We start from the raw sequence: 57,671 nt of genomic DNA, 5'->3' as shown, positions 1-57,671 counted from the left end.
CCAGCTACAGAGGAAAAAGAACAAACTGTATCCTATTCGTAATGAAAAAGCATCGCCTTATGGCGGTGCTTTTTTGAGTATAACCTTAAAAGCTTTTTCGTGAGAAATGATTGACGTATTTCTAGAAATACGTTATATTATTTTCTGTAAACGGTTACATGAAATGGAGAGGGAAGAAAATGAGTACGATTAAAGACGTTGCAAAATTAGCGGGAGTATCTGTTGCGACCGTTTCCAGAGTGTTAAATAAAAATGGATATGTTCATGAAGATACGTTAAAGAAAGTAGAACGAGCGATTGAGATGCTAGACTATAAGCCTAGTACAGTAGCGCGTTCACTGTATAATAAAAAATCTCGTTTAATTGGCTTAGTTGTTCCAAATATCGTGAATCCATTCTTTCCAGAAGTTGCACGTGCCGTAGAAGATGTAGCGCATAAGCAAGGGTATACAGTTGTACTTTGTAACTCTGATGAAAGTTTAGAGAAAGAAAAGCAATATATTGATGTACTTAGGCAAAATAATGTAGATGGATTTATTGTAGCGACAAATCCACAAAATAGTGTGAATTACATGAACTTGTCAGTACCAGTCGTTGCAATTGACCGTATGTTTAATGAGCGTATACCTGCTGTGTATGCAGATAACTATGCGGGAAGTCAGGCAGCGACAAAGTTATTAATAGATAAAGGCTGTAAACATATTGCGCATATTCGTGGACCGCGTGACGTAAGTACAGCTAATGAACGTTTTGAAGGCTTTGTAGACGTTATTACGCAAAATAATCTTTCTTATATGATTGCAGAGAGTACATTTGATCCAGCTAATAGTGAGCGTGTAGCGGTGGAACTATTAGAAGAATACCCGCATATTGATGGAATTGTTGCTGGGAATGATTTAATTGCAATAGGTATCGTAAAGGCTGCGCTTCAAAAGGGGATTTCTATTCCGGATGATTTACAAATTATCGGATTCGATGGAATTTCTTTAACAGAGATGATGTATCCATCTATTACAACTGTTGCACAGCCAATTTATGAAATGGGGAAAGTTGCAACAGAACTGTTGTTAGAGCAGATGGAAGGAAACGTATTAGAAGAGAAACACTATCGTTTACCGATTGAAATTATAGAACGAAATACAACGAAATAAGGAGATGAAATAGATGCCAAATATTGCAGTAGTAGGTAGCATTTCAATGGACTTAGTGGCTGTTTCAAAAAAACGTCCGAAAGCAGGGGAAACAGTAATTGGTGAAGCATTTCATACAATTCCAGGAGGAAAAGGAGCTAACCAGGCGGTTGCTGCAGCTAGATTAGGCGCAAATGTAGCGATGGTTGGAGCGGTAGGAGACGATAATTATGGAACTGTAGTTAGAAAAAATTTAGAGAACGAACGCGTTTTTATCGACTATGTGGTACCGGTTACAGATGCGGCGACAGGAATTGCTCATATCGTTTTAGCAGAAGAGGATAACAGTATTGTTGTCGTGCAAGGAGCGAATGCTCTTGTCAATGAGTCGGTTGTAAATCGTTCAAAAGATCTTCTTATAAAAGCTGATATGGTTGTGCTTCAACTAGAGATTCCGCTTGAAACAGTAAAATATGTATTAGCTATTTGTGAGGAACACAAAATCCCGGTTATGTTAAACCCAGCGCCAGCACAAGTGTTATCAGAAGATATTTTAGAAAAGGCAACTTATATTACGCCAAATGAACATGAGTGTCGCATCGTATTAGATGATTTCACATCACCAATTGAAGAGTTACTGGCTAAATATCCAAACAAACTATTGATGACAGAAGGTTCTAACGGTGTACGTTTCCATAATGGTACGGAGATTGTACATGTTCCTAGCATTGCTGTTGATGTAGTAGATACGACTGGAGCTGGTGATACATTTAATGGTGCATTAGCAGTTGCGCTTTCTGAAGGAGAAACACTTCAAAAAGCAATTCGTTTTGCGAATATTGCTGGTGGTCTTTCTGTAACGAAACTTGGGGCGCAAGGCGGTATGCCAACGAGAGATAAAGTACGTGAAGTGCAGGTGATTGTCGGATGAAGAAGCACGGCGTATTAAATAGTGAGATTGCATCAATCCTTGCTTCACTTGGGCATACGGATACGATTGTAATTGCTGATTGCGGTTTACCAATTCCTGACGGAGTAAAAAGAATTGATTTAGCTGTTGAAATAGGAAAACCTAGCTTTTTAGATGTATTGCAAGTGGTAGCTGATGATATGGCAATTGAAAAAGTGACGTTAGCAGAAGAGGTTATTAACAATAATGCGGAAATAAATAAAGAGATTGAGCTGAAATTAGTAGAGCCAGCGTTTGAATATGTATCTCATGAACAATTTAAAGAGCATACAAAGAAAGCGAAAGCTATTATTCGTACAGGTGAGGCTACGCCTTATGCCAATGTAATTTTACATGCAGGCGTGATTTTTTAATAAAGGGAAGTGATGGGAATGCGTATTGAAATGAAAAATATTTCAAAGGCGTTCAATGGCAATCCTGTTTTGAAGAATGCACAGTTTATGATTGAAACAGGAGAAGTCCATGCATTGATGGGGGAAAATGGAGCGGGTAAATCAACGCTCATGAAGATTTTAACAGGTGTATACAAAAGAGATGGTGGAACGATCACGATTGATGGACAAGAACGAACTTTTAAAAATGCGAAAGAAGCTGAAGAGTACGGTATTGCATTTATACATCAAGAATTGAACATATTACCGAATTTAACAGTAGCTGAAAATATGTTTCTCGGTAAAGAGTTAATGTATGGGAAGACAGGTATTTTACGTACGCGTCAAATGAACGCTATTGCGCAGCAGCAACTAGCAGAGTTAGGATTACATGTAAAAGGCGCTATGTTGGCAGGAGAGTTATCGGTTGGACAACAGCAAATTATCGAAATTGCGAAAGCACTAATGACAAATGCAAGCGTTATTATTATGGATGAGCCTACAGCTGCATTAACAGATCGTGAAATTGAAACGTTGTTTACTGTCATTAATAAATTACGTAAAGAAGGCGTTTCGTTCGTTTATATCTCACATCGAATGGAAGAAATTTTTTCAATATGTGATACCATTACGATTTTACGTGATGGGGAATACGTCGGAAAGAGATCCATTCCGGAAACATCGTTTGATGAAGTAGTGAGTATGATGGTGGGACGCAGCATTGGTGAACGTTACCCAGAACGAAATAGTCAAATTGGCGATGTGATTTTTGAGATGCGTAATGGAACGAAAAAAGGGAAGTTTGAAAATGTATCGTTTCAGGTGAGAAAAGGTGAAATCCTTGGTGTTGCTGGTTTGATGGGAGCTGGCCGTACAGATATTATGAAAGCGATATTTGGATACGAACCTTTAGATTCTGGCCAAATTTTTATAAATGGACAAGAAGTAAAGATTGATAGTCCGATAGATGCGATTAGACAAAGAATAGCTTTCATTACAGAGGATAGAAAATCTGAAGGATTAGTGCTAGATTTCTCAATTCGAGAAAATTTAGCTTTACCGAATTTAGAAAGTCTTTCAAAGGGAAGCGTCTTAAGTAACGAACTAGAACAACAGTTTACGGCGGACATGATGAAACTTCTTAATGTGAAAGCATCTAGTGGAGAGCAAGCTGTGAAATCTCTTTCTGGTGGAAATCAGCAAAAGGTTGTTATTGCAAAATGGTTAGGTATCCACCCGCAGTTACTCATTTTAGATGAGCCAACAAGGGGTGTTGATGTTGGAGCGAAAAAAGAAATTTACTCTATTATGAATAAGCTTACCGAAGAAGGAGATGCCGTTATTATGGTATCATCTGAGCTTCCAGAAGTTTTAGGGATGAGTGATCGCGTTCTTGTTATTCATGAAGGAAAAGTCGGCGGCATTTTAGAGAAAGATGAGGCATCACAAGAGTCTATTATGGCACTAGCTACAGGGGGAGAGTAAGGATGGCTAAGAAGGGGAATGTAGTACAACAACTTGGGTCTTTAATTGGACTAGCGCTAATTATTGTAGTAATTACGGCTTTAAATCCAGCGTTTATTGAAATTCCAAATTTATTTAATATACTGCGTCAAGTATCGATTAATGCGCTTATTGCATTCGGAATGACCTTTGTAATTTTAACAGGGGGTATTGACTTATCGGTAGGTTCTATTTTAGCATTATCAAGTGCACTTGTTGCTGGAATGATGGCAAGTGGCATGGACCCGTTCCTTGCGATGGCAGTTGGATTATTAGCTGGTCTTGTAATGGGAATTGTAAACGGTATCATCATAGCGAAGGGAAAAGTAGCTCCATTTATTGCGACTTTAGCAACAATGACTATTTTTCGCGGGTTGACGCTTGTTTATATGGACGGACGTCCGATCACTGGTCTTGGTGATCATTTAATGTTCCAAATGTTTGGCCGCGGTTATTTTCTTGGTATTCCAGTACCAGCTGTTACAATGATGATCGCTTTCGCAGTGCTGTACTTCATTTTGAAGAAAACGACATTTGGTCGCCGTACATTTGCAATTGGTGGAAATGAAGAAGCAGCAGCATTATCAGGTATTAATGTTACGAGAATTAAAGTAATGATTTACGGTCTTTCCGGAATTTTGGCAGCGCTTGCAGGTATTGTCTTAACATCACGATTAGATTCTGCACAGCCGACTGCAGGTACTTCTTACGAATTAGATGCAATTGCAGCAGTTGTATTAGGTGGAACTAGTCTTTCTGGGGGAAGAGGATGGATTGTTGGTACATTCATCGGTGTACTTATTATCGGTGTACTAAATAACGGTTTAAATTTATTAGGTGTATCTTCTTTCTTCCAACAAGTTGTAAAAGGACTTGTAATCTTACTAGCTGTATTAATTGATCGCAGAAAAGAAGCGTAATGGAGGGACAGTTCATGAAGAAATGGTTACTTATACTCGTTGCATGTATTATGGTCATTACTGCTGGTTGTTCAATGGAACCACCAGAATGGGCAAAGGATTCTAGCGATAAAGGTCGAAATAAAACTATTAAAGTTGGATTCTCTGTTTCAACTTTAAATAATCCCTTCTTTGTAACTTTGAAAAAGGGTGCAGAAAAGAAAGCGAAAGATAGTGGCATCGAATTGATTGCTGTTGATGCACAAAATGATGCAGCAAAGCAAACAAATGATGTTGAAGATTTAATTCAAAAAGGTGTCGATGTAGTTGTTATTAATCCAACTGATTCAGATGCTGTTGCTTCAGCAGTAAGTGCAGCAAATGCAGCGAATGTTCCTGTTATTACAGTAGACCGCGTTGCAAATTCAGGTAAAGTTGTTTCTCACATTGCCTCTAATAACATTGAAGGTGGTCAAATGGCTAGTGATTACATTCGTGAATTAGTCGGCGAAGGAGCAAACGTTGCTGAGTTAGAAGGAATCCCTGGTTCTTCTGCTGCTCGCGAGCGTGGGAAAGGATTCCATAACGTAGCGGATAAATCTTTAAAAGTAGTTGCTAAACAAGCGGCTGATTTTGATAGAGCAAAAGGATTATCTGTTATGGAAAACATTTTGCAAGCAAATGGTGATATTAAAGCCGTGTTTGCCCATAACGACGAAATGGCATTAGGGGCACTTGAAGCATTGAAGTCTGCTGGAAAAACGGATGTAGTCGTTGTTGGATTTGATGCAACAGAAGATGCTGTGAAAGCGGTTAACGATGGGCGTATGGCTGCAACAGTTGCTCAAAAACCGGAATTAATCGGAGAGAAGGCGATGCAAACAGCAAAAGAGATCACGCAAGGTAAAAAAGTGGACAAATCTATTCCGATTGAATTAGAGCTTATTAAGAAAAACAAATAAATATAAAATGAAAATTAGGAAGGAAGAATAACAAATGAAATTCTTTATTGATACAGCAAACATTAACGAAATTAAAGAGGCAAATGCATTAGGTGTATTAGCTGGAGTAACGACAAATCCATCACTTGTAGCAAAAGAAGGCGTAGACTTCCACGAGCGCATTCGTGAAATTTGCAACGTTGTAGAAGGACCTGTAAGTGCAGAAGTAATTAGCTTAGAAGCAGATAAAATGATCGAAGAAGGAAAAGAGTTAGCGAAAATTGCTCCAAACGTTGTTGTAAAAGTTCCAATGACAACAGAAGGTTTAAAAGCAGTAAAAGCGTTCTCTGACTTAGGAATTCGTACAAACGTTACATTAGTGTTCTCAGCAGTTCAAGCATTACTTGCAGCTCGTGCTGGTGCAACATACGTTTCACCATTCTTAGGTCGCTTAGATGATATCGGTCATAACGGTATGGACTTAATTCGCCAAATCGCAGAAATCTTTGCAATTCACGGCATCGAAACAGAAATCATCGCAGCATCTGTACGTCACAGTGTTCACGTAACTGACGCAGCATTAAATGGTGCACATATTGCAACAATCCCAGCAAACGTAATTGCTTCATTAGTGAAGCATCCACTAACAGATCAAGGAATTGAGAAATTCTTAGCTGATTGGGAAAAAACACAAGAGAAATAATAGAAAATCAAGAATCCTAGTTTAAGTGACTAGGATTCTTTTTTTGTATTTAAAAGAATTTTCATGCAATTTTGCATATTGTCTTTTAAATTTTTTATATAAACTATTTAATATATACAAATCACTCTTTATTTTTCATATTTTGATATAGACAGATAGAGAGTCTGACCAGAAAACTGGAGGGCATGATTCTATAACAGAAAGCTTAATGTTTATAGAATTATGCCTTTTTATATAGGGAGGGCAGAAAGTAGAGCTTTTGATTTAAATGCACTTATTTATCCCACTTTAATGGGCAGTAAGACCCCCACCTCAAAATTCAGCGAAAGCAAAGAATTTAGGTTGGGGATCAACTGTCCATAAAAGTCCGATTGGTTCAACTAATAATCAGTGGGGGATGAAGAAAACCCCCACTGATTAAAGTTTCACTTTATCTGAATTTTAAGTTTTATAAAAGGAGAGAAATGAAATGAGAAGAAAAGCGCCATTTAAAGTGTTATCGTCATTAGCAATCGCGGCAATTATCGGATGCACATCTGTAATGAGTGCTCCATTAGCGTACGCAGAAACGCCAGCAAAAGAGAAAGAAAATGTATCTACAACACCAATTGATTACAATTTAATTCAAGAAGATCGTCTAGCGGAAGCTCTGAAAGAAAGAGGAGAAATTAATCCAGCATCTTCTAAAGAAGAGACGAAAAAGGCTGTAGAGAAATATATTGAAAAGAAACAAGGAGATCAGGCAAATAAAGAAATTCTTCCAGCTGATACTGCTAAAGAGGCATCTGATTTCGTGAAAAAAGTAAAAGAGAAAAAAATGGAAGAAAAGGAGAAAGTAAAGAAACCTGAAAAAAATGTTAGCCCTGAGCAAAAGCCAGAACCAAATAAAAAGCAATTAAATGGGCAAGTTCCAACATCTAAAGCAAAGCAAGCGCCGTATAAGGGATCTGTTCGAACGGATAAGGTATTAGTGTTACTCGTTGAATTTAGTGATTATAAACATAATAATATTGATCAAACACCAGGGTATATGTATTCGAATGACTTTAGTAGAGAGCATTATCAAAAGATGTTATTTGGTAATGAGCCGTACACGTTATTTGATGGTTCAAAAGTAAAAACGTTTAAACAATATTATGAAGAGCAGTCTGGCGGTAGTTATACGACTGATGGATATGTAACAGAATGGTTAACTGTTCCAGGAAAAGCATCTGACTACGGTGCTGATGGTAGCAGTGGTCATGATAACAAAGGTCCAAAAGGCGCACGTGATTTAGTGAAAGAAGCTTTACATGCAGCTGCTGAAAAAGGATTAGATTTATCTCAATTTGATCAGTTTGATAGATATGATACAAATGGTGACGGGAATCAAAATGAGCCTGACGGTGTAATTGATCATTTAATGGTAATCCATGCTGGTGTTGGTCAAGAAGCTGGTGGAGGTAAATTAGGCGATGATGCCATTTGGTCACATCGTTCAAAATTAGCAGTAGATCCAGTAGCAATTGAAGGAACAAAATCAAAGGTAGATTACTTTGGTGGCAAAGTAGCAGCACATGATTACACAATTGAACCAGAAGATGGAGCAGTAGGTGTATTTGCGCATGAATTTGGACATGACCTTGGCTTACCAGATGAATATGATACGAAATATACTGGAACCGGTTCACCTGTCGAAGCTTGGTCATTAATGAGTGGGGGAAGTTGGACAGGGAAAATTGCAGGAACAGAGCCAACTAGTTTCTCACCACAAAATAAAGATTTCTTACAAAAGAATATGGGTGGCAACTGGGCAAAAATTTTAGAAGTAGATTACGATAAAATTAAGAGTGGTGTAGGAGTTCCTACATATATTGATCAAAGTGTTACGAAATCAAATCGTCCAGGCGTTGTACGTGTTAACTTACCAGGCAAAAGCGTTGAAACGATTAAACCGGAGTTTGGAAAGCATGCATATTATAGTACAAGAGGGGATGATATGCATACAACGTTAGAGACACCATTCTTTGATTTAACAAAAGGAACAAATGCAAAGTTTGATTATAAAGCAAATTATGAGTTAGAAGCAGAGTGCGATTTTGTTGAAGTTCATGCAGTAACAGAAGATGGAACGAAAACATTAATTGATAGACTTGGAGAAAAAGTAGTCCAAGGAGATAAAGATACAACAGATGGAAAATGGATTGATAAATCATATGATTTAAGTCAATTTAAAGGAAAAAAAGTGAAACTGCAATTCGATTATATTACAGATCCAGCTGTAACATATAAAGGTTTCGCGATGGATCATGTAAATGTAACTGTTGATGGACAAGTAGTATTTTCTGATGATGCAGAAGGAACATCTAACATGCAGTTAAATGGATTCGTTGTTTCTGATGGAACAGAGAAAAAAGCTCATTATTACTACTTAGAGTGGAGAAACTATGCAGGGTCAGATAATGGATTAAAAGCAGGAAAAGGTCCAGTGTATAATACAGGTCTTGTCGTTTGGTACGCAGATGATAGCTTTAAAGATAACTGGGTTGGGGAGCATCCAGGTGAAGGCTTCCTTGGTGTTGTAGATTCACATCCAGAGGCACTTGTTGGCAATTTAAACGGAAAACCAACTTACGGTAATACAGGTATGCAAATTGCAGACGCAGCATTTTCATTTGATCAAACACCAGCATGGAGTGTAAATTCATTAACACGTGGACAGTTTAACTATTCTGGATTACAAGGTGTTACAACTTTTGATGATTCAAAAGTATATAGTAACAAGCAAATTGCAGACGCAGGAAGAAAAATTCCAAACCTTGGACTTAAATTCCAAGTTGTTGGACAGGCAGAGGATAAATCAGCAGGCGCTGTTTGGATTAAGCGTTAATAACAGAAAAGCACATTCTTCATATGAAGAGTGTGCTTTTTAAATTGTACAGTAAGTTATTATTTTAGCTTATGTAATACAAGTGTCTGTTCATATGTAGTGTATCAAATTATGTAGGGAAAGGAAATATTTCCGAGGAAATTGTCGAAGTATCGTCGGTATTTATACACTTTTTTTGTAAAAGAAGAACTGTAGTATTGCTATTACAGTTTAATTTATTTACATTGTTACTTGGTTAGACACAGAAGTAATATATTCGGCAATAAAAGAGCGCTATTGATAGTGCTCTTTTTTATGGGTAGAAAGGAGTGAGTTAAATGAAAGAAATAATTGAATGTCCACAGTGTGAAGGGAATATTACAGCGCAACATATTATGGATCTCCCGCATTCTTTTTCATTCAGGTGTCCACATTGTAAGGTGAAATTAAAAGAAATGAGGATTACACCGTGCTTAATATTAGCAGCAATTTGTATTATTCCACTATTTATTATGATTGGAGAGAGTATTAAGGAATTACTAGTAAAATATTTTTCTATTATAGACGATGTACCAACTGTACTTATTTTCTTCTTATTTTGTTATCCATTGTATTATCTCTATGAAAAATATAATGCCATATTGTTTATTAAATACGGCTTGTTGAAAGTTAAAAGTTGAATAGGAGTTTATCATTAAAAAAAGACAATGATGGAATTATCCTATCATTGTCTTTTTTACTTTGTCTCTACCTTTTACTTTGCTTCTTACGTAAATCATTCCGGCAAATGTTAATAAGAATGCAGTTCCAATAACGAAGCTGACGCTAGGGGATGCCCCGATTGCTCCAACTGTAAAGGATCCAGCAACAACTCCTAATGAGAAGAAAGCATAAAACAATCCGAATGCTTTTCCACGTTTATCATCTGTCGTATTTTCAACAAGTAATGCATTTATCGATGGGAAAAGGATAGCGAATCCAATGCCATAAATCATCATAACGATAAAGAGCATGCCTTTTGTTGCGAATAATCCAAGTAAAGATAATGCTAATGCCATTACTGCAATACCGATTAGCATTAGTTTTGAACGATTAAATCGATCATAAATACGATTTGTCGGTAGTAAGAAGAAGAGGATAGCGGTAATGCCGAATACACTTAACATCATGCCTGTTGTAGATGCTTTAAGTGCCAATGCCTCAACTTTCACTGGTAACATATACGTGACAATTCCTTGTGAAAACATGAGTGTGAAAGCACCAATATACGCCTGTAATAACGGTTCTGATTTCAATAGTTCAAACATATCTTCTTTGTTCATCATTTGTGTTCTTGAAGTATCTTTTCTTGATACGTTATTTGGTAAGAAGAAGAGAGATACGATTGTACCAAGAACCATTAAAATAGAAATGGTAATGAACACCCACTCTATACCAGCAGTTGCTTTCATAATACCGCTAAAAGCAGGTCCTACAATTGCCGCTGTTCCAACAGCAGCACCAGATAGAGCCATTGCCTTACCTTGTCTTGCTGCATTTGTTTGTTTTGATAAAAACGTAAAGGCAGCAGGAATTAAAAATCCGTCACTAAAGCCATGCATAAAGCGCACAACTAATAGTTGTTCACCACTTTGAACAACAGTGTATAACAAGACTATGAAACTCGTAAGTCCCATGCTTATATAAAGTATTTTTTTTGCACCAAATTTATCGACAGCAGCGCCAGCAATAATATTACCGATCATATTAGCGAATGAGTACATGCCGACAACTAGCCCAATAATAAGAGGGGATCCTCCAAGACTTTGAGCGAACGTACTCATAATAGGTAATTGTGAAAATGTATCTAGAAACGCTACGATAACAATAAAGTAAATAAAATATTTCAAGCGATATTCACCTCTCCTATGCTATTATGGCATAATGCTAATTTCAACCGCAATGAAATTGAATTAACAGATGTGGAAAAAAGTACAAAGTGACAAAATATTGAACGTTATTTGTTAAAATTTAGTGGAAATGAGATTGTTTTTTTGAAATATATGGATAGAAGTATTATAATAGATTTGTAAACTTCACCAGGTTAAGTATATACATAGAGAGGGATGTATAAAATGAAAGCATTACTTTGGCATAATCAACGTGATGTAAGAGTAGAAGAAGTACCAGAACCAACTGTAAAACCAGGAGCAGTTAAGATTAAAGTGAAATGGTGTGGTATCTGCGGGACAGACTTGCATGAATATTTAGCAGGACCTATTTTTATTCCGACAGAAGAGCATCCATTAACACATGTAAAAGCACCGGTTATTTTAGGTCATGAGTTTAGCGGTGAGGTAGTTGAAATCGGTGAAGGCGTTACATCTCATAAAGTGGGAGATCGCGTCGTTGTAGAACCAATTTATTCTTGTGGTAAATGTGAAGCTTGTAAACATGGACATTACAATGTTTGTGAACAACTTGTTTTCCACGGTCTTGGCGGAGAAGGCGGCGGTTTCTCTGAATATACAGTAGTACCAGAAGATATGGTTCACCATATTCCAGATGAAATGACGTATGAACAAGGTGCTCTTGTAGAACCAGCAGCAGTAGCGGTTCATGCAGTACGTCAAAGTAAATTAAAAGAAGGGGAAGCTGTAGCAGTATTTGGTTGTGGTCCAATTGGACTTCTTGTTATCCAAGCAGCTAAAGCAGCAGGAGCAACTCCTGTTATTGCAGTTGAACTTTCTAAAGAACGTCAAGAGTTAGCAAAATTAGCAGGCGCGGATTACGTATTAAATCCAGCGACTCAAGATGTATTAGCTGAAATTCGCAACTTAACAAATGGTTTAGGTGTAAATGTAAGCTTTGAAGTAACAGGTGTTGAAGTAGTACTTCGTCAAGCAATTGAAAGCACAAGCTTTGAAGGACAAACTGTAATTGTTAGTGTATGGGAAAAAGACGCAACAATTACTCCAAATAATCTTGTACTAAAAGAAAAAGAAGTGGTTGGTATTTTAGGATACCGTCATATCTTCCCAGCTGTTATTAAATTAATTAGCTCTGGCCAAATTCAAGCAGAGAAATTAATTACGAAAAAAATTACAGTGGATCAAGTTGTTGAAGAAGGGTTTGAAGCACTTGTAAAAGATAAAACACAAGTGAAAATTCTTGTTTCACCTAAATAATATAGAATAGTAAAAAGTAGCTCTTTTCTAGAAATAGAAAAGGGCTACTTTTTTTCTGTACAGAAAGATGATAGACTTTCCTGTAACTACAGGTATTTTGTTTGGAAGGGGAAGTCTCATGCTTTCATTTATGTTGACATTTAAACGAATGCTAAAAGCTTGTTTACGAGCGTGGAAAGATAAAGAATTTCAAGTATTATTCGTATTAACATTTTTAACATTAACATCCGGTACGATTTTTTATAGTACAGTTGAAGGGTTACGTCCTCTTGACGCTTTATATTTTAGTGTGGTCACGTTGACAACTGTCGGTGATGCCAATTTTAGTCCGCAAACTGATTTTGGAAAGATATTTACAATCTTATACATATTTATTGGGATTGGATTAGTGTTTGGATTTATTCATAAGTTGGCAGTTAATGTACAACTGCCTAGTATATTATCGAATAGAAAAAAAGAGTAAAGCATGTGGATGCTTTACTCTTTTTTTACATTAGTTTAGATAAGCCTTAATAATAGTTTATTAGAATGAAAGTGTATTCATTCATTATATTCACTGTGTATAAAGTTATAATGATATGAAAATCTGCATATTTTAATTTAGTGATAGAAATTTCGTGAAAGGTGGGATATTCTAGTCATAGGTTAACCGGATGACATCATAGGATCCTAACAAAAAGTTTACAATAATTCGATTATAAAATGGAGGATTTCAGATGAAAAAGAAAGTACTCGCTTTAGCAGCAGCTATTACAGTAGTAGCTCCTTTACAAAGCGTTGCATTTGCTCATGAAAATGATGGGGGAAGTAAAATAAAAATAGTTCACCGCTGGTCTGCTGAAGATAAACATAAAGAAGGCGTAAATTCTCATTTATGGATTGTAAACCGTGCGATTGATATTATGTCTCGCAATACAACACTTGTAAAACAAGATCGGGTTGCACAATTAAATGAATGGCGTACGGAGTTAGAGAACGGTATTTATGCTGCTGATTATGAAAATCCTTATTATGATAATAGCACATTTGCTTCACATTTCTATGATCCAGACAATGGAAAAACATATATTCCATTTGCAAAGCAGGCAAAAGAAACTGGAGCTAAATATTTTAAATTAGCTGGTGAATCATACAAAAATAAAGATATGAAACAAGCATTCTTCTATTTAGGATTATCTCTTCATTATTTAGGAGATGTAAATCAACCGATGCATGCGGCAAACTTTACAAATCTTTCGTATCCACAAGGATTCCATTCTAAATATGAAAACTTTGTAGATACGATAAAAGATAATTATAAAGTAACGGATGGAAATGGATATTGGAATTGGAAAGGTACAAATCCAGAAGATTGGATCCATGGAGCGGCAGTAGTGGCGAAACAAGATTACTCTGGAATTGTAAATGATAATACGAAAGATTGGTTCGTAAAAGCAGCTGTGTCACAAGAATATGCAGATAAATGGCGTGCTGAAGTTACACCGATGACAGGTAAGCGATTAATGGATGCACAACGTGTTACCGCTGGATACATTCAGCTTTGGTTTGATACGTACGGAGATCGTTAAGTATTTAAAAAAGGTCAAATCTCACAATAGAGTATTTGACCTTTTTATTACTCTACACATGGAGGTATGGAACGTGAAAGGTAAATTGTTAAAAGGTGTACTTAGCTTTGGGATTAGTTTAGGAGTTTTATACGGAGGATCTTCAGCTCAAGCAGATACGTCTACAGATCAAAACAACATTTTGAAAGTGATGACGCATAATGTGTACATGCTATCAACTAACTTATATCCGAATTGGGGACAAAGTGAGCGTGCTGATTTAATTGGGGCGGCAGATTATATTAAGAATCAAGACGTTGTTATATTAAATGAAGTGTTTGATAATAGTGCTTCAGATCGCCTTTTAGGAAATTTGAAGAAAGAATACCCAAATCAAACAGCTGTATTAGGTCGTAGTAACGGAAATGAATGGGATAAAACGTTAGGTAGCTATTCATCTGCAACTCCTGAAGATGGGGGCGTTGCAATCGTGAGCAAATGGCCGATCGTTGAAAAGGTTCAATATGTATTTGCAAATGGATGCGGACCAGATAATTTATCGAATAAAGGATTTGTATACACGAAAATTAAGAAAAATGATCGTTTCGTTCATGTAATTGGGACGCATTTGCAGGCTGAAGATAGTATGTGCGGAAAAACTTCACCTGCATCTGTACGTACAAACCAGTTAAAAGAAATTCAAGATTTTATTAAAAATAAAAATATACCAAATGACGAGTACGTTCTATTTGGTGGTGATATGAATGTGAATAAAATAAATGCTGAGAACAATAGTGACTCAGAGTACGCATCAATGTTCAAAACATTACATGCTTCTATTCCATCTTATACAGGACATACAGCAACTTGGGATGCGACGACAAACAGTATTGCAAAATATAATTTCCCTGATAGCCCTGCCGAGTATTTAGATTATATTATTGCAAGTAAGGATCATGCGAATCCATCATTTATAGAGAATAAAGTATTACAACCGAAATCTCCACAGTGGACTGTTACATCATGGCTCAAAAAATATACATATAATGATTACTCTGATCATTATCCAGTAGAGGCGACTATTTCTATGAAGTAGTCTTAAAAAGTTTCTTCTTAATAGGAAGAAACTTTTTTATTTTGTAGAGGAAATTTCAACTTTCTTTCCAATATGTATAAGACATATTGAAAAGAGGAGCGAAAAAATGTGGATCGAGGAATTTTTAAAGAAGTTCCATTACCGTGTGCATTTTTGGATGAAGTAGCTTTAGATAGAAATATTCAATCGATTATAGAATTAAGTGGAAATAAGAAGATTCGTATAGCGAGTAAATCGTTACGTTCTGTTCCGGTTATGCAAAAGATTTTAGCTGCAAGTGATCGATTTCAAGGTATTATGTGTTTTTCACCTAGGGAAGCTTTATTTTTAATTGAACAAGGATTCAATGATTTATTGCTCGGATATCCTGCTTATGATGAAAGAGCGTTACATGAAATAAGTTTGCTAACAAAGCAAGGGCTCATTATAACTTGTATGGTGGATTGTGAAGATCATATTATTTATTTAGAAAAAATTGCCGAGAAGTCTAAAGGATGCTTTCGTATTTGCTTAGATATTGATATGAGTAGTCGTTTTTTTAAGTTCCATTTTGGGGTCAAAAGATCACCGGTAAAAGATGTGCAAGGTGCTTTGAAAATAGTAAAAAGGTTGAAAGAATCATCATTTTTAATACTAGATGGTGTAATGGGATATGAAGCCCAAATTGCTGGGGTAGGAGATCACATACCGAATCAACGAGTGAAAAGTAAAGTGATTTCATATTTAAAGAAGAAATCAATGTTAGAAGTTAAAGAAAGAAGAGGACATATCGTAAAAGAAATACAAAATCTAGGTATTGAACTAAGGTTTGTAAATGGGGGAGGCACAGGAAGTATAAAAACAACTGAGCAAGATCATTCAGTTTCAGAGATTACAATAGGTTCGGCTTTTTATGCCCCAAAGCTGTTTGATTATTATAAAGAGGTGCAATTTCATCCAGCTGTCGGATTTGCTTTACCAGTTGTGCGTAAACCAGCCCCAACAATTTACACTTGTCTAGGTGGCGGATATATTGCCTCAGGCGCAATTGGGAAAGATAAAGAACCTGAGATTTGGAGGCCAAATGGCGCCAAACTATTAGCTTTAGAAGGCGCTGGTGAAGTGCAAACACCGATTTTTTATAACGGTGAGGAACGAGTAGAGATAGGAGATTCTATCTTGTTTCGCCATAGTAAAGCTGGAGAATTATGTGAGCGGTTTCCTTTTTTATATTGTGTGAAAGAAGGAGAGATTGTTGGGGAGTATTCAACATATCGGGGGGATGACCAATGCTTTCTATAAAGGGACAAAAATGGAGAAATTGGACAGGGAATGTAGAAGGAACGCCGCATTATACGATGTATCCAGAAAGTATACAAGATGTAGTAGAAGTTATAGAGCTTGCGCGAAAGAAGGGGAAGAAAATTCGTGTTGTCGGTTCAGGACACTCGTTTACACCTCTTGTGCAAACGGAAGAAATTTTAGTTTCTTTAGATGAATTGAAGGGAATTGTGAATATTGATACGGAGAAGATGATTGCCGAAGTATGGGCAGGAACAAAGTTACATGACTTAGGGAAGTTACTTGCAGAAAAAGGTTATGCGCAAGAAAATTTAGGGGATATTGATTCACAATCAATTGCAGGAGCGATTAGTACGGGGACGCATGGAACGGGTATTACCTTTGGAAGTTTATCAACACAAGTTATAGAGATTACGGCAGTTTTATCTACAGGTGAGAGTATGGTTTGTTCGGAAACGGAGAATGTACAATATTGGAGAGCTTTTCAGTTGTCGCTTGGAATGTTAGGTATCATTGTAAAAATAAAACTGAAGGTTATTCCAGCCTATTCACTCGTTTATAAAAGTGAAAAACAGTCATTATCTACTGTAATGAACAAGCTAGAAGAATATAAGAAGAATCGCCACTTTGAATTTTTTGTTTTTCCTTATTCAGATGAAGTGCAGGTGAAAGTTACAAACGAAACAACGGGCAAAAAAAGTGATTTGAAATGGCATAAACTAAAGGTAGAGTTACTAGAAAATAAGATGTTTTCTTTGTTATCTAAAGGATGTAAATGGTTTCCTTCTATAAGTAAAGGAGTAAGTCGATTATCGGCTAAAGCTGTACCGAATACAAAAATAATTGGTCCGAGTTATGAAGTATTTGCTACATCGCGTGCGGTTCCATTTTATGAAATGGAGTATAGTGTTCCTGCAAAGTATATGCAGGCGGTTGTAGAAGAAATTTCAAACCTTATTGAAAAGAAAAAGTATAAAGTGCACTTCCCAATTGAATGCCGTTATGTGAAAAGGGATGACATATGGCTCAGTCCAGCGTATGGAAGAGATTCTGCGTATATAGCGGTTCATATGTATAAAGGTATGAAGTATGCTGCTTATTTTGGTGAGGTGGAGAAAATTTTTCTAAAGTATGAGGGACGCCCGCATTGGGGGAAAATGCATACGTTAACGTACGAAAAATTACAAAATATATATCCAGAATTGCATTCGTTTCTAAAGGTGAGGAAATTATTAGATGAAGCAGAAATGTTTTCAAACCCTTACACAGAAAAGTTGTTTACGATTATGAAAAAAAGCTGACAAAGTATTACTTGTCAGCTTTTTTTAGTATGATCGCATTTCTTGTTTGACTAATGCGCTCGTAAAATAGTAACTTATCACGACTAAATACATGTAATAAAACATGAATAATAAATAGACCGTTAATTACGAGTTGGAATAATACTATAACTATTAATACTAAAGGTTCTTTAACATTTAAGATAGAGCTACTCGAAAGAATATAATTGATTCCGCCTAAAATGAAATAGAATATACCATAACGGATGAATAGTTCCTTCAACGTAATACGATCTGATTGTCCTTTCACGTAAATACGAAGCAATGCTTTACCGATTGTCTTTCCATTCGTAAAGTATGGAATGATAATAAAGTAAATAAAGATCGAACACGTTATGAAAATGAGTTCGTATATGTTCGTGTAAGATTGAATATTAGAAACAAAGAAAGAATTTCCTTTGTTTTTAATGACAGGTACAACGATGGATAAGAAAATCCAATCAATTTGCATCGCGATAAAGCGACGAACGAATCCGACTGGTTTCGTTTCCAAATCAATATGACTATCTAATTCGCTTGCTTTCGGAAGGAAGTACGTAAAAATTGGTGCAATGATAAAGCCGATTACGCCGCCTAATGTATTTAAAAACAGATCATCTATATCAAATAAGCGGTACGCACAATTGTATATACCGTATAGTCCAGTCACTTGTGTTAGCTCGAAAAAGAGTGAAAGACAAAAAGAAATACAAATTGTTTGTAAGAAACTACGTCGGAAATAATACCGTAAGTAAATACCGAATGGAACGGTTAATAGAACGTTAAATGCTACTTGTAAAAACGCAGATTCTTTTAATAGGTAGAAATAAGTAGCTGGTTTCGTTAAAATTGCCGAAGTATGATTACTAATTTCTTGTATGAAATAAAATGGTGATAGTTGCATGTGTTGTGTATTAGCCGGTTGTAGGCTACAAGTATCATATGTTTGTGGTAACGGCAAAATCACAAGAAAATAGGCATTTAATAAGTAAAGTAATAATGAGTACAAAATAAATGAACGCCATTTATTTAAATAACCGTACTTTCGGTAGTTAAATATTAAAAAAGGTATTAAGAGGAACATTGCTAAAATAGGAAATAAAATAAATGCTGTTTTTATTGGAAATATATATGCAGTCAAAATGAAGCTCCTTTCAATGAAAATTCGTTTATCATTATAACGTTAAAAGAAGCGTAAAACAAAATTAAAATATTTCGAAATAGAAAAAATTACAAATTTCAACGGAATTAAGTTATACTAAATTTAATATAATGATATTATGATTATTATAAGTTGAGAGAGGGTACAAAATATGCGATATGAGCTTTTTTCTGTAAGTGGGGATCATATTACAACTTTTGAAAGTGCATGGCGTTTTCAAGAGGGAGAACAGATTTTTGTTCATGATGATCAAATAAAACGAAATTTTATTATTATCCGCCTAACGCATGATGTATTTCAACAAAATAAACATGTTATTCGTTTGTATTGTCAAGAAAAGAAAGTATATGCATAAAAAAACGAGTCGTTCTAGTGTAATAGAATGACTCGCTTTTTGATTTGTAAGTTTCACCTTATAAGAAAATAAGAGTAAGTACACCTACGATAATGCAATAGAAAGAGAAATATTTTAAATTTCCTTTTGCCATAATGTTCATAAACCATTTTAATGAAATATACGTCATGATAAATGTTGCGATAAATGCAACGATATATGGTACGAATAGTGTATCTAGATTTGGATCTTTTGCAATGTCTGTAATACTTAGTAATAAACCACCTAAGCTAACAGGGATATATAGTAAGAATGAGAAACGAAGAGCCGTTTCTTGCTTCATACCAAGTAACATCGCTGCTACGATTGTTGCACCTGATCGGCTTATTCCAGGAATTAGTGCGCAAGCTTGTGCTAATCCGACGATAATTGCGTCTTTCATAGAAAGATCGCCATCATTTTTACGTCCACGCAAGTTTCTAATAATCCAAAGTCCGACAGCGGTAATAAGAAGGGAAATCCCAACCATTTTCACACCTTTTAAGTACTGATCGATGTAATCTTTAAATAAAACACCAATAACACCTGCTGGAATGGTCGCAATAACAAGGTAAATAATAAAGAAGAAATCTGATTTTGCATCTTCTGCTCTTGTAAATGTATAAGATAGACCATTCTTTGTTAGACGAATTAAATCATTTCTATAAATAAGTAATACAGCTAATAATGAAGCTGAATTAACAAGTAGTTCAAAGCTAAACCCTTCGATTTTTAGTCCTAGCAAATGCTGTGCTAAAACGAGGTGACCACTTGAAGAAATCGGAATCGGTTCTGTTAGTCCTTGGAACAGACCAAGAATTAAATATTTTAAAATGTAGTAAAATTGTTCCATAATAACCTCCTTGTTTAATAGTCGAAAGAAACAACTTGTCCATTATAACAAAGATACGGATGAATATTGAGAAGAAATAAATATTCGAAATATAATAAAAATCCCTTATAGCAGTATAAGGGATTTTTATTATTAATGAGAAACTACTGTTTCTTCAAGACTTTTCGTTAATTGAACATCGACTTTCTCAGCATCATGAATGTGATTCATAATAGTAGTATTTAACTTTTGGAACATTTGTTGTGTATTAGCGAATTCTCGTAATATATCATCATTACAAGTTTTTTGGTTTTCAATAGCTTTAATAACATTAGTAGCACCGTTTTGTAACGTTTGAATCATAATTAAAATATTTTCGATTCTAGCGTTTGTATCGGCACTCATTTCTACACCTTCATCGACTAAATGCAAATTATCTTTTGTATTATCGTATGCTTTTTCAATTTCTTCTTGAATTTTTTTCGTTAAGTTGCCGATGTTTTTTGTACTTTCAGCGGTACTTTCTGCTAGTTTTCTTACTTCATTGGCAACGACAGCGAACCCTTTACCGTGTTCTCCAGCACGAGCAGCTTCAATGCTTGCATTTAAAGCAAGTAAATTTGTTTGTGCTGCAATGTTTTGGATGACTTCTACAATTTGCTCAATTTCTTTTGAGCGTTCACTTAAATGATTCATACTATTAGACGTGCGCTGGGATTGTTCACCTAATTTATTAATTACAATAAGTAAACGATGAACAGATTCTTTTCCTTCGTTAGAACAATCAATAATTTCTTCAATAGATTGAATTAAACTTTGTTCTTTTTGTAGCATTTCGTTATTCAGTTCATTGGAATGTGTAGTACGTGTTGAAACATTTTCAAAACATGAGCTTAATTGTTGAACTAAATTTTGAAGTGTATTGTGCTGGTTATTTACAAGTTGATGCTCTTGAACAACGCTTTGTACACGATCGTGGATAGAAGAAATAGTCTCTTGTTGTTCGATATCCTTTTGTTTTAATTCTGCTTCTAGTTCTTGTATACGACTTTCTAATTGATCAATTTTATGTTGGAGTGATTTCTTTTGAGTAAACATATATTTATTTCAACCGCCTTTAGAAGTTATATTTTCTCTATATTTGGATTTTAGCATCTTTTATAATTTTTAAATATAGGAATTGTTAAATATTTAAGAATCTATTACATTTTATGCATAATTCCCTTTTTTTCGTCATGAAAAATAAACTGTATTTAATGGTATTGTAAACAAACTGTAAAATAAATCATGTATAACTGTATAAGAAGGGAGTCGGATTATGAACTATTTTAAGCGAATCAGTAGTCTAGTATTAGCAGGCATTATAGGTCTTTCTAGTACAGTCGCTGTTAAAGCAGAGTCAAACGACGAGAAACTTAACAACATGCAACAGCAATTGCAGCAAAACGATGCAGAAATGCAAAAGAAAGAGCAAGAGAAGCAAGCTGTTAGTAAAGAGATTCAAGGTATCGAAAACGAACTACATAATTTAAATAATACAATTGCAAAAAATAAAGAGGATCAAGCTGCTATTCAACGTAAAATCGATGAAACACATAAGCAGATTGAACAAAAAAAGAAAGAGATTGTCGTTTTAGAGGATAAAGTCCTTGCTCGTAAAGATATTATGAGAAAACGTATGGTTTCTGTTCAAAACAGTTCAAATACAAGTTTAGTAGTAGAAGTTGTAGTAGAGTCAAAAAACTTTGCTGATTTCCTACAACGTATGAATGCAGTTTCTACTATTTTAGAAGCTGATAAAGAAATTTTACGTCTACAAGAACAAGATCTTCGTCAAATTGAAGAAGATAAGAAAACAATTGACGAGAAAGAAGCATCTTTAGTAGTAGACAAACAAAAATTAGCAAAAGCACAAGCTGAACTGCAAGATAACTTGAAAAAGCGTCAAGCTAACTTACAAACAGTTCAAGCTAAATATAATCAGGTGGCAAGCCAACTTAATTTAGCTGCAGAAGAAAAGGCTAAAATCGAATCAAACATGAAGGCAGTACAAGAAACGATTGCTCGTGAGCAAGAAGCAGCAAGAATTGCAGCGGAAGAGCGTGCAAAAGCAGAAGCGGCTGCAAAAGCAGAGCAAGAAGCTTTAGTAAAAGCACAAGCAGAAATTGCTGAAAAGAAAAAGCAAGAACAAGCTAGTAAACCAGCGGAACCAGTTGCTAATAATAATTCGAAGGTAGAACCTGAACAGCCTTCGAAGCCAACTGCTGGTGGAAGAGAGATCTATGTAGAAGCTACAGCTTATACAGCGGATCCAGCTGAAAATGGTTATGCGCCAGGTCAACAAGTATTTTCTGCATGGGGACCTGGTGGTAAAGGTTATAATTTAACTGCAAACCCAGGAATGAAATTAATTGCGGTTGATCCAGCTGTTATTCCATTAGGCTCTACTGTAAAGGTTGACGGGTATGGAGTTGCTATTGCAGCAGACACTGGCGGAGCTATTAAAGGTCACAGAATTGATGTTTTAATGCCAGATAAAGGTTCATCAAGTAGCTGGGGCAGAAGAACAGTTAAAGTTACAATTTTAAACTAACATGTAATCCAACTTTACAATACGTAAAGTTGGATTTTTTTATAATAATAATGTTAAGTTGAGTTTACATTTTGTTAAGGATAGCATACAATGGTGGTGAGAGGTGGTAAATTTGACCATTTTAAATAGAGTGAAGGAATTAAGAGCGCGGTTTAATTTTTCGCAAAGTGTATTAGCAGAAAAGGTTGGAGTGACGAGACAAACAATCGCGGCAATTGAAAAAGGGGATTATGTTCCTTCTTTGTTATTAGCACTTACGATTTGCGATGTATTCGAGCTCAAGATGGAAGATGTGTTTGTTTTAAATAAGGAGGGGGAAGAGGATGAATAGACTTGTATTTTCCTATATGTTGAATGTACTCTTAATGGTATTAGCAGGTTGGGCATTTATTGAGTTGTATTATTTTACTATCGAAGTTGCGAATTTTATTCAAACGAAGAGGGTACCATTTGAAGTTTCGGTGAGTTTAATGCCAATAGGATTGCTTTTAATATTTGGTATTGTATCGACTGTTCTTTATAAAATTCAAAAGAAAAAATATAAAGAGCTATCATATTGGATGTTTCCACTATTATTTCCTCAAGAAGACGAGCGGGAAAAGGCAATTACAGAAAAGGCTTGTCGTACTACATTTATGTCACTATGGTACGTGTTGCCTTGTGCGGTTGGTTTTTTAACGCTTTCTCCAATTGCTAATCTATATGTTCCTGCATATCCAATATATATTGCATTTAGTATTTTCTTTATTCAAATGACAATTTTCCACGTATCTTTATATCGAAATAAAATCGCTTAAAAAGAAACCTTCTTGCACCGGCAAGAAGGTTTCTTTTCAGCTTATACTTGTACATATAGCAATATTATCTTATCATTTTATATAGAGTAAGATTTTGTAAGGGAAAGGAATTGTATATGAATAAGCAAAGAATTTATAGTATAGTAGCAATCCTCCTATTTGTTGTAGGTGGTGTATTAATCGGCAAGCCATTTTATGATGGATATCAAGCTGAAAAGAAACAGACTGAAAATGTACAGGCTGTCCAAAAGATGGATTATGAAAAACATGAGACGGAATTTGTAGATGCTTCAAAAATTAATCAACCAGACTTGGCAGAAGTAGCGAACGCATCTTTAGATAAGAAACAAGTAATTGGTCGTATTTCGATTCCAAGTGTTTCATTAGAACTTCCTGTTTTAAAGTCTTCTACTGAGAAAAACCTATTATCAGGTGCAGCAACAGTAAAAGAAAATCAAGTAATGGGAAAAGGGAATTATGCATTAGCAGGACATAACATGTCTAAAAAAGGTGTTTTATTTAGTGATATAGCGTCTCTAAAAAAAGGCGATAAAATTTATTTGTATGATAATGAAAATGAATATGAATATGTGGTTACTGGTGTATCTGAAGTAACTCCTGATAAATGGGAAGTTGTTGAGGATCACGGGAAAGATGAAATAACACTAATTACATGTGTATCTGTGAAAGATAATTCTAAACGTTATGTTGTTGCTGGTGATTTAGTAGGAACGAAGGCGAAGAAATAAAAAAGATGAGGGGAAATCCCTCATCTTTTTTAATCCATCCATTTTACTAACTTCTTAGAAATTAATAATAAAACACAACCTAAAACGATTGCTACAGCGCCAATTACTGTAAATACTTCAGCATATCCAAGTGAAGTTGTGAAGCTTGCAAGTTGTCCGCCTAAAATGTTAGCGATACCTGAGCTTGCCAACCATACTCCCATTAATAAAGAAGCAAGTTTTACTGGGGCAAGTGCACTAACCATTGATAGTCCAACAGGTGATAAGAATAGCTCACCTAACGTATGGAAAAGATACGTAAAGACGATAAATAGTAAGTTTGCTTTTTCTGTAATGTTATGTTCATCACTACCTGTTTTTAATGTAGCGATAACGAGAATGATATAACCGATACCGAGCAAGATCATACCAAGTCCCATTTTAGTTGGGATTTTTAAATCCCCGCGCTTGCGAGTTGCAAGTTTTGCCCATAATGCTGAAATGACTGGAGCGAGTAAAATAATAAATAATGGATTGACCGATTGGAACCAAGATGTTGGAACTTCCCATCCGAACACAGAACGGTCTACAAATTTGTTTGTATATAATGTTAATGAGCTACCAGCTTGTTCGAAGCCAGCCCAGAAGAAGACAACGAAGCATGTTAAAATGACGATAACTGCAGTACGTTGTTTTTCCTTTTTTGTTAACGGTGTATCTCCAACTGATGGTTGTCCATCTGTTGTTTGTAAATCGCGAGTTGGTTTTTTACCGATATCACCAAGGAAGCGATTTGATAATGTTGTAAATAAAATTTGTCCAATGATCATTCCGATTGAAGCGGCTAAGAAACCGTAACGGAATCCGTAATGTACAACGCCATCAACCGTTGTTTTGAATAAATTTTCTGATAAAAATCCGCAAACGAGTGGAGCTAAAAATGATCCGACGTTAATACCCATATAGAAAATGGTAAATGCACTATCACGTTTTGGATCGTTCTCTTCGTATAATTCCCCAACCAGTGTAGAGATGTTCGGTTTGAAGAATCCATTACCGATAATAATAAGCGCTAATCCGAGGTATAGGCCGACTTGGTTTTGCAAGGCAAATAGTGTAAGGTTACCGATTGCCATTGTTATACCACCAATTGTGATCGCTTTTCGTCTACCTAGAAAACGGTCTGTTAAGTATCCACCAATCATTGGTGTGAAATAACAGGCTCCAGTATAAAATCCGTAAATGGAGAGTGCCCATGCAGGACTAAACCCAAGACCACCGCTTACTAAAGCTGTCGTTAAATATAATGTTAATAATCCTCGTAATCCATAGTAACTAAATCTTTCCCACATTTCTGTAAAGAAGAGTAAGTATAAACCTGGAGGATGTTTCTTTTTTCTTTGTTGTTCTCTTTCTAGTTGTATCGCTGATTCCATGTTATTTTCCTCCTGACACAAACAAAAACAAAGTTAATAATTTTGTATATTTAATATTTTACTTTATTAACTATTATAAGTCAATAAAGGTTGATTTTTCAGAAGAAATTGGAAAAGGGATATAGCTATAGAATGAGTGTTTCTTTTATGTTAGACTATGGACTATGTTTTCTTTGTAAAGAAGCGGTTTATTGCACTTTTTTATATGTGAAATTGATTTCATAAAAGATGAAATTAAAGAAGGAGAAAGAAATGAAATTGTTACAGAAAAAAGAAATTTTACTTATTAGTCTTATGTTATTCTCGATGTTCTTTGGAGCGGGGAATCTTATATTTCCACCTTTCCTTGGGTATGAAGCAGGAGAACATGTGTGGATTTCATTAGTAGGGTTTATTATATCAGCAACAGGTCTTCCGATATTGGGAGTTATTGCGATTGCAAAAGCAGGAAGTTTTCAAACGCTAGCGGGTAGAGTTCATTCTTCATTCGCCATTATTTTTCCGTGTATCGTGTATGTATTTATTGGACCAGGCCTTGGTATTCCGCGTGCAGGAAGTCTAGCTTTTGAAATGGGACCGGGTCAGCTATTTCCGGAAGCGGGTAGCGTAGTCTTATTATGTTACACAGTTATTTTCTTTAGTATTGTGTACTGGTTAAGTTTATCACCGTCTAAATTAATGGGGTTGTTCGGAAAAGTTTTAACACCGTTATTATTAGGTATGATCGCTCTTATCTTTATAAAAAGCATGTTTACATCAGTAGGTAGTGTGAAAGAGGCTGCTGGAAACTATGGACAAGCTCCTATGTTCCAAGGGTTTTTAGATGGGTATTTAACGATGGATGCATTAGCAGCTTTAATTTTCGGGATTGTTATTGCCAATGCTCTTCGTGCAAAAGGTATTGGAGATGATAAAGGGTTAGCGAAATATATGAGTATTGCTGGAATTGGTGCAGGACTATTATTATCTATTATTTACGTCATACTTGGATATGTCGGTTCAATGAGTGGCTCATTGGGAAAATTTGATAATGGTGCACAAGTGTTAGCGCAAGTGATGACTACATTATTTGGACAAGGCGGGGTCGTTTTATTAGGTCTTATTTTTACGATCGCGTGTTTATGTGTGTCAATCGGACTTGTTACATCTTGTAGTCAATTTTTCGCAAGTGCATTTCCGAAAGTAGCTTATAAAGTTTGGGCATTTATATTAAGTTTGGTTAGTATGATTTTAGCTAATTTAGGATTAACACAAATTTTAAAAGTATCCGTACCGATTCTTGGATTTATTTATCCAGTTGCATTAACGCTTATTGTTTTAGGGCTATTCCATAAGTATATTGGGAAGTATGTATACGTATATGCAGTAACTGTTGGAATTGTAGCGGTATTTAGTGCAATCGATATTTTCAATAAAAATGTGATGATAAATCAGTGGACATCAGTATTGAAATACATTCCGTTTTATACAGAAGGTGTTGGATGGATTGTTCCAGCTATTATAGGTGCTGGTATTGGCATTATTGTGAGTAGTGTTTACAAGAAGAAATAAGTAAGAGGTGTTTTCCTATTTCGGAAAACACCTTTCTTTTTTGGAAAAATAGTATTGAAAATGAATAGACTAAGAGTATGATAAAGGTAATTGGTAATATATAGGTTTTGAACGGATAAGGGGGGAGCGTATGAAGGAGGATTTGAATAAGAAAATAGAAGCACTCGAAACGGCAATTGAAACGATTCAAGAAGCACTTTTTGAATTGAAAGCAAAACAAAGAGAAATAGAAGTAGAAAATGCTCAGCAACATGTTAGGACGGAAAAGAAAGAATATATTGAAACGGTGACGGAAGAAAAACAAAAAAAAGAAGTAGTTACAATAAAAGAACCTGTGCAAGAACGTGAGGTAAAACAAGTGGATATATCTGCTTTTAAACGAGAACCATTTAATATTATTAAGTTTTGCCAAACGTGGTTACCGCGCATATTTGTCGGTATTATGTTGCTTGGAGTAATTTGGTTATTTAAAGCAGGGGTAGATGCGGGATTATTAACACCAGCAATACGAATTGTGTTTGGTATTGTCCTATCAATCGGTTTTTATTATATAGGGGATATTCAAATTAAACGCGAGCGGCAAGCGTTAGGGTTAGTATTAGCAGGGGGAAGTATTACGGGTATAGTTTTAACGACATTTGCGGCACATTATTTATATGGATTTATTCCAGCGAGTGTCGCGTTTGTATGTAATATCGCATGGATCATTTTAGGTATTTATATAGCGAAGAGGTATCAATCGGAATATCTTACTATCTTTGTAGCGGTAGGAGCTTTCTTCGTGCCATTCTTATTAAATAGTACGACTCCTAATCCGTATATTTTCTTTGGATATGAGACGATATTAACACTTAGCTTATTATGGTATGCGTTGAAAAATCGTTATCAGTATTTATATATGATTTCTTATGCTGTTGCTGCTATTGTTCTTTTTGTCTTCTTTGCTGTTATGTCAATGTTAGTAGAGGATTTGCAAGTCCAGTTAACAGTAGTTTATGGTTTAATTCACTTACTATTATTTTGGCATATGTTTACGGAGAGAAGTTTTATAGTAGAGCCACGCTTGGCGATATTTAGTGCGAATGCAGTCTTCTTTATATTAGCCATTTCAAAAATACATGAATTTACAACATGGGGATTAATGATAAGTGCACTCGTGCATGCTATTATGTTCGTGTTTGAATATAGGAAGAATAGACATTCTACATTTACCAATCTTTTATTTGGTTTCGCAATGGGGGCCTTTAGTTTAGCGATTTTATATGAGTATAGTTTAGTGAATGCAGCGATTGTACTATTATTACAAGGCTTCCTCGGTATGGTGACTTCTATTAAAGTAAAACAACAGATAAAATTGTATGTTAGTGCGACGGTTTACGCAATTGGAATGATACAGACTATTTTTAGCCCGTTTGATCAATTTATTTCGGCAGGCTTTGTTGCTCATCTTATTTTAATTGGCACGCTCTATTATTGCATGAGACAAGCGAAAGATGTATTAGCGAGTTTTGGCAAGTATGTGTATTCTATAGCACTCTATTGGTTTATGGTGATTGTATTTATTACAATTACTAGAATCGGTGAAGTTTTGTCCACAGATGGAAGCATAATAAGTGTATCTGTATCGTTATTATGGATGGTGTATGCATTATTTGCAGTTTGGCTTGGCCGGAATAAAAATATGAATGAAATATTATATGCCGGCTTAGTCGTATTAGTCGTAACGATAGGAAAGCTATTCCTTCTAGACTTACCAGAAGTTTCAATGATAATTAGGGCAGTGTTATTCTTAATCGTAGGAAGTATAGGCATCGTTATTTCAAGAATGTTTTTCTCAAAAGAAGAGAAATGAGAAGAAGGCAATCCATATCCGGATTGCCTTTTTCATTATTTCTTATTAATCGTTACAGTCTCACTATATTTCGCTGTTGTATTTTGACGTAGACGAAGTGTTGCTTGTCCAGTCGTATTTGGATCGATTTGTACGTTCACAATTTTTTCAGCAGAACCTAAGCTGTTTGTTGTGAAAGAAAATGCACTACTATATCCGAAAGTAGATGGCCAAGTGCCGTTTGTATTTTGAACTTTTGCTACTTGTGTACCGCCAGTAGTGAATATACCTAAAGAATAATTATTGTATGTTGTGTTTGGTAATAAGTTATTTACTTGAATTTTGATTTGGAACACTTCATTGTTTGGTAGAGTGCTAGGGTGTGTAACTACGTAGTCATTTGCTGTTACTGCACCGTTATAGCCATATGAACCAGGTTTAAAAGTATTTGTATTAAACCATTGATAACCTGCATTTGGCGCACTCCAAGGTTCAGGTTGTGGCTCAGTTGATAAGCTTGGTTGTTCAAATGTTTGTAAAGTGGTAGGTAAATCAAGTTGTAAACCATTTACTTGGTCTAAACTTGTAAATGTTTCTTTATTCGATAGCCAATTTACGATATTTTCTAGTAAAATCGCATCGTTTTCTTCTTTATATCCATCGTAAGTTTTCTTTGTTTGGCCAGAGTCTTCACGAACGTATTTTGGCGTAGCATCTTCAACAGGAGAAGAGTCTCCAATAAAGGCAGCTTTTCCAAGTCCTACTTTTGCGATAGCAGCATAAGGACCCTCTGCAACACCACCGCCGTTATACACACCGCTATCAACAGCGTTATTCCATTTTGCTGGGTTTTCTGGAAGATAAACAAGTCCTTTTGCTAGTTTTGGATTTGTAATTGCTAAAGTAGAACCAGCATGCATTGCTACAGATGAAACCCCTTCTGTAATTCCGAATGATTGTTCAGGTGATACAATATTTTTAGCGGAAACATCGCCGATTGCGTTATAGCGGAATCGAATACCGAAGTTGTCAGATAGCCAATCAGAGCTTTCTACTCCTTGCATAGCTTGTGAATTGGCTTCTTCGTTAGACATTCCTTTTGCTGGATTATCCCAAGCACCGCGTCTATATCCGTTAAATACTTCAGAAGAGTCCCAGCGATTTTTATTACGATCTGCATTATAATGATCGGCAATGAAGAAGATACTACCGCCATTTTTTACGTATTGTAACATAGCATCTTGTTCAGATTTTTTGTAAGGAATATTTGCTTCTGGAACGATAAACACATTGTAGTCTTTTAAATCTTCGTATGTAATCGGTGTTGATTTACGAAGTTCTTTTACATGATAGCCGTTTTGGGCAATGCCGTTTCCGAAATCAGAAAAGCCACCATCGATAACCCAGTCAGCAGTCCCGGCAGTTTGACCGTGTGTATTATCGAATAATACTTTCTTCCCATTGTTTTGATTTACAACTTTTGCAGCAATTTCAGGAGCTGGGTCTACAGAGCTTTCGGCATAAGTAGATGGTATGAACGAAGCCCCTATACTTAGTGTAATTGCTGTTGCTAAAGAAAATGTAATCCATTTTTTATTCTTCATAGAAGAATCCCCCTAATAATAAATATATGTGCTTTAATAATGTAATTTATTTTTCTGTAAAAATAAAGACGGAAAACATAAAAAATATTAAAAATTTGTAAAAATACCGTGAATTTTGTTGAGAAATATTTATATAGATATAAAAACATCCCTTCCAAGTAATAAGGAAGGGATGTTTTGTTTAACTAATTTTTGAATTAGGTGTTTCATCAATTTTATGAAAACCTTTCATGTAATACACGATAGCTAAACCAATAAGCCAAATTGGGCCAACAATCAATGCAATTCTTGTATCTTCTGAATACGCCATTATACATAAGACTAGTGCAAGGAAAGCGAGTGAGAAGTATGAACTTATTGGGTATAAAGGCATTTTATACGATAACTTTTGTTTGTTTTGCGCAGGTAAACTTTTACGGAACTTGATTTGAGCGACTAATATAATGCCCCAAGTCCAAATTGCTCCGAAAGTTGAAATACTAGTAAGCCATGTAAATACCTTTGCGGGTACAAGATAGTTTAATATAACACCAACGAGTAAAACGATTGCCGTTGCTACAATTCCTTGACTTGGAATGCCATTTTTATTTAAACGACCGAATCTTTCAGGAGCTTTTTTCTGCTGAGCTAATGTATACAGCATACGGCCTGTACTAAATAAACCACCATTACAAGAAGAAAGAGCTGCTGTTAATACGACAAAGTTAATAATCCCTGCTGCTTTTGCGATACCGATTTGTTGGAATGTTAATACGAATGGACTTCCTTTCTCACCAAGTTCGTTCCATGGATAAATTGCCATCATAACGAATAGAGCCCCAACGTAGAACAGTAAGATTCTCCAAAATACGTTATCAATTGCTTTTGCGAGTGTTTTTTTCGGATTTTGAGCTTCACCTGCTGTAACACCGATTAATTCGACACCTAAATAAGCGAATAACACCATTTGCATGGAGAGTAGTAACCCAGAAAAACCATTTGGGAACCAGCCACCATGTGACCAAAGGTTTGAAATGCCAGTAGCGATACCGCCGTTTCCGAAGCCAAATAAAATAATACCAGCTCCAACTACTATCATACAGATAATTGTGACAATTTTAATGAGAGCAAACCAAAATTCAAGTTCTCCAAATACTTTTACGGATAAGAAGTTGAAAGCGCTCATTAATAATAGAGCGAGTAATGCCCAAGTCCAGCGCGGAATATCTGGGAACCAGTATTGCATGTAAATGCCAGCAGCCGTAATTTCAGCCATGCAAGTAACAACCCATAAGAACCAGTAGTTCCAACCGGTAATATAGCCAGCTAGTGGTCCAAGATAATCATATGCATATTTACTAAAAGAGCCAGCAACAGGTTGTTCAATTGCCATTTCTCCGAGTGCTCGCATAATGAAAAAAATAACGAGTCCAGCAATCATATAGCCTAGTAAAATCGAAGGGCCAGCTAGTTTAATAGCAGAAGCAGATCCTAAAAATAGTCCAACGCCAATAGCTGAACCGAGTGACATTAAAGTAATATGTCTTTCTTTTAAACCTCGGTTTAAAGTTCCAGATTTGTTTGTGTGCTGCATAAGAAGAATCCCCCTTGTAGAGTGAACGATATTTGAATGCGTTTACTAAATATTTAACTATTTCAAATTATAAAACATTTCCATCTGTTATGCTACAAAAATAATCAATATTAACTGTACTACATCTGTGCTTGTCAGATTTAAACTTAAAATTCGAACTATTAGCGAATATATTGACTCTTCTTTTTATTGATTGTTAAGATTAAGTATTATATTTTCTCACATACTAGTAAGAAAAGAATGTGTGATAATAATTCAGATGTAGGAAGGGTACATAACCATGTTTCAATTACAAAAATATAACACTTCTGTGAAGCAAGAGCTTTTAGCTGGCATCACAACTTTTTTTACATTTGCGTATATTCTTGTCATCAATCCGAAAATATTATCTGATGCAGGTGTACCATTTGATCAAGCTTTTACGGCAACTATTATTGCGACTGTTGTAGGGACGTTATGTATGGCGTTTTTAGCTAACTATCCAATTGTTATTGCTCCAGCTATGGGAATGAATGCGTATTTTGCTTATTCTGTTGTTCAACAGGCAGAGGGGATTACATATGTCATTGCGTTTTCAGCAGTATTTGTAACAGGTATCATTTTTCTTTTATTATCTTTCACTTCATTTAGGCAAAAGCTAATTGTCGCAATTCCTGACAGTTTAAAACATGCAATTGCAGGTGGAATTGGGTTATTTATTGCTTTTATTGGATTACGTCTATCTGGAATTATCGTTGATCATCCATCTAACTTAGTTACGATTGGTGATTTCCATTCTCCAGCCGTTATTTTAACTTTAATTGGTTTGATTTTAGCGGCGGTATTAATGACATTGCGTGTGAGCGGTGCATTATTTATTAGTATGATTGTGACAGGAATTATCGCCTTCTTTACAGGGCAGCTGAAGTTTACGGATAAAATTGTTGCGATGCCTCATTTACCAGAGGGGATTATCGTTTCAAATCCAATCAACGCCTTTTCAGATGTAATTGAATACGGATTATATGGCGTTGTATTTTCATTTTTACTTGTACTGTTATTTGATACAACAGGAGCATTACTCGGTTTAATTAAACAAGCAGGTTTAATTACAGATAATACAGAGAAACGTTTTGGTAAAGCATTTATTGCGGATGCAATTGGCGGTACTACAGGCTCTATCTTTGGGACAAGCCCAACAGCAGCGACGATTGAATCGTCAGCTGGTATTGCTGCAGGTGGTAAAACAGGATTAACAGGTATTGTAGTAGTCGGCCTAACGATTATAACAGCATTCTTTAGCCCTGTTATTGCTTCTTTATCAAGCGTAGCCGCTATTACAGCTCCTTCATTAATTATTGTCGGTAGTTTAATGGCACAAAGTATTCGTGATATTAATTGGAATGAATTTGAAGATGCATTACCAGCATTTTTAATTTTCGTTGGTATCCCGTTAACGTCTAGTATTGCGAATGGAATTGCAATTGGATTTTTAGTGTATCCAGTCTTAAAAATTGTGAAAGGGAAAGGGATGGAAGTACATCCATTACTATACTTATTTACAATTTTATTTGGATGTCATTTATTCTTATAATATAGGAGAGGGGGCTTCTTATGAGAGGCTCCTTTTTTGTGTATAATAAAGTGAAACTATAATCAGTGGGGGGCTGTTCATCCCCCACTGATTATTAGTTGAACCAATCGGGCTTTTATGGGCAGTTTGACTCTCTCTGGATATCTGGTTATTAGCTTAATTATTAGGAGGGAGTCTTACTGCCCGTTAATGCGGGGTAAAGTGAAACTATAATCAATCACGCAAAATATAAATTACTTAATGGAATATATATGTTACAATAAGGTGGAGGAGGAACATGAATGGCTGTAAGTAAAATAAAAGTCGCGCGTGTTCAGTTAGATTTAACACAGCAACAATTAGCAGAAAAAGTAGGTGTTACAAGGCAAACGATTAGTTTAATTGAGAAGGGGAAATACAATCCATCGTTAGATTTGTGTTTGAAAATTTGTTATGCGGTAGACAAAACATTAAATGATTTATTTTGGGAGGAAGAGGAGTGAGGGGATGAGGATTGTGAAAGATGAACGTTTAATGATTGAGGGGCTAAAGCATATTAGGCTCGTTTTCATCTTACAAAATATCGTCATACTAGGTATTGTTTTTTATCGCTACGTTTTGCAAGATGCAGGATATGAAAGTGTTTCGGATTTATTAATGATATTTATGTGCGGGATAATAGGGATTAACTTTTTAAACTTAAAAAACTCGGTGCAAGTGTATGAGCATACGGGCGGAGTATCACGTAGCTATTTTATGAAACTATTATTCATTCCGGTAAGTATTATTATTGGGATTGTAGCTATTTGTATCGTTGTCACACCAGATATTTCGATAAAGGAAATTAGTATGACAGGACTTATTATGTTTGCTTGTTTTTTAGTTCCTAGTCTGTTTATATACATATATATGAAAAAGATAAAAAGTGAAGATTGAAATATAAGAAAAGCTTTCCCGTATTGCGGAAAGCTTTTCTTATATTCTTTTATACAGTACTTTATGAAGGCCAATTGGTTCAATTTCAAAGATTTCACCATGTTCTTGGAAGCCTAAGCGCTTGTAATAGTCAGCTACAGTAATTCGGCCATTACACCATAACATATTTGCTCGACGCTCTTGTAAGATTTGTTCTGCTTTCTGAATTAAGGAGCTTCCAGCGTAGTTGTTTCGAAACTCAGGCAATGTGGCCATTCCTCGTAGACGATAATGCATACCTGCTTGTAAGTCGGGATGCATTTCCTTTGAGAAAGAAGCGATACTAATAAGTTGATCGTTTATAAATGCGCCTAAGTGAAAGGTATCTGTTTCATAGTCTGAAGGGTATTTACAATCTGCTAATGTTTGACTCGGGCGCAAAATTTTTTGACGTAATACGTAAGTTTCAGATCCATCAATATTTTTCACGGTAAGCATAGTAACATCCTTTCTTATAACGCTTTTTCTGTTAATTGTATAAAGAAATAGGCAGGTGCGGCGAAAAGTCCGAGTATACTAGCGGTTCCGAGAAGGAGTGAAAGTAAGAGGCAAGAGTATTTTATTCCATTTGATTTTTTCCATCCGTAACTACAAATTTCAATACTAACACCGATGAGAATAATGGCACCTAATATTTCCGCTAATAATAAAAGAGCTAAAGTTACAATAGACATAATGTGATCCATCCTCATAATATGTGATAGTAACATTTTACCATATGAAATGGAAAAAAATGCTCCTCAATTATGTGAGGGGCATTTTTTTATTCTAATATGTTTTTTAGTGTATCGATATGTTCTTTTGAGCCTGTTACAAGTAATGTGTCACCGTGTTGTAGTCTTGTATCACCATGCGGGATTAATGCTTTGTTCCCACGATAAATTTGAATGACTAGTACATCACCTAGAAACGGAAGGCGACGAAGTGCAACGCCATTATATTTATTGCTTCGTAGTTCAACTTCACGGACTGTTTCGTTTGCTGTTGTAATTAAGCGAACGAGACTCGGTTTATCAATTAGCGCACGTAATAGAATACGTGTAGAGTTAATGGTTGAGAATACGGCGATATGTTCTTGTGTTGCTTTTTCTTGTAGAAGCGGATCTTCTACACTTGCAATAACATGTTCAACACCTAGTTCTTTTGCATGTTCTGCTAATAGTAAGTTTTGTTCATCATCACTTGTTGCAACAACAACGCGGTCTGCATGAAATGCTGTTTGTTCGGTTAATGATGCAATTGTGATGTCATCTAATTTCACAATAGGGAAGTCGTGCGATTTCGCTTCCTCATCATTTATTTTATTTTGACGCATCATATATAGTGTTACGTCATAATCTTCTCGTTTTAAATCAAGTGATAACGGAAGGGTAATTCTGCTCGCACCAATAATTGAAACTTTTGGTTTTGGTGTTTCCACTTTTGGGAACATCTTTTTAAATAATATAGGTGCGAAAATACAAGTAATAACTGCGCTTAAAATAAGGGAGGCAGATAAACTTGGACTAATGATTCCTAGTTTTTCACCAATTTGTGCAGCTGCAATAACTAAAGAAAGTGTCGATGTTAATAAGATGGCACTCCCCAGTACGATATTACGTGGATACCATTTTCGTAAAACAAGTGATGGTAACAGTTTTGAGATAAAGAGTCCTACAATTAGAATTGGAATCATTAGCATACTAGAAGGCTCTTTAAAAATAGACCAAACCTCTAAATTTACACCAACCATTACGAAGAAAATAGGAATGAAGAAACCGTATCCGATAGAATCCAGTTTTTCAACCATATCTTCATTTGGTGATAATAATGATACGAGTACACCTGCTAAGAAGGCGCCTAAAATATTTTCAGCTCCAACGGATTCAGATAACCCAACTAATATTAAGATGAGTGCAAAAACAGCTCGTGTATCAATTTGTACACTCCCAGCTTTTAAGCTATCCAAGTATGGAATGTTTTTAAAACGTTTTGCAACGAAGTAAATAACAATACCAGCGCCGAATAGAAGAAGAAGAAGCCACATGCTTTGGCCGCTTTCGGAATTTAATCCGACGAATACAGCGAGTAAAATCATTGTAACTAAATCCGCAATAACAGCGACTAATAAAATGATTTGCCCAATTGCTGTTTTTCCTAAGTTATTCTCTTTTAATGTTGGTACGACAACACCTAAAGAGATTGTTGAAATGATTAAAGTCATAAACATTGCATTATCTACAAATCCTAGCCATACAAATAGTAGTGATAGGGCATAAGATAAGATGAAAATAAATAAGAAGATAATACTTGCTGCTTGGAATGTGTTTGGTTCGTTTGTCGTGTTCTTTTTCCCTTTTTGTTTAAAGATAGAAAAATCAATTTCTAAACCGCTTAAAAACATAAGAAAGATAAATCCTAGTGTCGATAAGACTTGAAGCCACATATCTGGCTCAATAATATTAAACCCACTTTTACCTACAAAGATTCCTGCGATGATTTCTGCAACAACGACAGGAAGTGCTTTTAATTTAAAGCGTTGTAACAAAAGGGGAACGAAAAACGCGATTGCAACGACAACCATAAGTGATAGAACAGAAGTGTGATGTTCCATTGCGTTCTCTCCCTTCAAATAAATATAGTACTTATTTAGCCATATAATAGGTAGAAAAGCAACGCATATGGATTCGATTTCATAAAGAAAGAGTTTTCTTAACATTTGTCATAATAAGTATATTTTTCATGATTCTGTTGTTAATTCCGTAATGTGGATGTAATAGGGGAGGGAATAAAAAAAGACTGCTGAGGAATCTCAGCAGTCTTTTTCATGTACATTACATTGAGAAGAAGATCCATACAGTTAAACCAACTGTTGCAGTTGCAACGAAGAAACTGTAAATCATAGTAAGAACTTGAACTCTTCCTTCTCCTTCTTTTAAATGCATGAACATAATTAATTGTAACAACGCTTGCGCAACAGCCATTATGATAATGGTAGTTAAGATCGTTGATAGTGGCAGGTTTGTATAAAGTGCCACGTATAACGCTAGAAACGTTAGTGCAAGCGATAAAATAAATCCGAAAACGTGTGACCAAGGGAATCCGCTATGCGCATGCCCGTTTGCTTGATTGTTATTTTGACCCATTTACGCCACCATCCCGTTCAAGTAAACTAGTGTGTAAATAAAGACCCAAACTAAATCAAGGAAATGCCAGTATAAGCTGATAATGAATACTTTACGAGCTGTAACTGGTGTTAAACCTCGTTTTAAAATTTGGATAATAACACAAATTGCCCAAATGATACCGCCTGTTACGTGGGCTCCGTGTGTTCCAAGAAGAACGAAGAATCCAGATAGGAAAGCACTTGTTTGAATTGTTGCGCCTTCACCAATATACATAATGAACTCTTCAATCTCGAAGAATAGGAAGCCTGCACCTAAAAGTAATGTAAGGACGAACCATCCAAGCATTGCTTTTTGGTTGTGCTTACGCATTTCGTGAATTACGATACCACATGTGAAACTACTTGTTAAAAGTAATAATGTTTGAATTAAAAGCGTTTTAAGTTCAAACAGTTGTGCTGGTGTTGGGCCATCTGCCGTACGACCAGCAAGTACTAGATAAGAGGCGAAAAGTGTTGCGAACAGCATAATTTCAGCCCCAAGAAAAATCCAGAATCCTAGGATATTCAATCTGCTTTGTTCGGATTGATATTCCAAAGGTAAGCTTTTATCTAAAGCCGCCATATCATTTCACCTCTCATGCTACATGTTCTGATTTTTTAATTTCATCAACACTAATATAGTAACCTTCATCGTAATCGAATGAACGATAGATTAAGCAAGCTAAAATACCAATGCCGCCGATTGCTGCAAGCCAGAACCAGCTAAATACTAATGCGAAACCTGCAAGACCGAAGAATCCAGACGCAATAATAGGCACACCAGAGTTACTTGGCATGTGAATTGGTTTAATGTCTTCTGCTGCTGGTGTAACTGTTTCTCCGCGTTTTTTCATGTACCAGAAAGCATCAGCTTCTTTGATTTCAGGAAGTTTCGCGAAGTTGTAATGTTGTACAGGAGATTGAGTTGCCCATTCAAGTGTACGGCCGTCCCATGGATCTCCAGTTGTGTCACGTTCACCGTGACGAGCACTCCAAATTACGTTGTAGCAAAGAAGTAGGAAGCCGATACCCATCATTACCGCACCAACAGATGCGATTTGGTTTAGCCATCCCCATCCAAGACTTTCAGAGTAAGTGTACATACGACGAGTCATACCGTCTAAACCTAAGAAGTACATTGGGAAGAAACAGATGTTGAATCCGCTCATAAAGATCCAGAATGTCCATTTACCTAGGCGTTCATTTAACATATGACCAGTCATTTTTGGATACCAGAATGTGAATCCAGCAAGCATAGCGAATACTGTACCTGCGATTAATACGTAGTGGAAGTGAGCGATTAGGAAGTAGCTGTTATGGTACTGATAATCAGCTGCTGCCATACCAAGCATAACCCCTGTAACCCCACCGACTACGAAGTTTGGAATAAATGCCAATGACCAAAGCATTGGAACTGTAAAACGAATACGTCCTTTATACAGTGTAAACAACCAGTTAAAGATCTTAACCCCGGTTGGAATCGAAATCGCCATTGTCGAAATCGAGAAGAATGAGTTAACCGCTGGACCTGCACCCATCGTGAAGAAGTGGTGAAGCCATACGACGAAACTTAGTAAAGAAATTGCAACCATTGAGTATACCATCGCACTGTAACCGAATAGACGTTTACGTGAGAATGTACTAATGATTTCAGAGAAAATACCGAATGCCGGTAAAATAACGATATATACTTCAGGGTGACCCCATACCCAGAATAGGTTGGCCCATAACATTGGCATACCGCCGCTCGCCATCGTAAAGAAGTGAGCATCGAATAGACGGTCAAATGTCATTAATGCAAGAGCAACTGTTAATACTGGGAAAGCGAAAATAATGATAATCGTTGTAATTAAGATTGACCAAGTAAACATTGGCATTCTCATTAAAGTCATACCAGGTGTACGCATTTTTAAGATAGTAACAAGGAAGTTAATACCTGTCATTAACGTACCGAGACCTGAAATCTGTAATGCAATTGCGTAGTAGTTATTTCCTACACCAGAAGTAAACTCTGTACCTGCCATTGGGAAGTAAGAAGTCCACCCAGCGTCTGGAGAACCACCGATTACGAAAGCGATGTTGAATAACATTGCTCCGACAAAGAATAACCAGAAACTTAAAGCATTTAAGAACGGATATGCAACGTCACGAGCACCAATTTGTAATGGTACTACAAGGTTCATTAATCCCATAACAAATGGCATCGCCATGAAAAGAATCATAACTGTACCATGTGTTGTGAAGATTCCGTTATAGTGTTCAGCGTTTAAATAAGTTGTTTCAGGGAATGTTAACTGTGCACGGATCATTAAACCGTCCATACCACCACGGAATAACATAATAACCGCAGAGATAATATACATGGCCCCAATCTTTTTATGGTCAACAGTTGTTAACCATTCGTCCCAAAGCCATTTCCATTTTTTATACTTAGTTAGTACGAAAATGATTGCTAATGTCACAAGAACGATAGAAGCGTCTGCACCGTAAATAATCGGGTCACCTGTGACAAAGAATTCATCAAGCTTCACTGTGTTCACTCCAATCTGTTGGAATTATAGCTATTATTTTTTGTTTTTGTAGTAGTTGTAATCACAATATTCAAGTGATTTTGGATCTACATAACTTAAGTGATGGCTAGAGAATGTCATACGACCAACTACACCAGGTTTAACAATTTCGTTGTACTTATCTTCTGTTAGTTTAGGAGCAGTTTGTTGTACTTCTTTAACCCACTTGTCATATTTCTCTTTAGTTTTCGCTTCAACTTCGAACTCCATGTGAGTAAATCCTTCACCAGAGAAGTTCGCGCTACGACCTAGGTAAGAACCTGGCTTATCAGCTTGTAAATAAAGGTCCATAATCATGCCATCCATTGTGTACTTCATACCACCAAGTTCTGGTACCCAGAAAGCATTCATTGGGCCGACAGAAGTCAGTTTGAATTGAATTGGTACACCAGCTGGGATGTTTAAATAGTTAACGGTTTCAATTTTTTCCTCTGGGTAACTGAATAACCATTTCCAGTTTGCAGATGTAACATAAATCTCCACTGGTTTAATATGTTTGGACTCTTTCGGAACCTCTTCCGAAGCATAAGTTGCTTTTACTGTTGGAATCGATAATGCGATAACGATAATAACAGGAACAAGCGTCCAAATGATTTCTAATAATGTGTTACCGTGTTGTTCAGGTGGCTCATAGTCCATATTCTCTGGTTTTTCACGATAACGAATCAAGATGACTGTAAACAAGATGAATACAATTGCGATAATTAATGACATAAGCAAGAATGACCAAACAATTAAATCATACTGTGCTTTTGCAACAGGTCCTTGCGGATTTAATACTGCGAGTTTTTTATCACAGCCACCGAGGAACAGAAGTAATGATAACGGAAGAAGCGAAGCCAACTTCCAAAACGCTTTCTTTAGTTGCACGATTGAAAATCTCCTTTCTCCTTGGATTGAAACTATGCCAATAAAACAATATAAACCTATTAATTTATAGAAGGCAATAGTTTTTGAGATATTGTTAAAAAATAGACACAAATGCACACTTTTTAAGGTGAATATCATTTGTAACTTGATTACATTGTAAACTATTTTCCAGAGAAAAATGCGATTGTGAAAATTTTAAGATAAATAAAGTTATACCAGGATACCCAAGAAATAGAAAAAAGCTATCTTATCATAAGAAAGATAGCTGAATATTTCGTATATTTAGTTTATTTCTTGTGAAATAGTCTGTTGTTGTTCAAATGTGACAATTTTTTTATATTTCACTTGATACAAAATGTAACAAATGACCATAAATGGAATACCGCAATAAAGAGCAATTCTCTGATCTGGAATGAAAGCTAAACTAACAAATGTAATGAAATTGAGTGAGAACGCTACGATTGGAACGAGCGGATAAAGTGGTGTGCGATATTTTAAATCATTTATGTCACCACCGTTTTTCACGAAGTTTCTACGGAAGAAAAACTGTGAAGCCGCAATTGACATCCAAACGACAACAGCAGCCATTGCTGCGATAGATGTTAAAACTAAAAAGACAGTATCTGCTGCAAATATACTTGTTAATAGGGATAGACTTGCAAAGATTAGACTGAAAATCAATGCGTTTAGTGGTACGCCTTTTTTCGTTAACTTCGTAAATGCTGGACTTGCCATTCCTTGTTTTGCCATCGCCCAAAGCATACGTGAATTTGCGTATAGACCAGAATTGGCTACGGATAATACAGCTGTAATAATAACAAAGTTCATAATGTCTGCTGCATATGGAATACCAGCTACATCAAATACAAGTACAAATGGACTTTCGACTAGATTAGCCTCTTGCCACGGGAGTAAACCTACAACAACTGATATTGCTAGGACGAAGAAGAATAGCGTTCGCCAAATGGTATTTTTGATTGCTTTTGGAATTGTTTTTTCAGGATTCTCACTTTCTCCTGAAGCAATTCCGATTAATTCTGTTCCTTGGAAAGAATAATTCACTGTAATCATCGTAAGAAGAACAGCCAGTGCACCGTTTGGAAATAATCCGCCATTTTCAGTGAAATTGTGAAGCATTGGAGCTGGTTTTCCGTTAAAGTCTAGTAGACCGAACATAACTGCACCACCGAGTACGATGAAAATAACGATGGTTGCGACTTTTACACTAGCGAACCAAAATTCTGCTTCTGCATATGCTTTTGCTGATAGAGCGTTTACAAGAAAGAGTGCTGCCGCAAATGTAACACACCAAATCCACGAAGAAACATCTGGAAACCAGCGTTTCATTAAAATACTTACAGTTGTTAACTCTACTCCAACTGTAACAGCCCAATTCAACCAATACATCCAACCGACAACAAAACCAAAACCAGGTGAAATAAATTTGCTTGCATAGCTTTGGAATGAACCTGCTTCTGGCATAGCAACAGATAATTCACCAAGACATAACATCGTTAAATACATAACAAATCCACCGACTAAAAATGCAAGAATAGCACCACCAGGGCCGGCGTTATGGACGATTTGACCTGATCCCATAAATAGGCCCGTTCCAATTACTCCACCAAGTGCAATCATAAATAGGTGTCTACTTTTCATTGTTCGTTTTAAATCTGTTTGTTCTACTTGTTGATTCATATGCCCCTCACCCCGTTATTTTTGTATGTATGAACTGATTTTCATTCCGAGTTTTTAATCATTAGTGGGGGATGTGACACATACTCGGTTTATTTATTATGAAATGAATGGAGTATGTAAAAATGTGAACTATGACTAAATACTCTAAGAATGTTTTTGTTAATAAGGTGATATCTTCACCATGTTAATTATTTTGATTTTAGCAAAAATATTCAGAAAAGTATATTGTTTTTCTTTTTATTAAAAATAATTAGAATTTTCTTTATAGAAAAAGTGTGAACAATGATTCACAGAATCTTTCTAGCAAACTAGTAAGAAGCAAGGTACAATGATAGCAGGTATATCTGTAAAATAATAATTAATGGAGTTTTGTTTAAAATGAAAAAGTTAAAATATCTTTTTGTTTTTGGAATTATATTTGCTGCAGCGTTTTTTATAGGGAAAGATAAGATTATACAAAAGGCACAAGTGCTACGCTTAGATTTTCTATCTGAAATGAAAGAAGCGGCTATGATTGAAAATGTTCCGTTTATAAAGCAGTTACCAGAATTGCCTCGTGGATGTGAAGTGACAAGCTTAGCTATGTTGCTACAATATAAAGGTGTACAAGTAGATAAGATGCAACTTGCTAGTGAAATTCATCGAGTTCCATTTGAACAAGATGGTTTGCGTGGAAATCCTTATGAGGGATTTGTTGGAAATATTTATACAAAAGCTGAACCAGGATATGGTGTGTACAATAAACCAATCTTTAATTTAGCGGAAAAATATGTTTCTGAAAAAGTAATTAATCTAACAGATAGAGACGTGAATGATCTATATAAGGTAATTAGTTCTGGTTCTCCAGTATGGGTTATTATTAATACAACGTTTAAGCCGCTAGCTGAAAGTAGATTTGAAACATGGAATACAAGCTCTGGTGAAGTGAAAATTACATATTTTGAGCATAGTGTAGTAGTAGTTGGATACGATCAAAACTTTGTATATGTAAATGATCCTCTAAAAAATAATCCGCGTTTTGCTGTTCCGCGAGCAGAGTTTGAGCAAGCGTGGGAGCAAATGGGGAAACAAGCAATTACTATTTTATAATAATGAGAAAGCCATCTTTTTTGATGGCTTTTTATTTTTAAATAATTATAGCGGAAAATTCAGAATATTCTTTTAAAAGTTAACAATTCACGTTATAATAACATTTAACTTGGTGAAGAAGGGGAGAAGAGAAATGGATGTTGCAAAAGAACTTGTTTTGTCAAAGGATCAGTTGGTTGAGTGGAGAAGGCATTTTCATAAGTATCCAGAGTTATCTTTTCAAGAAGAAAAAACATCGCAGTTTGTATTCGACATACTTCGGAAAATCCCATGTTTAGAGGTGTCAAGACCTACGAAATATAGTGTAATGGCAAGGTTGATTGGAAAGCAGCCTGGTAAAATAGTTGCGGTTCGAGCTGACATGGATGCCCTACCTATTCATGAAGAGAATGAGTTTGACTTTATTTCTACATATCCGGGTGTAATGCATGCATGTGGCCATGATGGACATATAGCGATATTACTTGGAGTTGTACATAAGTTAGTAGAAGCAAGAGAGAAGATTAAAGGGGAGATTCGTTTTCTATTCCAACATGCTGAAGAAAACTTTCCTGGTGGTGCAGAGGAAATGGTTGCAGCGGGTGTAATGGAAGGGGTCGATTATATTATTGGTGCTCACCTTTGGGCATCGTTAGAGGTTGGAAAAGTAGGTGTAATTTATGGTCCCGCAATGGCTGCTCCAGATGTTTTTAAAATTATAATAGAAGGAAAAGGTGGACATGCTGGAATCCCTCATGAAACAGTTGATAGTATTGCAATTGGTACACAAGTGGTTTCGCAACTTCAGCAAATTGTCTCTCGCCTCACGAATCCGTTAGATTCTCTTGTAGTATCTGTTACGCAATTTCACGCTGGGACAACTCATAATGTGATTCCAGAGCAAGCGGAGATTGAAGGGACAGTGCGGAGTTTAAGACATGAGTTGCGAGAAGAAACAGAGAAAAGAATTGAACAGATTGTAAAGCATGTGACGGAAGCTTACGGAGCGAAATATACGTTTTCTTATGAATATGGATATCGTCCCGTCGTAAATGATTATAAAGTTACAGAGATTATTGAGCAAACAGCATTACAGCTTTATGGAAGAGAACGAGTTACTCGTTTACAGCCGACGATGGCTGGAGAAGATTTTTCAGCGTTTTTACAAAAAGCACCAGGGACATTCTTTTTTATCGGAGCAGGAAATAAAGAGAAAGGAATTATATATCCTCACCATCACCCTCGTTTTACGATTGATGAAGATGCATTACCAATTGGCGTGCAAGTCTTTGTATCATCGATTATGAATTTCATAAGTAAAGGAGAATGAGATGAAGAAAATACACGTATTAGCGCTTATTCCAGTTTTTTGTTTAGTTGTTGGCCCCGTATTTGCTAATTCAGTTACTCCTTACATATTAGGGATGCCATTTTTATTATTTTGGATATTATTATCAGTGCTTATTACATCTCTTTGTATGGGGATTGTATACGTATTTGATCCTGCTAATAAGGAGGATGTAAAATGACCGCATTACTTATCATTATTTTATTTTTGTTTCTCGCACTATTTTTAGGAATTCGGGCACAACATGGAAAAGATATGAATTTAGAGCAATGGTCAGTTGGAGGAAGAGGATTTGGCACTATTTTTGTTTTTCTTCTTATGGCAGGTGAAATTTATACGACATTCACATTTTTAGGCGGAAGTGGCTGGGCGTATAGTAAAGGAGCACCTACTTTTTATATTTTAGGTTATGGTGCATTAGCTTATATTTTATCTTATTTTTTATTACCACCAGTTTGGAAGTATGCAAAAGAGCACAATCTAGTTTCACAGCCAGATTTTTTTGTGAAGAAATATAAGAGTCAGGCACTGGGCCTTATCGTTTCTATCATTGGGGTTATTTCGATTATCCCATACCTTGTTTTACAGTTAAAAGGATTAGGAATTATCGTTTCGGAAGCGTCTTACGGAAGGGTATCACCAGTTATCGCAGTGTGGATTGGCGCAATTGTTATAACGATATATGTAATGGTTTCAGGTATACACGGCTCTGCTTGGACGGCCGCTTTGAAGGATATTATGATCCTGTTTATCGTTATGTTTTTAGGTATATATTTACCGTACCATTATTACGGAGGATTTCAGCCGATGTTTGAAGCTGTAGAAGCAGCAAAACCAGGATTTTTATCTTTACCTGATGAAGGAATGAGCATTTCTTGGTTTGTTTCTACTATTGTATTAACAGCTCTCGGTTTCTATATGTGGCCCCATACATTCGCCTCTGCTTTCTCTGCAAAAAATGAAAAAGTATTTCGTAAAAATGCGGCCATTATGCCACTGTATTCTTTAGTTTTACTTTTCGTGTTCTTTGCAGGGTTTGCAGCTATTTTGCAAGTTCCTGGATTAAAGGGAGGGGATGTAGACCTTTCGTTATTCCGTCTGGCTCTTCAAACTTTTGATCCTTGGTTTATTGGGATTATTGGTAGTGCAGGAGTTTTAACGGCATTAGTTCCAGGTTCTATGCTTGTCATGGCTGCTTCTACATTATTAGCGAAAAATATTTACCGAACAATGGTCCCATCTGCTTCGGATCGACAAGTGGCAAAAACAGCGAAATTATTTGTTCCTGTAGTAACACTTGTAGCTGTTTTGTTTACTTTTAAAGGTGGAGAAACGATAGGAGCACTTCTTTTAATGGGATATAGTATAGTGACACAACTTTTCCCGGCACTTGTATGTAGTTTGTTTCCACGTCAGACTATTACGAAGCAAGGAGCAATTGCCGGGATGGGGATTGGGTTATTAGTGGTTGCGTATATTACTTTATCTGGTTCAACTATAGCTACGATGTTTCCGGGTTTCCCTCAATATATAAAAGATTTAAATGTAGGTATAGTCGCGCTGTTAATGAATATGATTGTGATGTTTATCGTTAGCGGATTCACGAAAAATGTATCTATAAAGAAAGACAATATAATAGTAGAAAAGTAATTCGTATGCTAGAGCTATCTTTGAAAAGAGATAGCTCTTTTTTTGTATATATTTTCTTCTATTAGCGGAATCTAACTAAAAACTTGTTGAAAAGGAAGTTAGGTGGGGGATTTGTTAGAGCTAAAAGGTAACTTATTTGAAATTATGAAAGAAATTAGAGATGAGTTAGGTTCGCCTAATGATTTGACAATTAGGGAAGTTGCCCTTGCTGGTAGTTTTACACGTTGTGCTGTTGTCTTTTTATGTGGGTTAACAGATAAGGATAACGTTTATAAATATGTAGTTCGTACGCTTCAATATGAAGAGATACAAAAAGACGAAGCTGTTGTTCAAACATTATTAGATCGCTTTATTTCTATTGCAGAAGTTGGTAAGAAGACAACATTTCCGGATATTATAAATGCGATTTTAGCGGGAGATACAGTTATATTAATTGATAATATTCAAACTGCTATCGTGATTAATAGTAGAGCTTGGGAAAAAAGAAGTTTAGAACCGCCAGTAACAGAAGATTTAATACGTGGACCGAGGATAGGATTAAATGAAGATATTAACGTGAATAAAATGTTAATTCGCCGTAGTTTACGTGACCCAAAGCTGAGATTTCAATCTTATATTATGGGAAAGAGATCCCAAAAAGAAGTGACTTTAGTATATATAGAAGACATTATTAATCCTTACATTGTAAAAGAGCTAGATCGGCGTCTTCAATCCATAGTGACAGATGTCGTTTTTGAGACGGGTACAATTGAGCAATTAATTCAAGATAATAATTTGTCGCCGTTTCCGCAGTTTTTGAATACGGAAAGACCTGATAATATTGTGGCCTCATTAGCGAAAGGAAAGGCAGCTATTTTGGTGGATGGATCCCCGTTTGCGCTTATAGCTCCGCTAGTATTTGTCGATATTTTTCAATCTGTGGAAGATCATTATGAGCGTTGGGTAATAGGAACTTTATTAAGAATTTTGCGGATGGGTTCTGGTATAGTTGCAATTTTAATGCCGGCGATGTATGTAGCGCTCGTCTCATATCACCAAGGACTTATTCCTTCTAAATTGGCTTATTCGATTGCTGGAGCAAGAGAAGGTGTTCCGTTTCCTGCCTATATTGAAACGTTAATGATGGCATTAACGATGGAGTTAATACGAGAAGCAGGAATTAGGTTGCCGAAACCGATGGGACAAACAATTGGGATTGTAGGTGGTCTTGTAATTGGAGAGGCAGCGGTGAATGCAGGAATTGTAAATCCATTTTTAGTTATCATTATTGCGGTTACAGCTATTGCTACATTTTCACTTCCAGTGTATAGCATTACAATTACGTTTCGGATTTTACTTTTCGTCTTTGTATTAGCAGCAACGGCTTTTGGGTTGTATGGAATCATTCTAGCTCTTATTGCGCTTGCTGTTCATATTACAAATTTAACAAGTGTTGGTGTACCGTATACAACTCCAATTGCTCCTGCATTTTATAAAGATTGGAAAGAAGAGTTTATTCGCATGCCAAAATCAATGCTGAAAGAGAGACCTGAATATTTACAAACAAAAGATTCTACAGTACGTCCAAAGGAGCGAGAATAATTGAAACCATTTGAGTATGGCGATGAAGAAATTGGATCTCGGGAAATTGGGTTTGCGGTATCATCGACCATTATTGGTATAGGCGCATTATCTATGCCAAGGGATATTGCAAACCAAACATTATTTTCAGATGGTTGGATTATTTTGCTTTTGGGTGGATTAATATGTGCAGTTTTAGGTTGGTTTGTAACGAGGGTAGCTATTTTATTCCCGAAACAAAACTTTGTTCAATATACAAGTGCGCATTTGACAAAGCCTGTTGCGTACACGATTAGTAGCATTTTAGTATTAACGTTTGCTGCTTTGACAGCATATGAATCGCGAATGATTTCAATTATTTCTCAAACGTATTTATTTAGTGAGACACCGATACAACTGCTGTCTTTTTTCTTCTTACTAGTTGTTATTTACGGAATTGCAGGTTCAAGAGCGGCCTTATTAAGGTTAAATGTTCTATTTTTACCTATTGTTTTAATTGCGATAGTACTTCTTTCTTTATTGAATATAAATTTAATGGAAATAAATAATTTACTACCAGCTTTTCAAACGAAAGTGAGTCAATATGCTGTTGGAGTTAAAAATTCTATTTTTACGTTTATTGGGTTTGAAGTAGCTTTGTTTTATGCTGTTTTGTTAAACGATAAGACGGCGAAAAAAGCACCGATGGCAGTTGCAAAAGCTGTGATGGTAAACGTGTTGTCATACATTTTAATTTATGTAACTTGTATTAGTGTTTTTACGTATATGACAACACGTGGGTTGACATATCCGACAATTGAATTAGGGAAAGAAATTGAAATTGGTGGAGGATTTTTAGAAAGGTTCGATGCAATTTTTTTTACGACTTGGATTATTACTATTTATAACACTACAGCAATGTATTATGACGTCGCATCTTTATTATTTTGTGCCATGTTTCCGAAAGTGAAGAAACATATTTTTATTTTCGGAAGCGCGCCTCTGATTTTTATGCTGAATATGCTCCCTGGTAATTTAAATACGTTATCAAGTTACGGAACGTATTTAGCGTGGATAGATATGGGATTTGTCGTATTAGCTCCTTTGCTAGTTTTTATTGTATATAAAATAAAAAGAAGGAATGGTAGAAATGAAACACCTTCTTAAAATTATAATGCTTATGGTTTTAGTTGGATCTATAAGTGGGTGCTCTGAACTAGAAGAAATAGAAGAAAGAGGATTTGTAGTAGGCGCAGCTTACGATATTGTGAAGAAAAAGAAATCAAATCCGATTATGAAAGGGACGTATCAGATGGTACTTCCCAGTAAGTTAGCACAACAAAGTGGACAGGGCGATGGAGATAGTGAAAATTATATTAACGTAAGTGCGAAAGCAGATAGCGTCTTTGAGCAAATAAGAATAATTGCTAAAAAAATTAGTCGAACATTATTTTTTCCGCATATACAAGTCATTATTTTTTCGGATGAATTACTAGCAAATCCGTATGTTTTGCAAAATACGTTAGATGTATATTTTCGTGACCATGAAATGAGAAGAAATATTCGTTTGTTCGTTTCCAAGAAAAATGCAGAATCTATTTTAAAACAGAGTGCAAAACCTGAAAACTTACCGGCGCAGTACATTGATATGTTAGCTGAACATCCTCCGAAAAACGCTCAAATGATTGAGGCGGCGAGAATTGGTGAAGTACAAGGGAAAATGATTGCAGATCGAAGTTTTGCATTACCTCTCTTAGGGTTAACTAAACAAGGCGTACAAATGGAAGGAGCGGCATTGATCCGTGGAAAGGATAATAAGTGCGTTGGAACTTTGAGTGGAGAACAAACATTAGGAATGAACTATGTAATAGGTAAAAAAATTGGAGGTTTCTTTACTGTTCGTAAAAAGAATCAGCTCATTACATATGAAATTCATAAGTTGCGCCGAAAGATCCAAGTGTCTACTGAAAATGCTACAAAACCGAAGTTTGATATTCATTTGTCCACAGAAGGCATATTAGCTGAGTTACATTTTAATGAACCGAAACAAGTGATGAATGAAAAGCTTTTAAAGAAAGAAATTTCAAAGGAAATGAAGAAGCGTATTGAAAAGTCTATACAGCTTGTTCAAAAAAAATATAAGGTAGATGTATTGGAATTAGGAGAGGTATATAAGAGGCATAATTATAAAGAGTGGAAGAAAGTTAGTAAGAATTGGGATCAAGGCCAGAATTATTTTAGTAATGCTGAAATTAATGTTCACGTTGATCCAACAATTGAACATTCAGGTTCAGCGTTACCAAAGAAAGTGAAGTAAGGTGATGGAAGGTGTTTACTGGATTAGGGATTAGTTGCACAATATTAATGGCAGTTCTTCCGGGAGCTATATACTACATTCATAAAAAAATTACAACGTATGGAGCGCAGCCTTGGAATAATGAGGTGCAAAAAAAGAAACCTGAATAATTTCAGGTTTCTTTCGCACAAAGCATATGTGAAGGGGATACCTTCTATGTATGCTTTGTTTTTATACAAGCCCTAACCAATGTACCAATTGTGTAGAGAGGAATGTCACAACAATAGCGATAACGGTAGGGATTGCAAACGATAAGAATGTCCATTTTGCACTTTTTGTTTCTTTATATATGTTAACCAGTGTCGTTCCGCATGGGAAATGAAGAAGTGAGAACAACATTGTGTTTAACGCCGTTAACCAAGTCCAACCATTTTCTAAGAATAGATTTTTAATTTGATTAAAATCATCTATTTCAGTTAAAGCTCCGGTTGATAAGTAAGACATTAATAAAATCGGGATAACAATTTCGTTCGCTGGTAGTCCAAGAATGAACGCAGCTAGAATAAATCCGTCAAGTCCTAACATTTTAGCGAATGGATCTAGGAAGTTTACAAAATACATAAGTAGGCTTGTGTCACCGATGAAAATATTAGCAAGTAACCAAGTTAATGCAGCCGCAGGAGCAGCTACAACAACAGCTCGTTTTAAAACATAGACGGATTTATCGAGTGTTGCACGCACAATTGTATTCCAAACCTTTGGCTTACGGTATGGCGGTAACTCGAGTGTGTAGTGAGTTGGAACGCCTTTTAAAGCTGTTTTGGATAGTACCCAAGAAACGGTTAATGTCATAACGATACCAATTACAACCATTCCAACTACAACCCCAGCAGTAACCAATGTTTGCATACTACCTGTATAACCGGCAGCCATAAATAATGAAGCCATTAAAATTAACATAGGCCAGCGACCGTTACAAGGAACGAAGTTGTTTGTTAAGATTGCAAGCATACGTTCACGTGGTGATTCAATAATACGTGTTGACATAATGGCTGCTGCATTACAACCAAAGCCCATTGCCATTGTTAAAGATTGTTTACCATGTGCACCAGAGCGTTTGAATAAGCGGTCCATATTAAACGCAACGCGTGGTAAGTATCCGTAGTTTTCTAATAGTGCAAACATAGGGAAAAAGATGGCCATAGGTGGTAACATAACGCTAATAACAGCGCCGATACCACGGAATAAACCAAGTATTAAAATGCCATGTAACCATTCAGGTGCGTGTGCTGCTTGGAACCAAGATGTTAAATATCCTTCGGCCCATCCGAAAAACTCAGCAATCATATCAGATGGTACGTTAGCCCCTGCAATTGTAAGATAAAAAATGATAGATAAAATACCGAGCATAATTGGGAATCCCCATATTGGAGATGTGAAAATTTTATCTAGTTTTTCAGAACGATACAATTTATCCGTATTTGTATATTGAACAGATTCTTTACAGATGCTTGCAGATGTTCGGTAAATATCTCCGACAATATCATCTCGTATATCTTCTTTTGATAGTGCTTGTGCATGTTGAATAATATAGTCTAATGGAAGAGCTTTACTGGCTGAGTGAGATTCCATTCATTACGACCTCCCTTACAAGTGGTTCATTATGGTGTTTTTGAAGTGTAGTTAAGAAATTTTTATCTCCATCTAATATACGTAACGCAATCCAGCGTGCTGGATACGTATCACCGAACACTTTATAAATTTGTGGTTCTAATTCCTGAATCATATTCTCGATTTTTTCGCTGTAAGAAATTTTAATTGGTGTTGGAATTAGCTTTTTATTTGCTACTTTAGCAATAACATTTAGTAAATGACCGATGCCTACTCGGTTACGAGCGGAAATTTTAACTACAGGTACACCGAGTGATTTTGCTAATTTTTTTTCATCGATAACGATGCCTTTTTTCTCAGCTTCATCAATTAAGTTAATACAAATGACTACGTTACTCGTCATTTCCATCACTTGAAGTGCTAAATTTAAATTTCTTTCCATTGCTGTTGCATCTACAACAACTACAGTTACTTCTGGTTTTTCAAATATAATATAATCCCTTGCTACTTCTTCATCCGCAGAATTTGAATATAGTGAGTAAGTTCCAGGTAAATCTATTAATGTATATTTACTGCCGTTATGTTCATATTCCCCTTCAGCTTTTAAAACAGTTTTTCCTGTCCAGTTTCCAGTATGTTGTTTTAAGCCTGTTAAAGTATTAAATAATGTACTTTTCCCGGTATTCGGGTTGCCGGCTAAAGCAATGCGATGTTTGCTCATCTGAAATCATCTCCTATTAATATCCCGAAAATAAGGGAACTTTCTTCCTTACGTAGTGCAATAGTGGTGTTGCTTACTTGATAAGCGACCGGATCTCCAAGTGGACTGCGTTGTAATACTTTAATTGTTGCCCCAGGGATAAATCCTAAATCTAATAAACGTCGTTTCATAGTTCCTTCTAATTGTATCTTCTCAATTTGTACAAACTCTCCTGTCTTAAATTCAGAAAGTGGTTTTATATTAGCCGATACCATAAAAGTTACCTCATCTCTATATTGTTAGTTTGAGTTTAAAAAGTTTCCTTAGGTAAACTTTTTGTTAGTAATATAGTAGACTACATTGGATGATGCTGTCAATTGGTACTTTAAAAATATTCATTTATTTTTAGAATTGTTCCAATTTATTTAGTTGTACTAAAAAATATTACTGAAATTCTGTGTGATGTGCATAAATTAGGTGTGTAAAAGTAACAAAATACAGCGAAATTGTAAATGTAACTTTAACTAAAAGGGAAAAAGAGCGAAAAACATTTACATTTAATTTACATTGTTAAGAGTAAATTTACATTACAGCTTAATTAGTGTGGATTTTGTTGGGTTCTTTAACTATAAATGTTGGGATTCCTAGTTTTTAAGGATTATTATCGTCATTTACTTAAAATTAAAAATTGCTTAACACTCACATAATATTATTGTCCTACAATGAATTTGTGTTCGAAAGAAGTAGATAAATGTGAAAAGTGATAATCCAAATGGGGGTACAAGACATGGTCATGAAAAAGGGTATTAAATTTTCTTTAGCAGCTTTAGTGGTAGCGGGTTCATTAGTGGGATGTGGAAAAGCAGAAGAGACATCAGGTAAAGATGCTAAAGGAAGCGATAATGCAAAACAAGAATTGTCAGGTACGATAGCAGCTGCAGGCTCTACAGCACTTCAACCTCTTGCAGAGGAAGCTGGAAAGAAATTTATGGAGAAAAATTCAAATGTTTCTATTCAAGTGCAAGGTGGCGGTAGTGGAACTGGAATTAACCAAGTAGCTTCTGGTGCGGTCCAAATTGGTAACTCAGATGTTCCATCTGCAGATAAAATAAAAGATGCTGATAAGGCGAAAGAATTAGTAGATAACAAGGTAGCGGGTATTGCATTCGCACTTGTCGTAAATAAAGATGTAAAAGTTGATAATTTAACAGTACAACAAGTACAAGATATCTTCACTGGAAAAGTAACAAACTGGAAAGAGGTAGGCGGGAAAGATGAAAAAATTAACGTAATCAATCGTCCAGCTTCTTCTGGTACACGTGCTACATTTGAAAAAACAATTATGAAAGATGCGAAAATCAATGATGGAACTGGTACTACACAAGATTCTAACGGTGCAGTAGAACAAGCGATTAACTCTACTCCAGGTTCAGTAAGTTATTTAGCAATGTCTTACATGGTTGGCGAGAAAAAAGGTGCGCTACAAACAGTGAAAATTGATGGTGCTGAACCAAAAGTTGAAAACATTGCGTCTGGTAAATATCCATTCTGGTCTTACGAGTACATGGTAACGAAAGGTGAAGCGAAAGAAGCAACAAAAGCTTACATTGACTATGTAAAAGGTAAAGATTTTGAAAAGCAAGTAGAAGATATGGGTTATATTCCAATGTCTAAATTAAATAAGTAATAAAATTTATGGGGCTGGCTGCAAGGCCAGTCCTGTTCATTTCAATTTATGAAGTGGGGTCTGTCCTGTGATGAAGGGGAAAAAACAAATTAATTACGTGAAAAGTGAATATATAGGAAGGTCACTTGTTACGTTTTGTGGTATTTTTATTGTTTTAGTTACATTAGCTATTATTGCATTTATTTGCGGTAAAGGAATTCAATCATTTACGCAAAGTGGTATCTCGTTTACTGAAATGTTAACATCGACAAAATGGAGTCCAAATGCTGATGAGGGAACTTTTGGGGCTGTAATTTTTATTGTAGGTTCAACGGTGGTTTCGTTAGGTGCGGTTATTATTAGTGCGCCAATTGCTATAGCTCTTGCTATATTCATGAATTTAATTTCGCCGAAGTTTGGAAATAAAGTATTGAAGCCTGTTTTAGAATTATTAGTTGGTATTCCTTCGGTTGTATACGGATTATTAGGGGTTACAATTTTAGTACCGCTATTACGTGATTCGTTTGGGGGAGTAGGGTTTAGTTTAATTGCAGGTATTATTGTCCTGAGTATTATGATTTTGCCTACTATTGCTAGTATCGCTTCTGATGCAATACGCTCTGTTCCATTTGATTATTTAGAAGCTTCTTATGGTTTAGGATCAACGAAATGGCAAGCGATTAGCCGAGTGATTGTTCCTGCTGCGAAAAAGGGGATTTTAACAGGTGTTGTTTTAGGTTTAGCGCGTGCTTTTGGTGAAGCGTTAGCGGTTCAAATGGTAATTGGGAATACGGTTAAATTACCAGAAGGAATATATAGTCCGACAGCAACGTTAACTGGTATTTTGACAATGGACATGACAAATACATTAAACGGAACTGCTTGGAACAATGCGCTATGGACTTTAGCAATGATTTTACTTGTTATTTCATTCCTGTTTATTTTAGTAATTCGAGCAATTGGGCAAAGAGGTGAGCGATAATAATGAATGCAAGAACGGTAAATAAAGTTTGGACAGGTATCTTTTATGCGGTTGCGGCTTTAGTTGTAGCTTTACTAGTGTTCTTAGTGTTTGAGATTTTACAAAAGGGATGGGGTTTTTGGGATCCTAATTTCTTGTTTGGAGAACCAAGCAATACAAGAGCTGGTGGTGGGATTGGTCCGCAGTTATTCAATTCATTCTATATGCTTGTTATAACGCTTATTATATCTATTCCACTTGGATTAGGCGCTGGAATATATTTAGCAGAGTATGCAAAACAAGGACGTTTTTTAAACTTTGTTCGTTTATGTATCGAGACAATGGCATCTTTACCTTCTATTGTTGTTGGTTTATTCGGGTTGTTAGTGTTCGTTACAATGACAGGATGGGGATACACAGTAATGGGTGGTGCCCTTGCTTTAACAATTTTAAACTTGCCAGGTTTAACTCGTGTTTGTGAAAATGCGATTTCAGAGGTTCCTTCTAATGTGAAAGAGGCGAGTCTTGGATTAGGTGCAACAAAGTGGCAAACGATCACTCGTATTATTATCCCGTCGTCATTACCGCAAATTATTACAGGTGTTATTTTAGCGGCAGGTCGTATATTTGGTGAAGCAGCAGCATTAATTTATACAGCGGGTTTAACATCTCCAATTTTAAATTCAGCAGCGGACTTCTCAAGTCCTGCTCATCCTTTAAATCCATTTAGACCAGCTGAAACGTTAGCGGTTCACATTTGGAAGTTAAATTCTGAAGGGATTATCCCAGATGCGAAGTTAATTGCGACAAAATCTGCAGCTGTATTAATTATTATGGTATTACTATTCAATGTTATTTCACGATTAGTAGCATCTATATTGCACAAACGTTTTACAGGAGCGAAAAGAAAAAGTAAAACGACGAAGAAGGTAAAAGCTGCATAAGCTGTAAAGGGGAACTCTCTACTTATAAGTAGGGGGTTCTTTTTGTATTTTAATATAGAAGGAAAAGGTATAGCGATTGTTGAATTTGTAATTCGTTATATAGATAAAGTGAAATTTTAAACAGTGGGGTTTTACTGCTCACAAATAGTGGGATAAAAAGATGAAAATGAGGGAGTGGGTTTAATTTGTTTTTTCTACAAATGTCAGGTTTTCCAGGATCGGGAAAATCCACAGTTTCTAAGTATATAGGGGAGTTAACAGGTGCTATAATTGTAGATCATGACGTTTTGAAATCAGCATTGTTAAGATCACTAGAAGTGAAAGGTATTGAATCAACGATTATTGGTGGACTTGCGTATGATGCTGAATGGGTATTGATTGATTCGTATTTAGAACAAGGACATAGTGTGATATTGGATAGTCCATGTCTATATGAAGGGATGGTTGAAAAGGGAATTAAGCTGTCTAATAAACATGGTGTGAAATATAAATATATTGAGTGTTATCTGAATGATATGGAAGAGATTAATATGAGACTACAAACACGTAAGCGTCTGATCAGTCAAATTGAAAAGGTAGAGTCGGAAGTAGCTTTTAAAAAGTGGTTAAATGGTAGTAAAAGACCTCTAAATAGTGAATACCTTATTGTGAATTCTAGTGAACCTTTAGAGCGGTATGCAGAAAAAATGATGAATTATATGAGTAGGTAGAGAAAGAGGTTGTCCCAAAAGTAGCTGAATAGCTACTTTTGGGCAACCTCTTTCTTTACAGAAAATATAAAAAAGAATCGTCCATCTTTGATATAATTAAGTCACCACAACCA

56 protein-coding genes (1 of these 56 running past the window's edge) are annotated in these 57,671 nt (G+C 35.9%); 38 read left to right on the top strand and 18 right to left on the bottom strand.

Translation table 11 applies throughout. The features are described 5' to 3' along the window. The 10 genes from MR070_RS18820 to MR070_RS18775 form a co-directional block, all read left to right on the top strand. A protein-coding gene (locus tag MR070_RS18820) for an MDR family MFS transporter (RefSeq protein ID WP_000437635.1) crosses the window boundary here: on the top strand, nucleotides 1-42 show its 3' portion. 1,572 nt of this gene lie to the left of the window's left edge; 42 of the gene's 1,614 nt are visible here — the last part of the coding sequence; its start codon lies off the left edge, out of view; its stop codon occupies nucleotides 40-42. 137 nt (nucleotides 43-179) lie between these two features. Next, on the top strand, nucleotides 180-1,151 hold the full coding sequence (gene rbsR, locus MR070_RS18815) for a ribose operon transcriptional repressor RbsR (protein ID WP_000104037.1): 972 nt from the start codon (nucleotides 180-182) through the stop codon (nucleotides 1,149-1,151). Between the two features lie 13 nt (nucleotides 1,152-1,164). Continuing rightward, nucleotides 1,165-2,061: a ribokinase gene (gene rbsK / locus MR070_RS18810; protein WP_001132853.1), complete on the top strand. Its 897-nt coding sequence runs from the start codon at nucleotides 1,165-1,167 to the stop codon at nucleotides 2,059-2,061. Next, complete coding sequence (gene rbsD / locus MR070_RS18805; protein ID WP_000716155.1) at nucleotides 2,058-2,453, top strand: D-ribose pyranase; 396 nt, start codon at nucleotides 2,058-2,060, stop codon at nucleotides 2,451-2,453. Before rbsK ends, rbsD begins: the two co-directional genes overlap by 4 nt. Before the next feature lie 18 nt (nucleotides 2,454-2,471). After that, a complete protein-coding gene (gene rbsA / locus MR070_RS18800) occupies nucleotides 2,472-3,956 on the top strand; it encodes a ribose ABC transporter ATP-binding protein RbsA (protein ID WP_001217688.1) in 1,485 nt (494 codons plus the stop codon). Nucleotides 3,957-3,958: 2 nt separating this feature from the next. Further along, nucleotides 3,959-4,894 carry an ABC transporter permease subunit gene (locus tag MR070_RS18795; protein WP_001074652.1) on the top strand — a complete coding sequence of 312 codons (936 nt, stop codon included), beginning with the start codon at nucleotides 3,959-3,961 and terminating at the stop codon, nucleotides 4,892-4,894. Nucleotides 4,895-4,908: 14 nt separating this feature from the next. After that, complete coding sequence (gene rbsB / locus MR070_RS18790) at nucleotides 4,909-5,835, top strand: ribose ABC transporter substrate-binding protein RbsB (RefSeq protein WP_000758975.1); 927 nt, start codon at nucleotides 4,909-4,911, stop codon at nucleotides 5,833-5,835. 34 nt (nucleotides 5,836-5,869) lie between these two features. After that, nucleotides 5,870-6,517, top strand: a complete 648-nt coding sequence (fsa, locus tag MR070_RS18785; RefSeq protein ID WP_000667661.1) for a fructose-6-phosphate aldolase — start codon at nucleotides 5,870-5,872, stop codon at nucleotides 6,515-6,517. A 469-nt stretch (nucleotides 6,518-6,986) separates the two neighbouring features. After that, nucleotides 6,987-9,386 carry a M6 family metalloprotease immune inhibitor InhA2 gene (gene inhA2, locus MR070_RS18780; RefSeq protein WP_044791343.1) on the top strand — a complete coding sequence of 800 codons (2,400 nt, stop codon included), beginning with the start codon at nucleotides 6,987-6,989 and terminating at the stop codon, nucleotides 9,384-9,386. Nucleotides 9,387-9,703: 317 nt separating this feature from the next. Beyond that, the gene (locus MR070_RS18775) at nucleotides 9,704-10,045 is read left to right on the top strand and encodes a hypothetical protein (RefSeq protein WP_000658669.1); all 342 of its coding nucleotides are present in this window, start codon (nucleotides 9,704-9,706) and stop codon (nucleotides 10,043-10,045) included. 36 nt (nucleotides 10,046-10,081) lie between these two features. Here the strand turns inward: MR070_RS18775 and MR070_RS18770 are convergent, their stop codons facing one another. Continuing rightward, nucleotides 10,082-11,254: an MFS transporter gene (locus tag MR070_RS18770; protein ID WP_000873241.1), complete on the bottom strand. Its 1,173-nt coding sequence runs from the start codon at nucleotides 11,252-11,254 to the stop codon at nucleotides 10,082-10,084. 225 nt (nucleotides 11,255-11,479) lie between these two features. Between MR070_RS18770 and bdhA the strand changes: the two genes are divergently transcribed. The 6 genes from bdhA to MR070_RS18740 all read left to right on the top strand — a co-directional run bounded on the left by bdhA (nucleotide 11,480) and on the right by MR070_RS18740 (nucleotide 17,757). Beyond that, nucleotides 11,480-12,532 (top strand): (R,R)-butanediol dehydrogenase, encoded by a 1,053-nt coding sequence (bdhA, locus tag MR070_RS18765; protein ID WP_000645822.1) that lies wholly within the window; start codon nucleotides 11,480-11,482, stop codon nucleotides 12,530-12,532. Between the two features lie 118 nt (nucleotides 12,533-12,650). Beyond that, nucleotides 12,651-12,995: a potassium channel family protein gene (locus tag MR070_RS18760; RefSeq protein ID WP_242261783.1), complete on the top strand. Its 345-nt coding sequence runs from the start codon at nucleotides 12,651-12,653 to the stop codon at nucleotides 12,993-12,995. Nucleotides 12,996-13,248: 253 nt separating this feature from the next. Beyond that, nucleotides 13,249-14,100, top strand: coding sequence for a phospholipase CerA (gene cerA / locus MR070_RS18755; protein WP_000731013.1), 852 nt, complete (start codon nucleotides 13,249-13,251; stop codon nucleotides 14,098-14,100). Nucleotides 14,101-14,158: 58 nt separating this feature from the next. Then, entirely contained in the window at nucleotides 14,159-15,175 is a 1,017-nt protein-coding gene (sph, locus tag MR070_RS18750) for a sphingomyelinase C (RefSeq protein WP_242261782.1), read from the top strand. Nucleotides 15,176-15,283: 108 nt separating this feature from the next. Next, a complete protein-coding gene (locus MR070_RS18745; protein WP_242261781.1) occupies nucleotides 15,284-16,456 on the top strand; it encodes an amino acid deaminase/aldolase in 1,173 nt (390 codons plus the stop codon). Continuing rightward, a complete protein-coding gene (locus MR070_RS18740) occupies nucleotides 16,444-17,757 on the top strand; it encodes a D-arabinono-1,4-lactone oxidase (protein WP_000948919.1) in 1,314 nt (437 codons plus the stop codon). The genes MR070_RS18745 and MR070_RS18740 overlap by 13 nt, the downstream gene beginning before the upstream one ends. Before the next feature lie 7 nt (nucleotides 17,758-17,764). On the opposite strand, the gene MR070_RS18735 is transcribed toward MR070_RS18740, so the two are convergent. After that, on the bottom strand, nucleotides 17,765-18,916 hold the full coding sequence (locus MR070_RS18735; protein WP_000127969.1) for a VanZ family protein: 1,152 nt from the start codon (nucleotides 18,914-18,916) through the stop codon (nucleotides 17,765-17,767). A gap of 172 nt (nucleotides 18,917-19,088) precedes the next feature. Between MR070_RS18735 and MR070_RS18730 the strand changes: the two genes are divergently transcribed. Then, nucleotides 19,089-19,292, top strand: a complete 204-nt coding sequence (locus MR070_RS18730) for a hypothetical protein (RefSeq protein ID WP_001268330.1) — start codon at nucleotides 19,089-19,091, stop codon at nucleotides 19,290-19,292. 58 nt (nucleotides 19,293-19,350) lie between these two features. Here the strand turns inward: MR070_RS18730 and MR070_RS18725 are convergent, their stop codons facing one another. Both MR070_RS18725 and MR070_RS18720 read right to left on the bottom strand, forming a co-directional pair. Then, complete coding sequence (locus MR070_RS18725; protein ID WP_242261780.1) at nucleotides 19,351-20,163, bottom strand: undecaprenyl-diphosphate phosphatase; 813 nt, start codon at nucleotides 20,161-20,163, stop codon at nucleotides 19,351-19,353. Between the two features lie 132 nt (nucleotides 20,164-20,295). Next, nucleotides 20,296-20,976, bottom strand: coding sequence for a methyl-accepting chemotaxis protein (locus MR070_RS18720; protein WP_372465543.1), 681 nt, complete (start codon nucleotides 20,974-20,976; stop codon nucleotides 20,296-20,298). Between the two features lie 484 nt (nucleotides 20,977-21,460). On the opposite strand from MR070_RS18720, the gene MR070_RS18715 reads away from it, so the two are divergent. From MR070_RS18715 to MR070_RS18700, 4 genes are all read left to right on the top strand, one after another. Continuing rightward, nucleotides 21,461-22,735: a 3D domain-containing protein gene (locus MR070_RS18715; RefSeq protein WP_087955388.1), complete on the top strand. Its 1,275-nt coding sequence runs from the start codon at nucleotides 21,461-21,463 to the stop codon at nucleotides 22,733-22,735. A gap of 112 nt (nucleotides 22,736-22,847) precedes the next feature. Beyond that, nucleotides 22,848-23,066: a helix-turn-helix transcriptional regulator gene (locus MR070_RS18710; RefSeq protein WP_000154009.1), complete on the top strand. Its 219-nt coding sequence runs from the start codon at nucleotides 22,848-22,850 to the stop codon at nucleotides 23,064-23,066. Beyond that, nucleotides 23,059-23,532, top strand: coding sequence for a hypothetical protein (locus MR070_RS18705; RefSeq protein WP_001081111.1), 474 nt, complete (start codon nucleotides 23,059-23,061; stop codon nucleotides 23,530-23,532). Before MR070_RS18710 ends, MR070_RS18705 begins: the two co-directional genes overlap by 8 nt. 116 nt (nucleotides 23,533-23,648) lie before the next feature. After that, on the top strand, nucleotides 23,649-24,281 hold the full coding sequence (locus tag MR070_RS18700; protein ID WP_001041722.1) for a class A sortase: 633 nt from the start codon (nucleotides 23,649-23,651) through the stop codon (nucleotides 24,279-24,281). Between the two features lie 29 nt (nucleotides 24,282-24,310). Here MR070_RS18700 and MR070_RS18695 read toward each other — a convergent pair whose 3' ends face one another. Then, nucleotides 24,311-25,696: a peptide MFS transporter gene (locus tag MR070_RS18695; RefSeq protein WP_000443147.1), complete on the bottom strand. Its 1,386-nt coding sequence runs from the start codon at nucleotides 25,694-25,696 to the stop codon at nucleotides 24,311-24,313. Between the two features lie 252 nt (nucleotides 25,697-25,948). Between MR070_RS18695 and brnQ1 the strand changes: the two genes are divergently transcribed. Both brnQ1 and MR070_RS18685 read left to right on the top strand, forming a co-directional pair. Further along, complete coding sequence (brnQ1, locus tag MR070_RS18690) at nucleotides 25,949-27,247, top strand: branched-chain amino acid transport system II carrier protein BrnQ1 (RefSeq protein WP_242261779.1); 1,299 nt, start codon at nucleotides 25,949-25,951, stop codon at nucleotides 27,245-27,247. A gap of 130 nt (nucleotides 27,248-27,377) precedes the next feature. Continuing rightward, nucleotides 27,378-29,099, top strand: coding sequence for a DUF2339 domain-containing protein (locus MR070_RS18685; protein WP_242261778.1), 1,722 nt, complete (start codon nucleotides 27,378-27,380; stop codon nucleotides 29,097-29,099). A 35-nt stretch (nucleotides 29,100-29,134) separates the two neighbouring features. Here MR070_RS18685 and MR070_RS18680 read toward each other — a convergent pair whose 3' ends face one another. Then, nucleotides 29,135-30,682, bottom strand: coding sequence for a DNA-binding protein (locus tag MR070_RS18680; RefSeq protein WP_000791495.1), 1,548 nt, complete (start codon nucleotides 30,680-30,682; stop codon nucleotides 29,135-29,137). A gap of 181 nt (nucleotides 30,683-30,863) precedes the next feature. After that, on the bottom strand, nucleotides 30,864-32,255 hold the full coding sequence (locus MR070_RS18675) for an amino acid permease (RefSeq protein WP_001164904.1): 1,392 nt from the start codon (nucleotides 32,253-32,255) through the stop codon (nucleotides 30,864-30,866). Between the two features lie 280 nt (nucleotides 32,256-32,535). Here MR070_RS18675 and MR070_RS18670 point away from each other — a divergent pair, with 280 nt between their 5' ends. The 3 genes from MR070_RS18670 to MR070_RS18660 all read left to right on the top strand — a co-directional run bounded on the left by MR070_RS18670 (nucleotide 32,536) and on the right by MR070_RS18660 (nucleotide 34,743). Further along, a complete protein-coding gene (locus MR070_RS18670) occupies nucleotides 32,536-33,828 on the top strand; it encodes an NCS2 family permease (RefSeq protein WP_000487209.1) in 1,293 nt (430 codons plus the stop codon). Between the two features lie 281 nt (nucleotides 33,829-34,109). Beyond that, nucleotides 34,110-34,310 (top strand): helix-turn-helix transcriptional regulator, encoded by a 201-nt coding sequence (locus MR070_RS18665; RefSeq protein ID WP_000301181.1) that lies wholly within the window; start codon nucleotides 34,110-34,112, stop codon nucleotides 34,308-34,310. A gap of 4 nt (nucleotides 34,311-34,314) precedes the next feature. Next, nucleotides 34,315-34,743: a hypothetical protein gene (locus tag MR070_RS18660; RefSeq protein ID WP_070805245.1), complete on the top strand. Its 429-nt coding sequence runs from the start codon at nucleotides 34,315-34,317 to the stop codon at nucleotides 34,741-34,743. Between the two features lie 39 nt (nucleotides 34,744-34,782). Here MR070_RS18660 and MR070_RS18655 read toward each other — a convergent pair whose 3' ends face one another. From MR070_RS18655 to MR070_RS18620, 8 genes are all read right to left on the bottom strand, one after another. Next, on the bottom strand, nucleotides 34,783-35,220 hold the full coding sequence (locus MR070_RS18655; protein WP_000958641.1) for a GNAT family N-acetyltransferase: 438 nt from the start codon (nucleotides 35,218-35,220) through the stop codon (nucleotides 34,783-34,785). 14 nt (nucleotides 35,221-35,234) lie between these two features. Next, nucleotides 35,235-35,492, bottom strand: a complete 258-nt coding sequence (locus MR070_RS18650) for a DUF4022 family protein (RefSeq protein WP_011040011.1) — start codon at nucleotides 35,490-35,492, stop codon at nucleotides 35,235-35,237. A gap of 53 nt (nucleotides 35,493-35,545) precedes the next feature. Further along, nucleotides 35,546-37,375 (bottom strand): monovalent cation:proton antiporter family protein, encoded by a 1,830-nt coding sequence (locus MR070_RS18645; RefSeq protein WP_029437498.1) that lies wholly within the window; start codon nucleotides 37,373-37,375, stop codon nucleotides 35,546-35,548. A 220-nt stretch (nucleotides 37,376-37,595) separates the two neighbouring features. Beyond that, complete coding sequence (qoxD, locus tag MR070_RS18640) at nucleotides 37,596-37,907, bottom strand: cytochrome aa3 quinol oxidase subunit IV (protein ID WP_000531380.1); 312 nt, start codon at nucleotides 37,905-37,907, stop codon at nucleotides 37,596-37,598. Continuing rightward, nucleotides 37,908-38,510 carry a cytochrome aa3 quinol oxidase subunit III gene (gene qoxC, locus MR070_RS18635; protein WP_000729317.1) on the bottom strand — a complete coding sequence of 201 codons (603 nt, stop codon included), beginning with the start codon at nucleotides 38,508-38,510 and terminating at the stop codon, nucleotides 37,908-37,910. It lies immediately after the preceding gene. A 13-nt stretch (nucleotides 38,511-38,523) separates the two neighbouring features. Then, nucleotides 38,524-40,458 (bottom strand): cytochrome aa3 quinol oxidase subunit I, encoded by a 1,935-nt coding sequence (gene qoxB / locus MR070_RS18630; protein WP_000762372.1) that lies wholly within the window; start codon nucleotides 40,456-40,458, stop codon nucleotides 38,524-38,526. Between the two features lie 33 nt (nucleotides 40,459-40,491). Further along, the gene (locus MR070_RS18625) at nucleotides 40,492-41,367 is read right to left on the bottom strand and encodes a cytochrome aa3 quinol oxidase subunit II (RefSeq protein ID WP_001176167.1); all 876 of its coding nucleotides are present in this window, start codon (nucleotides 41,365-41,367) and stop codon (nucleotides 40,492-40,494) included. 282 nt (nucleotides 41,368-41,649) lie between these two features. Continuing rightward, nucleotides 41,650-43,065, bottom strand: a complete 1,416-nt coding sequence (locus tag MR070_RS18620; RefSeq protein WP_001076071.1) for an amino acid permease — start codon at nucleotides 43,063-43,065, stop codon at nucleotides 41,650-41,652. A gap of 378 nt (nucleotides 43,066-43,443) precedes the next feature. Between MR070_RS18620 and MR070_RS18615 the strand changes: the two genes are divergently transcribed. From MR070_RS18615 to MR070_RS18580, 8 genes are all read left to right on the top strand, one after another. Beyond that, on the top strand, nucleotides 43,444-44,154 hold the full coding sequence (locus MR070_RS18615; protein WP_000734469.1) for a C39 family peptidase: 711 nt from the start codon (nucleotides 43,444-43,446) through the stop codon (nucleotides 44,152-44,154). A 133-nt stretch (nucleotides 44,155-44,287) separates the two neighbouring features. After that, the gene (locus tag MR070_RS18610) at nucleotides 44,288-45,463 is read left to right on the top strand and encodes an amidohydrolase (protein WP_000382098.1); all 1,176 of its coding nucleotides are present in this window, start codon (nucleotides 44,288-44,290) and stop codon (nucleotides 45,461-45,463) included. Nucleotide 45,464: 1 nt separating this feature from the next. Then, on the top strand, nucleotides 45,465-45,662 hold the full coding sequence (locus MR070_RS18605) for a DUF3311 domain-containing protein (RefSeq protein ID WP_000719856.1): 198 nt from the start codon (nucleotides 45,465-45,467) through the stop codon (nucleotides 45,660-45,662). Then, the gene (locus MR070_RS18600; protein WP_000125916.1) at nucleotides 45,659-47,131 is read left to right on the top strand and encodes a sodium:solute symporter family protein; all 1,473 of its coding nucleotides are present in this window, start codon (nucleotides 45,659-45,661) and stop codon (nucleotides 47,129-47,131) included. The genes MR070_RS18605 and MR070_RS18600 overlap by 4 nt, the downstream gene beginning before the upstream one ends. Nucleotides 47,132-47,233: 102 nt before the next feature. After that, nucleotides 47,234-48,712: a spore germination protein GerLA gene (gerLA, locus tag MR070_RS18595; RefSeq protein ID WP_130983617.1), complete on the top strand. Its 1,479-nt coding sequence runs from the start codon at nucleotides 47,234-47,236 to the stop codon at nucleotides 48,710-48,712. Next, the gene (gerLB, locus tag MR070_RS18590) at nucleotides 48,713-49,837 is read left to right on the top strand and encodes a spore germination protein GerLB (RefSeq protein ID WP_000802002.1); all 1,125 of its coding nucleotides are present in this window, start codon (nucleotides 48,713-48,715) and stop codon (nucleotides 49,835-49,837) included. Continuing rightward, nucleotides 49,821-50,987, top strand: a complete 1,167-nt coding sequence (gerLC, locus tag MR070_RS18585) for a spore germination protein GerLC (protein WP_000681625.1) — start codon at nucleotides 49,821-49,823, stop codon at nucleotides 50,985-50,987. Before gerLB ends, gerLC begins: the two co-directional genes overlap by 17 nt. Nucleotides 50,988-50,998: 11 nt before the next feature. Further along, nucleotides 50,999-51,136: a hypothetical protein gene (locus tag MR070_RS18580; RefSeq protein WP_000493993.1), complete on the top strand. Its 138-nt coding sequence runs from the start codon at nucleotides 50,999-51,001 to the stop codon at nucleotides 51,134-51,136. Between the two features lie 61 nt (nucleotides 51,137-51,197). Here MR070_RS18580 and MR070_RS18575 read toward each other — a convergent pair whose 3' ends face one another. The 3 genes from MR070_RS18575 to MR070_RS18565 are packed head-to-tail and all read right to left on the bottom strand — an operon-like array spanning nucleotide 51,198 to nucleotide 53,552. Further along, on the bottom strand, nucleotides 51,198-52,598 hold the full coding sequence (locus MR070_RS18575; RefSeq protein WP_000443586.1) for a nucleoside recognition domain-containing protein: 1,401 nt from the start codon (nucleotides 52,596-52,598) through the stop codon (nucleotides 51,198-51,200). Further along, entirely contained in the window at nucleotides 52,576-53,298 is a 723-nt protein-coding gene (locus MR070_RS18570) for a FeoB small GTPase domain-containing protein (protein ID WP_000033861.1), read from the bottom strand. Before MR070_RS18570 ends, MR070_RS18575 begins: the two co-directional genes overlap by 23 nt. Then, the gene (locus MR070_RS18565) at nucleotides 53,295-53,552 is read right to left on the bottom strand and encodes a FeoA family protein (RefSeq protein ID WP_000252983.1); all 258 of its coding nucleotides are present in this window, start codon (nucleotides 53,550-53,552) and stop codon (nucleotides 53,295-53,297) included. The genes MR070_RS18570 and MR070_RS18565 overlap by 4 nt, the downstream gene beginning before the upstream one ends. 512 nt (nucleotides 53,553-54,064) lie before the next feature. Here MR070_RS18565 and MR070_RS18560 point away from each other — a divergent pair. The 4 genes from MR070_RS18560 (at nucleotide 54,065) to MR070_RS18545 (ending at nucleotide 57,558) form a co-directional block, all read left to right on the top strand. Further along, nucleotides 54,065-54,964: a phosphate ABC transporter substrate-binding protein PstS gene (locus MR070_RS18560; protein WP_000245119.1), complete on the top strand. Its 900-nt coding sequence runs from the start codon at nucleotides 54,065-54,067 to the stop codon at nucleotides 54,962-54,964. 70 nt (nucleotides 54,965-55,034) lie between these two features. Next, complete coding sequence (pstC, locus tag MR070_RS18555; RefSeq protein WP_011040013.1) at nucleotides 55,035-55,925, top strand: phosphate ABC transporter permease subunit PstC; 891 nt, start codon at nucleotides 55,035-55,037, stop codon at nucleotides 55,923-55,925. A gap of 2 nt (nucleotides 55,926-55,927) precedes the next feature. Further along, entirely contained in the window at nucleotides 55,928-56,848 is a 921-nt protein-coding gene (gene pstA / locus MR070_RS18550) for a phosphate ABC transporter permease PstA (RefSeq protein ID WP_000994142.1), read from the top strand. A 185-nt stretch (nucleotides 56,849-57,033) separates the two neighbouring features. Next, nucleotides 57,034-57,558 carry a P-loop nucleotide/nucleoside kinase family protein gene (locus MR070_RS18545; RefSeq protein ID WP_242261777.1) on the top strand — a complete coding sequence of 175 codons (525 nt, stop codon included), beginning with the start codon at nucleotides 57,034-57,036 and terminating at the stop codon, nucleotides 57,556-57,558. Nucleotides 57,559-57,671: the final 113 nt, after the last annotated feature.

It is taken from the genome of Bacillus cereus group sp. BfR-BA-01453 (assembly GCF_022662915.1).
In the GTDB taxonomy this organism is placed as follows: Bacteria; Bacillota; Bacilli; order Bacillales; family Bacillaceae_G; genus Bacillus_A; species Bacillus_A paranthracis.
Note: the sequence above shows the minus strand (reverse complement) of the source record. Positions and strands in the feature narration are given on the sequence as shown.

Bases quoted from the DNA above. Each gene is read 5' to 3' on its own strand.
- cerA (WP_000731013.1), top strand. From the start codon at position 13,249: ATGAAAAAGAAAGTACTCGCTTTAGCAGCAGCTATTACAGTAGTAGCT.
- MR070_RS18675 (WP_001164904.1), bottom strand. From the start codon at position 32,255: ATGCAGCACACAAACAAATCTGGAACTTTAAACCGAGGTTTAAAAGAA.
- MR070_RS18615 (WP_000734469.1), top strand. From the start codon at position 43,444: ATGAAAAAGTTAAAATATCTTTTTGTTTTTGGAATTATATTTGCTGCA.
- MR070_RS18660 (WP_070805245.1), top strand. From the start codon at position 34,315: ATGAGGATTGTGAAAGATGAACGTTTAATGATTGAGGGGCTAAAGCAT.
- rbsB (WP_000758975.1), top strand. From the start codon at position 4,909: ATGAAGAAATGGTTACTTATACTCGTTGCATGTATTATGGTCATTACT.
- MR070_RS18645 (WP_029437498.1), bottom strand. From the start codon at position 37,375: ATGGAACATCACACTTCTGTTCTATCACTTATGGTTGTCGTTGCAATC.
- MR070_RS18775 (WP_000658669.1), top strand. From the start codon at position 9,704: ATGAAAGAAATAATTGAATGTCCACAGTGTGAAGGGAATATTACAGCG.
- MR070_RS18795 (WP_001074652.1), top strand. From the start codon at position 3,959: ATGGCTAAGAAGGGGAATGTAGTACAACAACTTGGGTCTTTAATTGGA.
- MR070_RS18650 (WP_011040011.1), bottom strand. From the start codon at position 35,492: ATGTTACTATCACATATTATGAGGATGGATCACATTATGTCTATTGTA.
- MR070_RS18760 (WP_242261783.1), top strand. From the start codon at position 12,651: ATGCTTTCATTTATGTTGACATTTAAACGAATGCTAAAAGCTTGTTTA.
- MR070_RS18685 (WP_242261778.1), top strand. From the start codon at position 27,378: ATGAAGGAGGATTTGAATAAGAAAATAGAAGCACTCGAAACGGCAATT.
- brnQ1 (WP_242261779.1), top strand. From the start codon at position 25,949: ATGAAATTGTTACAGAAAAAAGAAATTTTACTTATTAGTCTTATGTTA.
- qoxD (WP_000531380.1), bottom strand. From the start codon at position 37,907: ATGGGTCAAAATAACAATCAAGCAAACGGGCATGCGCATAGCGGATTC.
- MR070_RS18720 (WP_372465543.1), bottom strand. From the start codon at position 20,976: ATGCTACAAAAAGAACAAAGTTTAATTCAATCTATTGAAGAAATTATT.
- rbsR (WP_000104037.1), top strand. From the start codon at position 180: ATGAGTACGATTAAAGACGTTGCAAAATTAGCGGGAGTATCTGTTGCG.
- bdhA (WP_000645822.1), top strand. From the start codon at position 11,480: ATGAAAGCATTACTTTGGCATAATCAACGTGATGTAAGAGTAGAAGAA.
- gerLC (WP_000681625.1), top strand. From the start codon at position 49,821: ATGAAACACCTTCTTAAAATTATAATGCTTATGGTTTTAGTTGGATCT.
- MR070_RS18715 (WP_087955388.1), top strand. From the start codon at position 21,461: ATGAACTATTTTAAGCGAATCAGTAGTCTAGTATTAGCAGGCATTATA.
- MR070_RS18620 (WP_001076071.1), bottom strand. From the start codon at position 43,065: ATGAATCAACAAGTAGAACAAACAGATTTAAAACGAACAATGAAAAGT.
- MR070_RS18665 (WP_000301181.1), top strand. From the start codon at position 34,110: ATGGCTGTAAGTAAAATAAAAGTCGCGCGTGTTCAGTTAGATTTAACA.
- MR070_RS18655 (WP_000958641.1), bottom strand. From the start codon at position 35,220: ATGCTTACCGTGAAAAATATTGATGGATCTGAAACTTACGTATTACGT.
- rbsK (WP_001132853.1), top strand. From the start codon at position 1,165: ATGCCAAATATTGCAGTAGTAGGTAGCATTTCAATGGACTTAGTGGCT.
- MR070_RS18730 (WP_001268330.1), top strand. From the start codon at position 19,089: ATGCGATATGAGCTTTTTTCTGTAAGTGGGGATCATATTACAACTTTT.
- rbsA (WP_001217688.1), top strand. From the start codon at position 2,472: ATGCGTATTGAAATGAAAAATATTTCAAAGGCGTTCAATGGCAATCCT.
- MR070_RS18740 (WP_000948919.1), top strand. From the start codon at position 16,444: ATGCTTTCTATAAAGGGACAAAAATGGAGAAATTGGACAGGGAATGTA.
- pstC (WP_011040013.1), top strand. From the start codon at position 55,035: ATGAAGGGGAAAAAACAAATTAATTACGTGAAAAGTGAATATATAGGA.
- MR070_RS18560 (WP_000245119.1), top strand. From the start codon at position 54,065: ATGGTCATGAAAAAGGGTATTAAATTTTCTTTAGCAGCTTTAGTGGTA.
- pstA (WP_000994142.1), top strand. From the start codon at position 55,928: ATGAATGCAAGAACGGTAAATAAAGTTTGGACAGGTATCTTTTATGCG.
- MR070_RS18705 (WP_001081111.1), top strand. From the start codon at position 23,059: ATGAATAGACTTGTATTTTCCTATATGTTGAATGTACTCTTAATGGTA.
- MR070_RS18600 (WP_000125916.1), top strand. From the start codon at position 45,659: ATGACCGCATTACTTATCATTATTTTATTTTTGTTTCTCGCACTATTT.
- sph (WP_242261782.1), top strand. From the start codon at position 14,159: ATGGAGGTATGGAACGTGAAAGGTAAATTGTTAAAAGGTGTACTTAGC.
- MR070_RS18700 (WP_001041722.1), top strand. From the start codon at position 23,649: ATGAATAAGCAAAGAATTTATAGTATAGTAGCAATCCTCCTATTTGTT.
- fsa (WP_000667661.1), top strand. From the start codon at position 5,870: ATGAAATTCTTTATTGATACAGCAAACATTAACGAAATTAAAGAGGCA.
- MR070_RS18610 (WP_000382098.1), top strand. From the start codon at position 44,288: ATGGATGTTGCAAAAGAACTTGTTTTGTCAAAGGATCAGTTGGTTGAG.
- MR070_RS18605 (WP_000719856.1), top strand. From the start codon at position 45,465: ATGAAGAAAATACACGTATTAGCGCTTATTCCAGTTTTTTGTTTAGTT.
- qoxC (WP_000729317.1), bottom strand. From the start codon at position 38,510: ATGGCGGCTTTAGATAAAAGCTTACCTTTGGAATATCAATCCGAACAA.
- MR070_RS18670 (WP_000487209.1), top strand. From the start codon at position 32,536: ATGTTTCAATTACAAAAATATAACACTTCTGTGAAGCAAGAGCTTTTA.
- MR070_RS18725 (WP_242261780.1), bottom strand. From the start codon at position 20,163: ATGGAACAATTTTACTACATTTTAAAATATTTAATTCTTGGTCTGTTC.
- MR070_RS18570 (WP_000033861.1), bottom strand. From the start codon at position 53,298: ATGAGCAAACATCGCATTGCTTTAGCCGGCAACCCGAATACCGGGAAA.
- MR070_RS18695 (WP_000443147.1), bottom strand. From the start codon at position 25,696: ATGGAATCAGCGATACAACTAGAAAGAGAACAACAAAGAAAAAAGAAA.
- MR070_RS18565 (WP_000252983.1), bottom strand. From the start codon at position 53,552: ATGGTATCGGCTAATATAAAACCACTTTCTGAATTTAAGACAGGAGAG.
- inhA2 (WP_044791343.1), top strand. From the start codon at position 6,987: ATGAGAAGAAAAGCGCCATTTAAAGTGTTATCGTCATTAGCAATCGCG.
- rbsD (WP_000716155.1), top strand. From the start codon at position 2,058: ATGAAGAAGCACGGCGTATTAAATAGTGAGATTGCATCAATCCTTGCT.
- MR070_RS18680 (WP_000791495.1), bottom strand. From the start codon at position 30,682: ATGAAGAATAAAAAATGGATTACATTTTCTTTAGCAACAGCAATTACA.
- MR070_RS18575 (WP_000443586.1), bottom strand. From the start codon at position 52,598: ATGGAATCTCACTCAGCCAGTAAAGCTCTTCCATTAGACTATATTATT.